51 protein-coding genes, 5 tRNA genes and 1 pseudogene (1 of these 57 only partly in view) are annotated in these 56,238 nt (G+C 70.8%); 19 read left to right on the forward strand and 38 right to left on the reverse strand.

Features of this window, described 5'->3' with window-relative positions:
- The 10 genes from ACIPXC_RS10580 to ACIPXC_RS10625 all read right to left on the reverse strand — a co-directional run.
- Positions 1 to 3,823 (reverse strand): DNA-directed RNA polymerase subunit beta' (locus ACIPXC_RS10580; protein ID WP_401615583.1); only part of this gene is annotated, 3,823 nt, incomplete at its 3' end.
- Between the two features lie 101 nt (positions 3,824 to 3,924).
- Positions 3,925 to 7,407 (reverse strand): DNA-directed RNA polymerase subunit beta, encoded by a 3,483-nt coding sequence (gene rpoB / locus ACIPXC_RS10585; protein WP_401615585.1) that lies wholly within the window; start codon positions 7,405 to 7,407, stop codon positions 3,925 to 3,927.
- Between the two features lie 568 nt (positions 7,408 to 7,975).
- Positions 7,976 to 8,359: a 50S ribosomal protein L7/L12 gene (rplL, locus tag ACIPXC_RS10590; protein ID WP_384451560.1), complete on the reverse strand. Its 384-nt coding sequence runs from the start codon at positions 8,357 to 8,359 to the stop codon at positions 7,976 to 7,978.
- A 111-nt stretch (positions 8,360 to 8,470) separates the two neighbouring features.
- Positions 8,471 to 9,001, reverse strand: coding sequence for a 50S ribosomal protein L10 (gene rplJ, locus ACIPXC_RS10595; protein WP_030026650.1), 531 nt, complete (start codon positions 8,999 to 9,001; stop codon positions 8,471 to 8,473).
- Between the two features lie 245 nt (positions 9,002 to 9,246).
- Positions 9,247 to 10,143, reverse strand: coding sequence for a hypothetical protein (locus tag ACIPXC_RS10600; RefSeq protein ID WP_401615588.1), 897 nt, complete (start codon positions 10,141 to 10,143; stop codon positions 9,247 to 9,249).
- A gap of 242 nt (positions 10,144 to 10,385) precedes the next feature.
- On the reverse strand, positions 10,386 to 11,114 hold the full coding sequence (rplA, locus tag ACIPXC_RS10605) for a 50S ribosomal protein L1 (RefSeq protein WP_030959001.1): 729 nt from the start codon (positions 11,112 to 11,114) through the stop codon (positions 10,386 to 10,388).
- Between the two features lie 88 nt (positions 11,115 to 11,202).
- Complete coding sequence (gene rplK, locus ACIPXC_RS10610; protein WP_030773771.1) at positions 11,203 to 11,637, reverse strand: 50S ribosomal protein L11; 435 nt, start codon at positions 11,635 to 11,637, stop codon at positions 11,203 to 11,205.
- A gap of 184 nt (positions 11,638 to 11,821) precedes the next feature.
- Positions 11,822 to 12,700, reverse strand: coding sequence for a transcription termination/antitermination protein NusG (gene nusG, locus ACIPXC_RS10615; RefSeq protein WP_401615591.1), 879 nt, complete (start codon positions 12,698 to 12,700; stop codon positions 11,822 to 11,824).
- A gap of 82 nt (positions 12,701 to 12,782) precedes the next feature.
- On the reverse strand, positions 12,783 to 13,064 hold the full coding sequence (secE, locus tag ACIPXC_RS10620) for a preprotein translocase subunit SecE (RefSeq protein ID WP_030773766.1): 282 nt from the start codon (positions 13,062 to 13,064) through the stop codon (positions 12,783 to 12,785).
- Between the two features lie 105 nt (positions 13,065 to 13,169).
- Positions 13,170 to 13,242, reverse strand: a tRNA-Trp gene (locus ACIPXC_RS10625).
- A 204-nt stretch (positions 13,243 to 13,446) separates the two neighbouring features.
- On the opposite strand from ACIPXC_RS10625, the gene ACIPXC_RS10630 reads away from it, so the two are divergent.
- Both ACIPXC_RS10630 and ACIPXC_RS10635 read left to right on the forward strand, forming a co-directional pair.
- The gene (locus ACIPXC_RS10630; protein WP_401615593.1) at positions 13,447 to 14,673 is read left to right on the forward strand and encodes a pyridoxal phosphate-dependent aminotransferase; all 1,227 of its coding nucleotides are present in this window, start codon (positions 13,447 to 13,449) and stop codon (positions 14,671 to 14,673) included.
- Between the two features lie 283 nt (positions 14,674 to 14,956).
- Positions 14,957 to 15,976 (forward strand): adenosine deaminase, encoded by a 1,020-nt coding sequence (locus ACIPXC_RS10635; RefSeq protein ID WP_401615595.1) that lies wholly within the window; start codon positions 14,957 to 14,959, stop codon positions 15,974 to 15,976.
- On the opposite strand, the gene ACIPXC_RS10640 is transcribed toward ACIPXC_RS10635, so the two are convergent.
- From ACIPXC_RS10640 to ACIPXC_RS10685, 10 genes are all read right to left on the reverse strand, one after another.
- Entirely contained in the window at positions 15,966 to 16,337 is a 372-nt protein-coding gene (locus tag ACIPXC_RS10640; RefSeq protein ID WP_234308926.1) for a hypothetical protein, read from the reverse strand. The genes ACIPXC_RS10635 and ACIPXC_RS10640 overlap by 11 nt on opposite strands.
- A gap of 61 nt (positions 16,338 to 16,398) precedes the next feature.
- On the reverse strand, positions 16,399 to 17,538 hold the full coding sequence (locus ACIPXC_RS10645; RefSeq protein WP_401615878.1) for a UDP-N-acetylmuramate dehydrogenase: 1,140 nt from the start codon (positions 17,536 to 17,538) through the stop codon (positions 16,399 to 16,401).
- Entirely contained in the window at positions 17,535 to 17,933 is a 399-nt protein-coding gene (locus ACIPXC_RS10650) for a DUF3291 domain-containing protein (RefSeq protein ID WP_401615597.1), read from the reverse strand. The genes ACIPXC_RS10645 and ACIPXC_RS10650 overlap by 4 nt, the downstream gene beginning before the upstream one ends.
- An 80-nt stretch (positions 17,934 to 18,013) precedes the next feature.
- Entirely contained in the window at positions 18,014 to 19,468 is a 1,455-nt protein-coding gene (locus tag ACIPXC_RS10655; protein WP_401615599.1) for a DHA2 family efflux MFS transporter permease subunit, read from the reverse strand.
- Between the two features lie 78 nt (positions 19,469 to 19,546).
- Positions 19,547 to 20,116, reverse strand: a complete 570-nt coding sequence (locus ACIPXC_RS10660) for a TetR/AcrR family transcriptional regulator (protein WP_401615601.1) — start codon at positions 20,114 to 20,116, stop codon at positions 19,547 to 19,549.
- 169 nt (positions 20,117 to 20,285) lie between these two features.
- Positions 20,286 to 20,714: a MaoC family dehydratase gene (locus ACIPXC_RS10665; RefSeq protein WP_401615603.1), complete on the reverse strand. Its 429-nt coding sequence runs from the start codon at positions 20,712 to 20,714 to the stop codon at positions 20,286 to 20,288.
- A gap of 1 nt (position 20,715) precedes the next feature.
- Positions 20,716 to 21,168: a MaoC family dehydratase N-terminal domain-containing protein gene (locus tag ACIPXC_RS10670; RefSeq protein ID WP_401615605.1), complete on the reverse strand. Its 453-nt coding sequence runs from the start codon at positions 21,166 to 21,168 to the stop codon at positions 20,716 to 20,718.
- A gap of 136 nt (positions 21,169 to 21,304) precedes the next feature.
- A complete protein-coding gene (gene rpmG, locus ACIPXC_RS10675) occupies positions 21,305 to 21,469 on the reverse strand; it encodes a 50S ribosomal protein L33 (protein ID WP_007265873.1) in 165 nt (54 codons plus the stop codon).
- A gap of 88 nt (positions 21,470 to 21,557) precedes the next feature.
- Positions 21,558 to 21,630 (reverse strand) — tRNA-Met (locus tag ACIPXC_RS10680).
- 48 nt (positions 21,631 to 21,678) lie between these two features.
- Positions 21,679 to 21,751: transfer RNA gene (locus tag ACIPXC_RS10685), tRNA-Thr, on the reverse strand.
- Positions 21,752 to 22,309: 558 nt separating this feature from the next.
- Here ACIPXC_RS10685 and ACIPXC_RS10690 point away from each other — a divergent pair.
- Positions 22,310 to 23,590 (forward strand): amidohydrolase family protein, encoded by a 1,281-nt coding sequence (locus ACIPXC_RS10690; protein WP_401615608.1) that lies wholly within the window; start codon positions 22,310 to 22,312, stop codon positions 23,588 to 23,590.
- 49 nt (positions 23,591 to 23,639) lie between these two features.
- Positions 23,640 to 24,296, forward strand: a complete 657-nt coding sequence (locus ACIPXC_RS10695) for an SDR family oxidoreductase (RefSeq protein WP_183066962.1) — start codon at positions 23,640 to 23,642, stop codon at positions 24,294 to 24,296.
- A gap of 49 nt (positions 24,297 to 24,345) precedes the next feature.
- On the opposite strand, the gene ACIPXC_RS10700 is transcribed toward ACIPXC_RS10695, so the two are convergent.
- Complete coding sequence (locus tag ACIPXC_RS10700; protein WP_401615610.1) at positions 24,346 to 24,705, reverse strand: DUF3574 domain-containing protein; 360 nt, start codon at positions 24,703 to 24,705, stop codon at positions 24,346 to 24,348.
- Between the two features lie 200 nt (positions 24,706 to 24,905).
- Positions 24,906 to 24,987: transfer RNA gene (locus tag ACIPXC_RS10705), tRNA-Tyr, on the reverse strand.
- Between the two features lie 201 nt (positions 24,988 to 25,188).
- Here ACIPXC_RS10705 and ACIPXC_RS10710 point away from each other — a divergent pair.
- Positions 25,189 to 25,677, forward strand: a complete 489-nt coding sequence (locus ACIPXC_RS10710; protein ID WP_030030284.1) for a YajQ family cyclic di-GMP-binding protein — start codon at positions 25,189 to 25,191, stop codon at positions 25,675 to 25,677.
- A 28-nt stretch (positions 25,678 to 25,705) separates the two neighbouring features.
- Here ACIPXC_RS10710 and ACIPXC_RS10715 read toward each other — a convergent pair whose 3' ends face one another.
- From ACIPXC_RS10715 to ACIPXC_RS10725, 3 genes are all read right to left on the reverse strand, one after another.
- Positions 25,706 to 25,906, reverse strand: coding sequence for an integrase (locus tag ACIPXC_RS10715; RefSeq protein ID WP_401615880.1), 201 nt, complete (start codon positions 25,904 to 25,906; stop codon positions 25,706 to 25,708).
- A gap of 96 nt (positions 25,907 to 26,002) precedes the next feature.
- On the reverse strand, positions 26,003 to 26,557 hold the full coding sequence (locus ACIPXC_RS10720; protein ID WP_401615612.1) for a GNAT family N-acetyltransferase: 555 nt from the start codon (positions 26,555 to 26,557) through the stop codon (positions 26,003 to 26,005).
- A 12-nt stretch (positions 26,558 to 26,569) separates the two neighbouring features.
- Positions 26,570 to 27,832 (reverse strand): hypothetical protein, encoded by a 1,263-nt coding sequence (locus tag ACIPXC_RS10725; protein ID WP_401615614.1) that lies wholly within the window; start codon positions 27,830 to 27,832, stop codon positions 26,570 to 26,572.
- A gap of 177 nt (positions 27,833 to 28,009) precedes the next feature.
- Here ACIPXC_RS10725 and ACIPXC_RS10730 point away from each other — a divergent pair, with 177 nt between their 5' ends.
- The 4 genes from ACIPXC_RS10730 (at position 28,010) to ACIPXC_RS10745 (ending at position 29,578) form a co-directional block, all read left to right on the forward strand.
- Positions 28,010 to 28,171: a hypothetical protein gene (locus tag ACIPXC_RS10730; RefSeq protein WP_401615616.1), complete on the forward strand. Its 162-nt coding sequence runs from the start codon at positions 28,010 to 28,012 to the stop codon at positions 28,169 to 28,171.
- Complete coding sequence (locus ACIPXC_RS10735) at positions 28,171 to 28,881, forward strand: phytanoyl-CoA dioxygenase family protein (RefSeq protein WP_401615618.1); 711 nt, start codon at positions 28,171 to 28,173, stop codon at positions 28,879 to 28,881. The genes ACIPXC_RS10730 and ACIPXC_RS10735 overlap by 1 nt, the downstream gene beginning before the upstream one ends.
- Positions 28,882 to 28,928: 47 nt before the next feature.
- A complete protein-coding gene (locus tag ACIPXC_RS10740; RefSeq protein WP_401615620.1) occupies positions 28,929 to 29,381 on the forward strand; it encodes a hypothetical protein in 453 nt (150 codons plus the stop codon).
- A gap of 122 nt (positions 29,382 to 29,503) precedes the next feature.
- Positions 29,504 to 29,578 (forward strand) — tRNA-Asp (locus tag ACIPXC_RS10745).
- A gap of 22 nt (positions 29,579 to 29,600) precedes the next feature.
- On the opposite strand, the gene ACIPXC_RS10750 is transcribed toward ACIPXC_RS10745, so the two are convergent.
- A complete protein-coding gene (locus ACIPXC_RS10750) occupies positions 29,601 to 30,842 on the reverse strand; it encodes an MFS transporter (protein WP_401615622.1) in 1,242 nt (413 codons plus the stop codon).
- A 478-nt stretch (positions 30,843 to 31,320) separates the two neighbouring features.
- Between ACIPXC_RS10750 and ACIPXC_RS10755 the strand changes: the two genes are divergently transcribed.
- Together ACIPXC_RS10755 and ACIPXC_RS10760 are read left to right on the forward strand one after the other, a co-directional pair.
- Positions 31,321 to 32,748 carry a SulP family inorganic anion transporter gene (locus ACIPXC_RS10755; protein ID WP_401615624.1) on the forward strand — a complete coding sequence of 476 codons (1,428 nt, stop codon included), beginning with the start codon at positions 31,321 to 31,323 and terminating at the stop codon, positions 32,746 to 32,748.
- 18 nt (positions 32,749 to 32,766) lie between these two features.
- Positions 32,767 to 34,002, forward strand: a complete 1,236-nt coding sequence (locus tag ACIPXC_RS10760) for an APC family permease (RefSeq protein WP_401615626.1) — start codon at positions 32,767 to 32,769, stop codon at positions 34,000 to 34,002.
- Positions 34,003 to 34,632: 630 nt separating this feature from the next.
- On the opposite strand, the gene ACIPXC_RS10765 is transcribed toward ACIPXC_RS10760, so the two are convergent.
- From ACIPXC_RS10765 to ACIPXC_RS10820, 12 genes are all read right to left on the reverse strand, one after another.
- On the reverse strand, positions 34,633 to 35,025 hold the full coding sequence (locus tag ACIPXC_RS10765) for a YccF domain-containing protein (protein ID WP_030842592.1): 393 nt from the start codon (positions 35,023 to 35,025) through the stop codon (positions 34,633 to 34,635).
- Positions 35,022 to 35,885, reverse strand: coding sequence for a zinc metalloprotease HtpX (gene htpX / locus ACIPXC_RS10770; RefSeq protein WP_386455353.1), 864 nt, complete (start codon positions 35,883 to 35,885; stop codon positions 35,022 to 35,024). Before htpX ends, ACIPXC_RS10765 begins: the two co-directional genes overlap by 4 nt.
- Positions 35,886 to 36,091: 206 nt before the next feature.
- Positions 36,092 to 37,624: an NADH-quinone oxidoreductase subunit N gene (locus tag ACIPXC_RS10775; protein ID WP_401615629.1), complete on the reverse strand. Its 1,533-nt coding sequence runs from the start codon at positions 37,622 to 37,624 to the stop codon at positions 36,092 to 36,094.
- Positions 37,621 to 39,174: a NuoM family protein gene (locus ACIPXC_RS10780; RefSeq protein WP_401615882.1), complete on the reverse strand. Its 1,554-nt coding sequence runs from the start codon at positions 39,172 to 39,174 to the stop codon at positions 37,621 to 37,623. The genes ACIPXC_RS10775 and ACIPXC_RS10780 overlap by 4 nt, the downstream gene beginning before the upstream one ends.
- Positions 39,175 to 39,212: 38 nt before the next feature.
- Complete coding sequence (locus tag ACIPXC_RS10785) at positions 39,213 to 41,261, reverse strand: NADH-quinone oxidoreductase subunit L (protein WP_401615631.1); 2,049 nt, start codon at positions 41,259 to 41,261, stop codon at positions 39,213 to 39,215.
- Positions 41,258 to 41,641, reverse strand: coding sequence for an NADH-quinone oxidoreductase subunit NuoK (gene nuoK, locus ACIPXC_RS10790; RefSeq protein ID WP_401615633.1), 384 nt, complete (start codon positions 41,639 to 41,641; stop codon positions 41,258 to 41,260). Before nuoK ends, ACIPXC_RS10785 begins: the two co-directional genes overlap by 4 nt.
- Positions 41,641 to 42,228, reverse strand: coding sequence for an NADH-quinone oxidoreductase subunit J (locus tag ACIPXC_RS10795; protein WP_401615635.1), 588 nt, complete (start codon positions 42,226 to 42,228; stop codon positions 41,641 to 41,643). The genes nuoK and ACIPXC_RS10795 overlap by 1 nt, the downstream gene beginning before the upstream one ends.
- Positions 42,225 to 42,839 carry a NuoI/complex I 23 kDa subunit family protein gene (locus ACIPXC_RS10800; RefSeq protein WP_401615637.1) on the reverse strand — a complete coding sequence of 205 codons (615 nt, stop codon included), beginning with the start codon at positions 42,837 to 42,839 and terminating at the stop codon, positions 42,225 to 42,227. Before ACIPXC_RS10800 ends, ACIPXC_RS10795 begins: the two co-directional genes overlap by 4 nt.
- The gene (locus ACIPXC_RS10805; protein ID WP_401615639.1) at positions 42,839 to 43,807 is read right to left on the reverse strand and encodes an NADH-quinone oxidoreductase subunit H; all 969 of its coding nucleotides are present in this window, start codon (positions 43,805 to 43,807) and stop codon (positions 42,839 to 42,841) included. The genes ACIPXC_RS10800 and ACIPXC_RS10805 overlap by 1 nt, the downstream gene beginning before the upstream one ends.
- On the reverse strand, positions 43,804 to 45,120 hold the full coding sequence (locus ACIPXC_RS10810; RefSeq protein ID WP_401615641.1) for an NADH-quinone oxidoreductase subunit C: 1,317 nt from the start codon (positions 45,118 to 45,120) through the stop codon (positions 43,804 to 43,806). Before ACIPXC_RS10810 ends, ACIPXC_RS10805 begins: the two co-directional genes overlap by 4 nt.
- Positions 45,117 to 45,710 carry an NADH-quinone oxidoreductase subunit B gene (locus ACIPXC_RS10815; protein ID WP_401615643.1) on the reverse strand — a complete coding sequence of 198 codons (594 nt, stop codon included), beginning with the start codon at positions 45,708 to 45,710 and terminating at the stop codon, positions 45,117 to 45,119. The genes ACIPXC_RS10810 and ACIPXC_RS10815 overlap by 4 nt, the downstream gene beginning before the upstream one ends.
- Positions 45,701 to 46,108, reverse strand: coding sequence for an NADH-quinone oxidoreductase subunit A (locus tag ACIPXC_RS10820; RefSeq protein ID WP_030012240.1), 408 nt, complete (start codon positions 46,106 to 46,108; stop codon positions 45,701 to 45,703). The genes ACIPXC_RS10815 and ACIPXC_RS10820 overlap by 10 nt, the downstream gene beginning before the upstream one ends.
- A 147-nt stretch (positions 46,109 to 46,255) precedes the next feature.
- Here ACIPXC_RS10820 and ACIPXC_RS10825 point away from each other — a divergent pair, with 147 nt between their 5' ends.
- The 8 genes and pseudogenes from ACIPXC_RS10825 to ACIPXC_RS10860 form a co-directional block, all read left to right on the forward strand.
- Complete coding sequence (locus tag ACIPXC_RS10825) at positions 46,256 to 47,458, forward strand: sensor histidine kinase (RefSeq protein WP_401615645.1); 1,203 nt, start codon at positions 46,256 to 46,258, stop codon at positions 47,456 to 47,458.
- Positions 47,459 to 47,997: 539 nt separating this feature from the next.
- Positions 47,998 to 49,350 (forward strand): sensor histidine kinase, encoded by a 1,353-nt coding sequence (locus tag ACIPXC_RS10830; protein ID WP_401615884.1) that lies wholly within the window; start codon positions 47,998 to 48,000, stop codon positions 49,348 to 49,350.
- A 441-nt stretch (positions 49,351 to 49,791) separates the two neighbouring features.
- The gene (locus ACIPXC_RS10835) at positions 49,792 to 50,451 is read left to right on the forward strand and encodes a response regulator transcription factor (RefSeq protein WP_030026962.1); all 660 of its coding nucleotides are present in this window, start codon (positions 49,792 to 49,794) and stop codon (positions 50,449 to 50,451) included.
- Positions 50,452 to 50,602: 151 nt separating this feature from the next.
- Positions 50,603 to 52,546 (forward strand): 2-oxoacid:acceptor oxidoreductase subunit alpha, encoded by a 1,944-nt coding sequence (locus ACIPXC_RS10840; RefSeq protein ID WP_401615647.1) that lies wholly within the window; start codon positions 50,603 to 50,605, stop codon positions 52,544 to 52,546.
- Positions 52,539 to 53,618, forward strand: coding sequence for a 2-oxoacid:ferredoxin oxidoreductase subunit beta (locus ACIPXC_RS10845; RefSeq protein WP_401615649.1), 1,080 nt, complete (start codon positions 52,539 to 52,541; stop codon positions 53,616 to 53,618). The genes ACIPXC_RS10840 and ACIPXC_RS10845 overlap by 8 nt, the downstream gene beginning before the upstream one ends.
- Before the next feature lie 63 nt (positions 53,619 to 53,681).
- Positions 53,682 to 53,795: pseudogene (locus ACIPXC_RS10850) on the forward strand (KR domain-containing protein); the annotation flags it as partial.
- Between the two features lie 204 nt (positions 53,796 to 53,999).
- Complete coding sequence (gene rarD, locus ACIPXC_RS10855; protein WP_401615651.1) at positions 54,000 to 54,944, forward strand: EamA family transporter RarD; 945 nt, start codon at positions 54,000 to 54,002, stop codon at positions 54,942 to 54,944.
- A 227-nt stretch (positions 54,945 to 55,171) separates the two neighbouring features.
- Positions 55,172 to 56,238: the 5' portion of a M28 family metallopeptidase gene (locus ACIPXC_RS10860; RefSeq protein ID WP_401615653.1), read on the forward strand. 250 nt of this gene lie beyond the right edge of the window; the window shows 1,067 of its 1,317 coding nt (coding positions 1–1,067); its start codon is at positions 55,172 to 55,174; its stop codon lies beyond the right edge, outside the window.

A 56,238-nucleotide genomic window follows, 5' to 3' on the forward strand; every position in this document is an offset into this window, starting at 1 on the left:
CGATGTCGTCGTAGCCGACGGCCGAGTACATCGCGGCCTTCGCCTCCTCGGTGGGCTCCACCCGGATGTTGCGGTAGCGGGCGAGGCCCGTACCGGCCGGGATGAGCTTACCGATGATGACGTTCTCCTTGAGGCCGATCAGGGAGTCGGACTTGGCGTTGATCGCCGCGTCCGTCAGGACCCTGGTGGTCTCCTGGAAGGACGCCGCCGACAGCCACGACTCGGTCGCGAGCGAGGCCTTGGTGATACCCATCAGCTGCGGACGGCCGGAGGCGGGGTGACCGCCCTCGGTGACCACGCGACGGTTCTCGGTCTCGAACTTCGACCGCTCGACCAGCTCGCCCGGCAGGAGCTCCGCGTCGCCGGACTCGATGATCGTCACGCGGCGCAGCATCTGCCGGATGATGATCTCGATGTGCTTGTCGTGGATCGACACGCCCTGCGAGTTGTAGACCTTCTGGACCTCGCCGACCAGGTGGACCTGGACGGCACGCTGGCCGAGGATGCGCAGCACGTCGTGCGGGTTGGTGGCACCCATGGTGAGCTTCTGGCCCACCTCGACGTGGTCGCCCTCGTGCACGATGACCTTGGCGCGCTTGGAGATCGGGAACGCCGTCTCGTCGCTGCCGTCGTCGGGCGTGATGACGATCTTCTTCGTCTTCTCGGTCTCCTCGATCCGCACGCGGCCGGCGGCCTCGGAGATCGGGGCGACACCCTTCGGGGTACGGGCCTCGAAGAGCTCGACGACACGCGGCAGACCCTGCGTGATGTCGTCACCGGCCACACCACCGGTGTGGAAGGTACGCATCGTCAGCTGGGTACCGGGCTCACCGATGGACTGGGCGGCGATGATGCCGACCGCCTCACCGATGTCGACCAGCTTGCCGGTGGCGAGCGAGCGTCCGTAGCAGAAGGCACAGGTGCCGACCGCGGACTCACAGGTCAGGACCGAGCGGGTCTTGACCTCCTCGACGCCGTTGGCGACCAGGGCGTCGATGAGGACGTCACCGAGGTCGACGTTGGCCGGCGCGATGACCTTGCCGTCGATGACGACGTCCTCGGCCAGCATGCGGGCGTAGACCGAGGTCTCGACGTCGTCGGCCTTGCGCAGCACGCCGTCCTCGCCGCGGACGGCGATCTTCAGCTTCAGGCCGCGCTCGGTGCCGCAGTCCTCCTCGCGGATGATCACGTCCTGCGAGACGTCCACCAGACGACGGGTCAGGTAACCCGAGTCGGCGGTACGCAGGGCGGTGTCCGCCAGACCCTTACGGGCACCGTGCGTGGAGATGAAGTACTCCAGAACGGTGAGGCCCTCACGGAAGGACGCCTTGATCGGACGCGGGATGGTCTCGTTCTTCGCGTTCGACACCAGACCACGCATACCGGCGATCTGTCGCATCTGCATCATGTTTCCTCGGGCACCCGAGTCAACCATCATGAAGATGGGGTTCGTCTTGGGGAAGTTCGCGTTCATCGCCTCGGCAACCTCGTTGGTCGCCTTGGTCCAGATCGCGATGAGTTCCTGCGTGCGCTCGTCCTTGGTGATCAGACCGCGCTCGTACTGCTTCTGGACCTTCTCGTCCTGCGCCTCGTAGCCCGCGACGATGGCCTTCTTGGCCTCGGGCACGACGACGTCGGAGATGGCCACGGTGACACCGGAACGGGTCGCCCAGTGGAAACCGGCCGCCTTCAGGTTGTCGAGCGTCGCCGCCACGATGACCTTGGGGTAGCGCTCCGCCAGGTCGTTGACGATCTCGGAGAGCTGCTTCTTGCCCACCGAGTAGTCGACGAACGGGTAGTCCTCGGGCAGCAGCTCGTTGAAGAGCGCGCGGCCCAGGGTCGTCTTCAGACGGAAGCTGTCTCCCGGCTGGAACTCCTGCTCACCCTCCTCGGCGACCGGCGGCACCCAGCCGCGCGGCGGGATGGTGCCCACCGGGAAGCGGATGTCGACGGACGACTGCAGCGCGAGCTCGCCGGCGTCGAACGCCATGGTCGCCTCGGCCGTGGAGCCGAACGCGCGGCCCTCGCCCTTGGTGTCACGGAGCTCACCGTCGGTGGTCAGGAAGAACAGACCGAGGACCATGTCCTGGGTCGGCATCGTGACCGGACGGCCGTCGGCCGGCTTGAGGATGTTGTTCGAGGACAGCATCAGGATGCGGGCCTCGGCCTGCGCCTCCGCGGAGAGCGGCAGGTGCACGGCCATCTGGTCACCGTCGAAGTCCGCGTTGAACGCGGTGCAGACGAGCGGGTGGATCTGGATGGCCTTGCCCTCGACCAGCTGGGGCTCGAAGGCCTGGATGCCGAGGCGGTGCAGCGTGGGCGCACGGTTCAGCAGGACCGGGTGCTCGGCGATGACCTCTTCGAGCACGTCGTACACGACCGTGCGGCCGCGCTCGACCATGCGCTTCGCCGACTTGATGTTCTGCGCGTGGTTCAGGTCGACCAGGCGCTTCATCACGAACGGCTTGAAGAGCTCCAGCGCCATGGCCTTGGGCAGACCGCACTGGTGCAGCTTCAGCTGCGGACCGACGACGATCACGGAACGCGCGGAGTAGTCCACGCGCTTGCCGAGGAGGTTCTGACGGAAGCGACCCTGCTTGCCCTTCAGCATGTCGCTGAGGGACTTCAGGGGGCGGTTGCCGGGACCGGTGACCGGACGACCACGACGACCGTTGTCGAAGAGGGCGTCCACGGCCTCCTGGAGCATGCGCTTCTCGTTGTTCACGATGATCTCGGGGGCACCGAGGTCCAGAAGGCGCTTCAGGCGGTTGTTGCGGTTGATCACACGGCGGTACAGGTCGTTCAGGTCGGAGGTCGCGAAGCGGCCACCGTCGAGCTGCACCATCGGACGCAGGTCCGGCGGGATGACCGGGACGCAGTCCAGGACCATGCCCTTGGGCTTGTTGCTGGTCTGCAGGAACGCGGAGACGACCTTGAGGCGCTTGAGCGCACGGGTCTTCTTCTGGCCCTTGCCGGTACGGATGATCTCGCGGAGGCGCTCGGCCTCCTCCTCCAGGTCGAAGGACTCCAGGCGCTTCTGCAGCGCGGCGGCGCCCATGCAGCCGTCGAAGTACGTGCCGAAGCGGTCACGCAGCTCGCGGTAGAGGAGCTCGTCGCCCTCCAGGTCCTGGACCTTGAGGTTCTTGAAGCGGGCCCACACCTCGTCGAGGCGGTCGATCTCGCGCTGGGCGCGGTCACGGAGCTGCTTCATCTCGCGCTCGGCGCCCTCGCGCACCTTGCGGCGCACGTCGGCCTTCGCGCCCTCGGCCTCCAGCTCGGCCAGGTCGCTTTCCAGCTTCTTGGCACGGCCTTCGAGGTCGGCGTCGCGGCGGTTCTCGATCTGCTGGCGCTCGACGGAGACGTGGGCCTCCAGCGACGGCAGGTCGCGCTGACGGCGCTCGTCGTCGACGAACGTGATCATGTACGCGGCGAAGTAGATGACCTTCTCGAGGTCCTTCGGCGCGAGGTCCAGCAGGTAGCCCAGGCGCGACGGGACGCCCTTGAAGTACCAGATGTGGGTGACGGGAGCGGCAAGCTCGATGTGGCCCATGCGCTCACGGCGCACCTTGGCGCGCGTGACCTCGACGCCACAGCGCTCACAGATGATGCCCTTGAAGCGGACACGCTTGTACTTGCCGCAGTAGCACTCCCAGTCCCGGGTCGGACCGAAGATCTTCTCGCAGAAGAGTCCGTCCTTCTCGGGCTTCAGGGTGCGGTAGTTGATGGTCTCCGGCTTCTTGACCTCGCCGTGCGACCAGGTTCGGATGTCGTCCGCGGTGGCAAGGCCGATCCGCAGCTCGTCGAAGAAGTTGACGTCGAGCACTGTGCGTCAATCCCTCTTTCGGGGTCGTGTCTCTTGATCAGTGGTCTGAACGGTCCCGGGGATGACGGGGGGCTCTGTTCGTGAGCCCCCCGTCAGGCCCGTCAGACCTCTTCGACGCTGCTCGGCTCGCGCCGGGACAGGTCGATACCGAGCTCCTCCGCCGCGCGGAAGACGTCCTCGTCGGTGTCGCGCATCTCGATGGACATGCCGTCCGAGGACAGCACCTCCACGTTGAGGCAGAGCGACTGCATTTCCTTGATGAGCACCTTGAAGGACTCGGGAATGCCCGGCTCGGGGATGTTCTCGCCCTTGACGATGGCCTCGTAGACCTTCACGCGGCCGGTGACGTCGTCGGACTTGATGGTCAGCAGCTCCTGGAGGGCGTAGGCGGCGCCGTAAGCCTCCAGCGCCCACACCTCCATCTCACCGAATCGCTGGCCACCGAACTGTGCCTTACCACCCAGCGGCTGCTGCGTGATCATCGAGTACGGACCGGTCGAACGGGCGTGGAGCTTGTCGTCGACCAGGTGGTGGAGCTTGAGGATGTACATGTACCCGACCGAGATCGGGTCCGGGAACGGCTCGCCGGAGCGGCCGTCGAACAGGCGCGCCTTGCCGGACGGGAGGACCAGGCGGTCACCGTCGCGGTTCGGGATGGTGTGCTCGAACAGGCCGGCGAGCTCGTCCTCGCGGGCGCCGTCGAACACGGGGGTGGCGACGTTGGTGCCGGGCTCGACGCGGTCGGCGCCGATGGCCTTCAGTCGCTCGGCCCACTCCTCACCCAGACCGGAGACGTCCCAGCCGCGGCTGGCGAGCCAGCCGAGGTGGATCTCCAGGACCTGCCCCGGGTTCATTCGGGACGGGACACCCAGCGGGTTCAGGATGATGTCGACCGGGGTGCCGTCCTCCAGGAACGGCATGTCCTCGATCGGGAGGATCTTGGAGATGACACCCTTGTTGCCGTGACGGCCGGCGAGCTTGTCACCGTCGGTGATCTTGCGCTTCTGGGCGACGTAGACGCGGACCAGCTGGTTCACGCCCGGGGGAAGCTCGTCGCCCTCCTCGCGGTCGAAGACGCGGACACCGATGACCTTGCCGATCTCACCGTGGGGGACCTTCAGCGAGGTGTCACGCACCTCGCGGGCCTTCTCACCGAAGATCGCGCGGAGCAGCCGCTCCTCCGGGGTCAGCTCGGTCTCACCCTTGGGCGTGACCTTGCCGACCAGGATGTCGCCGGCGACGACGTCCGCACCGATGCGGATGATGCCGCGCTCGTCGAGGTCCGCGAGGACCTCCTCGGAGACGTTCGGGATGTCCCGGGTGATCTCCTCGGGTCCGAGCTTGGTGTCACGGGCGTCGACCTCGTGCTCCTCGATGTGGATCGAGGAGAGGACGTCGTCCTGCACGAGGCGCTGCGACAGGATGATCGCGTCCTCGTAGTTGTGGCCTTCCCACGGCATGAACGCGACGAGCAGGTTCTTGCCGAGGGCCATCTCGCCCTCTTCGGTCGCCGGTCCGTCGGCGAGGACCTGGGACTCGACGATCCGGTCACCCTCGTTGACGATGACCTTCTGGTTGACCGAGGTGCCCTGGTTCGACCGGGAGAACTTGGCGACGCGGTACGTGGTGTAGGTGCCGTCGTCGTTGGTGACGGTGATGTAGTCGGCCGAGACCTCCTGGACCACACCGTTCTTCTCCGCGCGGATCGAGTCACCGGCGTCGACCGCACAGCGGTACTCCATGCCGGTGCCGACGAGCGGGGCCTCCGCCTTGATGAGCGGAACGGCCTGGCGCATCATGTTCGCGCCCATGAGGGCACGGTTGGCGTCGTCGTGCTCCAGGAAGGGGATCATCGCGGTCGCGACGGACACCATCTGGCGCGGGGAGACGTCCATGTAGTCGACGTCGCCGCCGGCGATGTAGTCGATCTCGCCGCCACGACGGCGGACCAGGACGCGGTTCTCGGTGAAGCGCATGTCCTCGGACAGGGCCGCGTTGGCCTGCGCGATGACGAAGCGGTCTTCCTCGTCGGCCGTCAGGTAGTCGACTTCGTCGGTGACGACACCGTCGATGACCTTGCGGTACGGGGTCTCGACGAAACCGAACGCGTTGACGCGGCCGTAGGACGCGAGCGAGCCGATCAGACCGATGTTCGGGCCTTCGGGGGTCTCGATCGGGCACATGCGGCCGTAGTGCGACGGGTGGACGTCACGGACCTCGAAGCCGGCCCGCTCACGGGACAGACCGCCGGGGCCCAGCGCCGACAGGCGGCGCTTGTGGGTCAGGCCCGAGAGCGGGTTGTTCTGGTCCATGAACTGCGACAGCTGGCTGGTGCCGAAGAACTCCTTGATGGAGGCGACGACCGGCCGGATGTTGATCAGGGTCTGCGGCGTGATCGCCTCGACGTCCTGGGTGGTCATGCGCTCGCGCACGACGCGCTCCATACGAGCCAGACCCGTGCGGACCTGGTTCTGGATGAGCTCGCCGACGTTGCGCAGACGACGGTTGCCGAAGTGGTCGATGTCGTCGGTCTCGACGACGATCGAACGGCCGGACTCGCCGATCGTCTCGGTCTCGCCGGCGTGCAGCTTGACCAGGTACTTGATCGTGGCGATGACGTCGTCGGTGGTGAGCACACCGGCGTCGAGCGGCTCGTCGGCGCCGAGCTTCTTGTTCACCTTGTAGCGGCCGACCTTGGCGAGGTCGTAGCGCTTGGGGTTGAAGTAGAGGTTCTCGAGCAGCGTCTGAGCGGCCTCACGGGTCGGCGGCTCGCCCGGGCGCAGCTTGCGGTAGATGTCGAGCAGCGCGTCGTCCTGACCCTGGGTGTGGTCCTTCTCCAGGGTGGCGCGCATGGACTCGTACTCGCCGAACTCCTCGAGGATCTGCTCGGTGGTCCAGCCGAGAGCCTTCAGGAGGACGGTGACGGACTGCTTGCGCTTGCGGTCGATGCGGACGCCGACCATGTCGCGCTTGTCGATCTCCATCTCCAGCCAGGCACCCCGGGACGGGATGATCTTGGCGGAGAAGATGTCCTTGTCGGACGTCTTGTCGATGGAGGAGTCGAAGTAGACACCGGGGGAACGGACGAGCTGCGACACCACGACACGCTCGGTGCCGTTGATGACGAAGGTGCCCTTGTTGGTCATGAGCGGGAAGTCGCCCATGAAGACCGTCTGAGACTTGATCTCTCCGGTCTCGTTGTTCGTGAACTCGGCCGTGACGAACAGCGGAGCCGCGTACGTGAAGTCGCGCTCCTTGCACTCGTCGACGGAGTTCTTCGCCGGCTCGAAACGGTGGTCGCGGAAGGTCAGCGACATCGACCCGGAGAAGTCCTCGATCGGCGAGATCTCCTCGAAGATCTCTTCCAGACCGGACTTGGTGGGGACGTCCTGTCCACTCTCAAGCGCCGACTCGACGCGAGACTTCCAGGCGGCATTGCCGAGCAGCCAGTCAAAGCTCTCGGTCTGCAGCGCCAGGAGGTTCGGAACCTCGAGGGGCTCCTTGATCTTTGCAAAGGAGATGCGCAGCGGGGCGGTGCTGGCACCGTTGTTCGTATTGGTCGAGGCGTTGCGCGAGGCGGCCAAGAGGGGGTCCTTCCGAGGGCTCGGACTCACTACGCGCGTACCGGTCCCAGCAGACACAGAAGACGAGGCCCCCCGATTCCGGCCAAAACACCAGGTCAGGGTGGATCAATCAAGTGTGCTCAAGCGTGGGCATGTCCCTGGCGACGGGCAGGGGACAGCTAACAGGCAGCGCAAAGGGTCAGTGTAGCCACTTGGCTCACTGATGTCCAGACCGCGTTTCCGGAAACCGGCAACAGGCCTTCCCCATGTCGTTCAACCCTGCGTCCAACGCTGCGGCTCTCGTGTACAGAGCGCGTAACAGTACTGCCCTCTTCGTAGTCGATCCATGCCTCGGATCCCGGATCGAGGCGGGCCGACCTCCCGACGGGTCTGAGAATTGCGCGCCGCGACCCGTTCGTCAAGGCCCCCTGCTCCGAGCGGATCATCTCCGGACCCTGCGTCGGGGCAACGATGATCACCCTACTCCCCAACGAGACCAGGGCAAGTCAGGCACTGCGAATACGCCAAAGGGCGACCACCCTTACGGGTGATCGCCCCTTGGAGAGGCCGTCAGGCGGCCTCAGAGGTGTTACTTGACCTCGACGGAGGCACCGGCACCCTTGAGGGCCTCGGCGGCCTTGTCAGCGGCCTCCTTGTTGACCTTCTCGAGGACGGGCTTCGGCGCACCGTCGACGAGGTCCTTGGCCTCCTTCAGGCCCAGGGAGGTCAGCTCACGCACGACCTTGATGACCTGGATCTTCTTGTCGCCGGCGCCCGCGAGGATGACGTCGAACTCGTCCTTCTCCTCGGCGACCTCGGCGGCCGGGCCACCCTGGGCCGGACCGGCAACGGCGACGGCCGCGGCGGCGGTGACGTCGAACTTCTCCTCGAAGGCCTTCACGAACTCGGAGAGCTCGATGAGGGTCATCTCCTCGAACTGGGCGAGGAGGTCGTCCTGAGAGAGCTTCGCCATGATGGGCGATCCTTCCACTAATTCGGCAGGTGCCGATGTGTCTATAGAGGCGGGCGTAACGGCCCGCTACGACCCGCGCACTAGGCGGCGCGGATCAATGCGCGAGCCGAATTACTCGGCACCGCCCTGCTCGGCGAGCTTGACGCGAAGCGCTTCCGCGGTGCGGACGAACTTCGACGGCAGCGCCTGGAAGAGCGAGGCAGCCTGGGACTGCTTGCCCTTGAACGCGCCGGCCAGCTTGCTGAGCAGAACCTCGCGGGACTCGAGGTCCGCAAGCTTCTTGATGTCGTCGGCGGAGAGAGCCTTACCGTCAAGGACACCGGCCTTGATGATGAGGTTCGGGTTCTCCTTGGCGAAGTCACGCAGAGCCTTCGCCGACTCCACCGGGTCACCGGTGATGAAGGCGACCGCGGTCGGACCAGCGAAGTGCTCGTCCAGCGCGGTGATCCCGGCCTGGTTGGCCGCGATCTTGGTCAGCGTGTTCTTCACCACGGCGTACTGGGCGTTCTCACCGAGGGAGCGACGCAGCGTCTTGAGCTGCGCGACGGTGAGACCCCGGTACTCGGTCAGCACGGCGGCGTTCGAGCTCTGGAACGCGTCCGTGAGCTCGGCCACCGATGCAGCCTTGTTGGGCGTCGGCATGGTGCGTTCGCCTCCTTCCGGGTGATGAGGACCGCTCAGAAGGGGCTGACATACAAAACGCCCCGGCGCAGGCGCCAGGGCGTAGCTCGACCGGAACGAATCCGGGAACATTCCACAGTCACCTGCGCGGGTCGTCCGCAGTAAGCGGATCCTTCGGCCACCGCACCCTGTCGGGCACAGCAACGACCAGCGGTCTTTGGCTTCCGGGGAAGACTACGTGAAGGGTTCCGGTCGAGGCAAATCGGTCAGCTGCGCAGCCCCGGGAACCCTGCGTCGCGGAGCGTCTTGTCGGCCTTCTCCAGGTCCTTGTCGGCCTGTTCCATGTCCTTGTCGGCCTGGGCGAGGTCGGCGTCGACGCCCTTCATGACGTCGTCGAAGGCGACGACCTGGTCGGCCGGCGGGGGCTCGACGGGGGCCGGCTTGCCGAAGCCGGAGAACTTCCCCGAGGTCTTCGTCGTGCCCTTGTCGTCCGTGCTTGAGCTGTCGACACGGACCGGGTAACCGTCGGCGCCGATCCACAGGTCCACCTCGAAGGCGGTGATGTGCTTCACGGCCTCGTGGAGGTACTGGCGGTTCTTCTCCTCCATGACCTTGGTGGACTCGTCCGCCCGGAGCAGGTCCGCGCCCGTGAGGCTGCCCTTGTAGTGCTGGGCGTCGACGCCGTCGGTCTTCTCGGCCCCGACGTACGTGAGCTTCTCCTGGCCGAGCAGCATCGCCAGGAACTCCGCGGGGTCCTGGTTCAGCCGGACCCCCGGCTTGCCGTCCTTGGACAGGTCCATCTGCATCCAGATCTTGCCCTTGAGGGGCTGGTCCAGCCGGCTGTAGACGGTGTCGCCCATCATGATCGAGCGGGTGTCGGGCTTGCCCTCGCCCCGGTCCCCCAGGACCACGTCCTGGGCGGACGGGTACCAGGCCTTCGTGCCGGTCTCCCGCACGGTCTTGCCGTCGCTCCCGGTGGTGACCGTCTCCGTCGTGGCGGACTTGGCGGCCACCGTCTTCAGGTAGGACGCCTTCACCGCCGCCACGGGGTCGTGCGCCGTCTCCTCGGCCCCGCCCCCGCAGGCCGCGAGTCCCCCCACGAGAAGCCCGCCCCCGGCGATCGCGACCGCGCCCCGGATCCGGATCCGGACAGCCTTGTTCATCTGTTCTCCCCCTGCATGGTTCTGTGTGCCGACCTGTGCGTCGGCGAAAGGCGCGGGGAGGTCGGAAAGCCCCCGCGCCGTCTGTTCAGCGCCCCCGGCGCCGTCCCCGTGGTTCCGCGCGCCCGCACGGCGGCGGGCGGCCGGGGGATGTGCCGGACGGCACGGAAAACGGGCCCCTCGCCGCCCGGGAAGGGGGCGAGGGGCCCGTTCAGTCACTCGGCGAGCCCTGGGGCTCGGCCGGGTCAGACCGCGGCCGGGTCTTCCTCGACGAGGAGGTTCCGGGTGCGGTTCGGGTCCAGCTGGATGCCGGGGCCCATGGTGGTGCTGAGGGCGGCCTTCTTCAGGTAACGGCCCTTGGCGGCGGACGGCTTCAGACGAAGGATCTCGTCCAGGGCCGCGCCGTAGTTCTCGACGAGCTGCTCATCGGAGAAGGAGACCTTGCCGATGATGAAGTGCAGGTTCGAGTGCTTGTCGACGCGGAACTCGATCTTGCCACCCTTGATCTCGGTGACAGCCTTCGCGACGTCCATCGTCACGGTGCCGGTCTTCGGGTTCGGCATGAGACCACGGGGACCGAGCACGCGGCCGAGGCGGCCGACCTTGCCCATGAGGTCCGGGGTGGACACAACGGCGTCGAACTCGTTCAGGCGGTTGCCCTTGGCGATCTCGTTGATCAGCTCGTCGTCGCCGACGATGTCGGCGCCGGCGGCTTCCGCGGCCGCAGCACGGTCACCGGTCGCGAAGACCAGGACCCGGGCGGTCTTGCCGGTGCCGTGCGGGAGGTTCACGGTGCCGCGGACCATCTGGTCGGCCTTGCGCGGGTCGACACCCAGGCGGAAGGCGACCTCGACGGTGCTGTCGAACTTGGTCGAGGAGATCTCCTTGGCGAGACGGACGGCCTCGAGCGGGGCGTACTGCTTCTCCCGGTCGACCTTGGCGTCCGCAGCGCGGAGAGTCTTGCTGCGCTTCACTTCAGCTCCTGTATTTCGGATTCAGGCATGGAGTCGTGGTGCGGACCAGCGCTTGGCCCTACCACTGGTGGTGCTGGGGGTGGCTGGATCAGCCCTCGACCGTGACGCCCATCGAGCGCGCGGTGCCGGAAATGATCTTCACGGCGGCGTCGATGTCGTTGGCGTTCAGGTCGGGCATCTTCAGCTCGGCGATCTCGCGGACCTGGGCGGCCGTGAGCTTGGCGACCTTGGTCTTGTGGGGCTCGCCGGAGCCCTTCTCGATGCCCGCGTGCTTCAGGATGAGGCGCGCAGCCGGCGGCGTCTTGGTGATGAAGGTGAAGGTGCGGTCCTCGTAGACCGTGATCTCCACCGGCACGACCATGCCACGCTGCGACTCGGTCGCGGCGTTGTAGGCCTTGCAGAACTCCATGATGTTGACGCCGTGCTGACCGAGCGCGGGGCCGACCGGCGGAGCCGGGTTGGCCGCGCCGGCCTTGATCTGGAGCTTGATAAGCCCCGTGACCTTCTTCTTCTTGGGAGGCATTGCTCTCTCCGGGTCCTAGTGAGAGTTTTCAGCCGCCGATCCGGTCATCCGGATGGAGGCATACCGCACCACGATAACGGGTATCGGTGCGGGGCTAAAAACCGAGCAGGTCAGACCGCCCTCTGGGGGCGGTCTGACCTGTCCGGAAGCTGTGGCTCAGAAGCCGTGGTCCACGCGGGGTGGATCAGTTCTTCTGGATCTGGTCGAAGCTGAGCTCGACCGGGGTCTCGCGGCCGAAGATCTCGACGAGGCCCTTGACCTTCTTCGAGTCGGGGTTGATCTCGTTGATGGTCGCCTGCAGCGTGGCGAACGGACCGTCGGTGACGGTGACCGAGTCGCCGACCTCGAAGTCCAGGACCTCGATGGTGCGCTTGACGGCGGGCGCGGGCAGGCCGGCCTCTTCCGCGGCGGCCTTGGCGGCCTTCTCCTGCGCCTCCGGGGCGAGCATCTTGACGATCTCGTCCAGGGTCAGCGGGTACGGGTCGTAGGCGTTGCCGACGAAGCCGGTGACACCAGGCGTGTTGCGGACGACGCCCCAGGACTCGTTCGTCAGATCCATGCGGACGAGGACGTAGCCGGGCAGCTTGTTCTGCCGGACGTTCTTGCGCTCGCCGTTCTTGATCTGGACGATCTCTTCCTCGGGCACCTCGGCCTGGTAGATGAACTCCTCGACGTTCAGCGAGACGGCGCGCTGCTCCAGGTTGGCCTTCACACGCTTCTCGTAGCCGGCGTAGGTGTGGATCACGTACCACTCACCGGGCAGGACGCGCAGCTCGTCGCGCAGGGCCTGGATCGGGTCGACCGGCTCGGCGGGCTCGGCCTCGACGGCCTCCTCCGCGGTCTCGGCGTCACCGGCGGCCTCTTCGGCCTCGGTGGCGGCCTCGGCCTCGTCCGCCTCGTCGCCGGAGACGTGCAGCGCGGCCTCCTCGGCGGCGTCACCCGCCTCGACGTCGGCGAGCTCGGCCTCGTCGGGGTCCACAGCGTCTGCCGCCTCGACGATGTCGAGCTCGTCCTCGACGGACTCGACGGAGTCGTGGCTCGCGTTCAGGTTCGGGTCAGACACGGTGGCTGCTTCTTCCTGGAAAAAAGGTGGTGGAACATGCGAAAAGGGGCGGCACCCATCAAGGCGCCGCCCTCCGCGGGGATCAGCCGAAGACGAACTTGATGGCTTCCTGGAACCCATAGTCAATCACGGTCACCAGAGCGATCATGATGACCACGAAGACAATCACCACGGTGGTGTACGTCGTGAGCTGATTGCGAGTGGGCCAGACAACCTTGCGGAGTTCCGCGACGATCTGGCGGTAGAACAGCGCGAGACGGCCCAGAGGACCCTTCTTACCGCGCTTGCCGCCCTTGCGGGCCTTCTTCTCGCGCGTCTCGTCCTCGGCGTCAGGCTTGTCGATGGAGCCCAGGGCGTCCGTCACTTCTCTCACCTGAATCCGGGTCGTGGCCGTACCGCGCCCGGTTGCGCCGCACGGCGTTGCATCTAAGTACGTACCTGCGCACACACGTCCGAGAGGAGTGTGGAGCAGGGCCGGAGGGACTCGAACCCCCAACCGCTGGTTTTGGAGACCAGTGCTCTACCAATTGAGCTACGACCCTTTGCGTCCCCCAACCTACCGCATCCGGGCGAGTGCACGGAGTGCTCACGCTTTGCAGCGGCTGGCGAGGTCCAACGACAGGTGAGTGTACGTGAACCGGGCCGTGACGTCGAACAGCACCCGGCCTGACATGCTCCGGCCCGCCTCCCGTCCGTTCACTGAAACGGTGTGCGGCGCTTCTGCGCGGTCTGGGACGATTGCCGGTATGACCTCTGCAACGCCTTCCTCCGAGCGCCGGGTGTCCGCCCGTATCGGCGCCATTTCCGAGTCCGCCACCCTCGCCGTGGACGCCAAGGCCAAGGCCCTCAAGGCCGCCGGACGCCCGGTGATCGGCTTCGGCGCGGGCGAGCCCGACTTCCCGACCCCGGACTACATCGTCGAGGCCGCGGTCGAGGCCTGCCGCAACCCCAAGTACCACCGCTACACGCCGGCCGGCGGTCTGCCCGAGCTGAAGGCCGCCATCGCCGCCAAGACGCTGCGCGACTCCGGCTACGAGGTCGAGGCGTCGCAGGTCCTGGTGACCAACGGCGGCAAGCAGGCGATCTACGAGGCCTTCGCGGCCGTCCTGGACCCGGGTGACGAGGTCATCGTCCCGGCCCCCTACTGGACCACCTACCCGGAGTCGATCCGTCTCGCCGGCGGTGTCCCGGTCGAGGTCGTCGCCGACGAGACCACCGGTTACCGGGTCTCCGTCGAGCAGCTGGAGGCCGCGCGCACCGAGCGCACCAAGGTCGTCCTGTTCGTCTCCCCCTCCAACCCGACCGGCGCGGTCTACAGCGAGGCCGACGCGAAGGCGATCGGCGAGTGGGCCGCCGAGCACGGCCTGTGGGTCCTCACGGACGAGATCTACGAGCACCTGGTCTACGGCGACGCGAAGTTCACCTCGCTGCCGGTCCTGGTCCCGGCCCTGCGCGACAAGTGCATCGTGGTCAACGGTGTCGCCAAGACCTACGCGATGACCGGCTGGCGCGTGGGCTGGGTCATCGCCCCGCAGGACGTCATCAAGGCGGCGACGAACCTGCAGTCGCACGCCACCTCCAACGTCTCCAACGTGGCCCAGGTCGCCGCGCTGGCCGCCGTCTCGGGGAACCTGGACGCGGTCGCCGAGATGCGCAAGGCCTTCGACCGCCGCCGCCAGACGATGGTGAAGATGCTGAACGAGATCGACGGCGTCCTCTGCCCGACCCCCGAGGGCGCGTTCTACGCGTACCCGTCGGTCAAGGAGCTCCTCGGCAAGGAGATCCGCGGCAAGCGCCCGCAGACCTCTGTCGAGCTGGCCGCCCTGATCCTGGACGAGGCCGAGGTCGCGGTCGTCCCCGGCGAGGCCTTCGGCACCCCCGGCTACCTGCGCCTCTCCTACGCCCTGGGCGACGAGGACCTGGTCGAGGGCGTGTCCCGCATCCAGAAGCTCCTGGCCGAGGCCAAGGCCTAGGCCTCAGGCGGCCCGCGGCACGAACCGGGCGGCGGCACCCTGCGGGGTGCCGCCGCCCAGGCGTTTCCGGGACCCGCCGGCTCACCCAGCCCCGCCGGGGTTCGAGGCGCGGGGTCCGGGGCGGAGCCCCGATCCTCCAGCCCCGCCGGCGTTTGAGGCGCGGGTCAGGGCAGGGCGCGGGAGGCCCCGCGCAGCGGCCTCCGCCACCGCTCCTCCGTTCGAGCAAGCCCCCGATCGGTAAAACCCCCTCCCGCCGGGCGCAGCGGTACGGCAGGATCACCAGATGGAGCACGTACGCGATCTCACGCTTCTGCCGAAGGCCCACCTCCACCTGCACTTCACGGGGTCGATGCGACCATCGACCCTGCTGGAGCTCGCCGACAAGTACGGCGTGCGGCTCCCCGACGCGCTGACCGCCGGCGAGCCGCCCAAGCTGCGCGCCACCGACGAACGCGGCTGGTTCCGCTTCCAGCGGCTCTACGACGCCGCCCGCTCCTGCCTGCGTGAGCCCGAGGACATCCGGCGGCTCGTCCGCGAGGCCGCGGAGGAGGACGTGCGGGACGGCAGCGGCTGGCTGGAGATCCAGGTGGATCCCACCTCCTACGCCCCGCTGCTGGGCGGGATGATCCCGGCCGTCGAGATCATCCTCGACGCCGTCGACGCGGCCTCCCGCGAGACCGGCCTCGGCATGCGGGTCCTGATCGCCGCCAACCGCATGAAGCACCCCCTCGACGCCCGCACCCTGGCCCGGCTCGCCGTGCGCTACGCCGACCGGGGCGTGGTCGGTTTCGGCCTGTCCAACGACGAGCGCCGGGGCATGGCCCGCGACTTCGACCGGGCCTTCGCCATCGCCCGTGACGGCGGCCTCCTGGCGGCCCCGCACGGCGGCGAGCTCACCGGCCCGGCCTCGGTCCGCGACTGCCTCGACGACCTGCACGCGGCCCGCATCGGGCACGGCGTGCGGGCCGCCGAGGACCCCCGGCTGCTGAAGCGGCTGGCCGACCGGCAGATCACCTGCGAGGTCTGTCCGGCGTCGAACGTCGCGCTGGGCGTGTACGAGCGCCCGGAGGACGTCCCGCTGCGCACGCTGTTCGAGGCCGGGGTGCCGATGGCGCTGGGCGCGGACGACCCGCTGCTGTTCGGGTCCCGGCTGGCGGCGCAGTACGAGATCGCCCGCCGCCACCACGGCTTCACGGACGCGGAGCTCGCCGAGCTGGCCCGTCAGTCGGTGCGCGGCAGCGCCGCGCCGGACGACGTGCAGGCCAAGCTGCTGGCCGGGATCGACCACTGGCTCACCGGGTGAGCCGCAGGTCCCCCTCGTAGCAGTCGGCGCGCACCCGGCGGCCGTCGGGGAAGCCGATCTCCAGGTGGGTGCGGCCCTGTTCGGGCAGGGCGAACTCGGCGACGGAGGAGACGGTCTCGCCGAGGTGCCGCAGGAAGGGGTGGTCGCCGAGGTCCTCGCCGACCTCGATGCGGCCCCACTCCCCCATGTCGTAGGGCGCGTGGGGCGGGGCGGACTCCACGATGAGGCACTGGTCGGAGCCCGTGGTGATCCGGATGGAGTCGCCGACGCTGTCGATCAGCCAGACGTCGAGGGGGGACTCGGAGCGTTCGCCGTCACTGACGTGCCAGGACGCGACGACCCTGCTGAGCGTGCGACCCACGAGCCGAGTGGGGTCCGTACCGGCCCCGTGTCGGGGACAGAGCATGGGCGGCGGGGGCTCCTCAGATGCTGACGCCGACCGTCACCGGCTCGTTGACGAGGGTGACGCCGAAGGCCGCGTGGACGCCCGCGACGACCTCGCGGGCCAGGGTGAGGAGGTCCTCGGTGGTGGCCTCGCCGCGGTTGGTGAGGGCGAGGGTGTGCTTGGTGGAGATGCGTGCGGGGCCGGTGCCGTAGCCCTTGGTGAAGCCGGCCCTGTCGATGAGCCAGGCCGCGCTGGTCTTCGTACGGCCCTCGCCGGCGGGGTACGCGGGCGGGGCGGTGTCGGGGCCGAGACGGTCCTGGACGCGGCCGAGGAAGGCGGCGTAGGCCTCGTCGGTCAGGATCGGGTTGTGGAAGAAGGAGCCGGCCGACCAGGTGTCGTGGTCGGCGGGGTCGAGGACCATGCCCTTGCCGGCCCGCAGCCGCAGCACGGTCTCGCGGGCGGTGGCGGCGGGGACGCGGTCGCCGGCCCCGACGCCGAGGGCGCGGGCGGTCTCGGGGTACTTGATCGGCGCCGAGAGCCCGCCGGCGTCCTCCAGGGCGAAGCGCACGCGCAGGACGACGTAGCGGTCGGGCTGGTCCTTGAACGTGCTGTTGCGGTACCGGAAGGCGCACTCGGCGGCGGTCAGGGTGACCGTTTCGCCGGTGGTGCGGTCGTAGGCGACGACCTCGGTGATGGTGTCGCAGACCTCCTGGCCGTACGCGCCGACGTTCTGGATCGGGGTGGCGCCGGCGGAGCCGGGGATGCCGGCGAGGCATTCGATGCCGGCGAGGCCGGCCTCGACGGTGCGGGCGACGGCGTCGCTCCAGTTCTCGCCCGCGGCGAGTTCCAGCCGGGTGCCGTCCAGGTCGAAGCCGGTGGTGGCGATGCGCAGGGCGGTGCCGTCGAAGCCCCGGTCGCCGATGACCAGGTTGCTGCCGCCGCCGATGATCAGGAGCGGGGTGCCGCTCTCGTCCGCGTCGCGGACGGCGGCGATCACCTCGGCGTCGGTGGTCGCGGTGACCAGGCGGGCGGCGGGACCACCGAGACGGAAGGTGGTCAGCGGGGCGAGGGGGGCGTCGTGGAGTTCCTGCACGTGGACAAGAGTACGGTCCGTGCCCCTCGCATCCCTGCGGGGCCACGGACCGTACTCGCTCGTCCCCCGGACCGGCCGTGTCAGCGGTCCGCCTGCTGTTCGGCGAGGCGGCGCTCGGCCTCGTCCCAGCCGAGGGGCAGCGCGGTGGCCGGCACGGTCCACTCGGTGAAGACGGATTCCTTCATGTACGCGGCGGCGGCGCGGGCACTGGAGCGGTGGGGCTCGCTGCGGGCGAAGCGGTACAGCGCGTCCCGGTCCTCCCATGCGGAGAGGGTGAGGAAGGTGCGGCGCAGGACGCGGGCCCGGAGGGCGACGCCGTGGGCGCCGGGGGCCTTGCGCATCTGGCGGATGATGCCGGGCGACTTGAGGAAGAACCGGACGGCGGCGGTGAGGGTGGCGGTCTCGAAGCGGGAGGCCATGACGTGGACCTCGGAGCCGGGTGCGGCCGGGGTGGGTGTGGACCAGGGGATGTCGGGCATGACGTGCTCTCCTTCCGTGGCGCGGCTGTGGGCGCCGCATGGCGAAACCTGATCGGGCGTGCGGGCCCGCGTTCACGTGGTCAGCCGACGGCCGGGACCTTGTCCGCGACTCCGGCGGCTGCCGCGACGGGTACGGGGGTGGGCGCGTCCTTGGCCCGGCGGGGCACCAGGAGGGCCAGCGCGGCGGCGAGGGCGACCGCTGCGGCGCCGATCCACAGGGCGGGGACGGTGCCGTCGGTGAAGGCCTGCGGGGATTCGTAGCCGCCCCGGGCGGAGAAGACCGAGGCCAGGACGGCGACGCCGAGGGCTCCGCCGACCTCGCGCAGGGCGTTGTTCGTGCCGGAGGCCTTGCCCTGGTCGGCGGGGCGCACGGTGGACATCAGGACGTTGGCCGCCGGGGCGAAGTAGAGGGCCATGCCGATCCCGCTGAGGATCAGCGGCGGCAGCTGCGCGGCGTAGGAGACGTCCGCGCTCAGGATCGCGGCGAACCAGCCGAGGCCGAGTGCCTGGAACGCCAGGCCGGCGGCGACCACGGGGCGGCCGCCGACGCGGTCGGAGAGGATCCCGGCCAGCGGGGCCACGAGCATCGGCATGCCGGTCCAGGGGAGCATGCGCAGGCCGGCTTCGGTGGGCGAGTAGCCGGCGACGCCCTGGAGGAACTGGCTGAGCAGGAAGATCGAGCCGAACATGCCGAGGAACATCAGCAGGCCGGCCAGGTTGATCCCCAGGAAGCCGCGGTCGCGGAAGAGCCGCATGGGGAGCACGGGGTCGGCGTGGGTGAAGCCGTGGCGGACGAAGGCGGCGACGAGGGCGGTGCCGACGATCAGGCCGGTGAGGACGGCGGCGCTGGTCCAGCCCTCGGAGTTGGCGTTGACGAGGGCGTAGACGATGCCGAAGAGACCGCCGCTGATGAGCAGGGTGCCGGGGACGTCGAGGCGGGCGCCGGGGGCGGTGGACTCGGCGAGGCGCAGCCGGGCGAGCGGGATCAGGACCAGGCCGATGGGCACGTTAAGCCAGAAGATCCACTGCCAGGAGATGTGCTCGGTGAGGCTGCCGCCGATGAGGGGGCCGCTGGCGACGGCGAGGCCGGTGACGGCGCCGTAGATGCCGAGGGCCATGCCGCGGCGGGCGGCGGGGACGGCGGCGGTGAGCAGGGTGAGGGTGAGCGGCATCATGACGGCGGCTCCCACGCCCTGCACGGCGCGGGCGGCGATGAGTGCGTCGATCCCGGGCGAGAGGGCGGCCGCGGCGGAGGCCCCGGTGAAGACGGCGAGGCCGGCGATGAACAGCCGGCGGCGGCCGAAGCGGTCACCGAGGGCGGCGCCGAACATGAGGAGGACGGCGAAGGTGAGCGTGTAGGCGTTCACCGTCCATTCCAGGTCCTCCAGCCCGCCGCCGAGGTCCGCGCGGATGGCGGGGAGGGCGGTGGTCACGACCAGGTTGTCGAGGGCGGCCATGAAGCTGGCCACGCCGGTGAGGACGAGCGCCCAGACGGCGGGCCCGCGGAGCTTGGTGTCGGCGTCCTGTGTGTGCACGGTTCCCCCTGCGAGTGGTTAGTTATTGCTGACTAACTTTGCTGCCCATGCGGATGCGCGCACGGTCGCGCGCATCCGTCACTCCTCCGGGTGGCCGGTGGTGCGGATCGACGGGTAGAACCCCTCCCACACCCGGTGCCCGGGCGGGAACCCCATCGCGGCCAGCGTGTTGATCAGCATTCCGTAGGCCATGAAGGTCGTCGTCTCCCGCGGGTCCGCACCCAGCGGCAGGTGGACGGTGTCCCAGAGCTGCATCCAGCCCTGGCGGACCAGCTCGCCCAGCTCATGATCACCGGCCGCCTCCGCGGCGGCGACGGTGACGTACATCTGGAGCTGCATCTGGAGCTTGTCGGGATCCTCCGTGATCAGCCGGGTGTAGGCGTGGGCCATGGCGCGCTCGGCCTCTTCGCCGCTCAGTCCCTCGACGGCGGCGGCGAACACCTCGCGCGTGTCCCGCAGGCAGCGCTCCGACGCCGCCAGGAAGATCGCCTGCTTGTTGGGGAAGAGCCGGAAGAGGTACGGCTGCGAGACGCCCACCCGCTTGGCGATCGCCTCGGTGGAGGTCCCGTAGTACCCGCCCCGGGCGAACTCGTGCATCGCCGCCCGGATGACGCTCTCGCGCCGCTCCTCTGCGCTCATCCTTGCCATGCCACGAAGTTAGTACTCAATCACTAACTTCGTCAAGGGGTGGCGCAGGCCACTCCCGGGCGTCGAGGGGCGGGCGTCGAGGGGGCGGGGGCCGGCGTCGAGGGGGCAGGGGGCCGGTGTCGAGGGGGCGGGCGGCCCGCCCCCTCGTCCCCGCAGCTGTCGGCCGTACTCAGGCCAGCGCGACCACCGCGCGGGACATGCCGAGGACCTTCTGGCCCGCGCTCATGGCCGTCAGGTCGACCCGTACGCGGTTGTCGTCCAGCTTCGCCGCGACCTTGGCGGTGACCTCGATCAGCCCGCCCCGGCCGTCGTCGGGGACGACGACGGGCTTGGTGAAGCGCACGCCGTACTCGACCACGGCGCCCGGGTCGCCGACCCAGTCGGTGACCACGCGGATCGCCTCGGCCATGGTGAACATGCCGTGCGCGATCACGTCCGGCAGCCCGACCTCCTTGGCGAACTTCTCGTTCCAGTGGATCGGGTTGAAGTCGCCCGAGGCACCGGCGTACTGGACGAGCGTGGCGCGCGTCACCGGGAAGGACGCCGCGGGCAGCTCCGTGCCGACCGCGACGTCGGCGTACTTGATCTGCGCTGCCATGTCAGGCCTCCTCGGGGGCGCGGGAGACGAGCTTCGTCCAGGCCGTCACCACGTGCTCGCCGGTCTCGTCGTGGACCTCGCCGCGGATGTCGATGATGTCGTTGCCCGCGAGCGACTTCACGGCCTCGATGGTGGAGGTCACCGACAGGCGGTCACCGGCACGCACGGGGCGGGAGTACGCGAACTTCTGGTCGCCGTGCACGACGCGGCTGTAGTCCAGCCCCAGCTGCGGGTCCGCGACGACCTGGCCGGCCGCCTTGAAAGTGATCGCGAACACGAAAGTCGGCGGAGCGATCACATCGGAGTGGCCATGGGCCTTGGCCGCCTCGGGGTCGATGTAGACGGGATTGGCGTCACCCACCGCGACCGCGAATTCGCGGATCTTCTCCCGGCCGACCTCGTACGGATCGGTGGGCGGGTAGCTCCGCCCCACGAAGGACTGGTCGAGAGCCATGACTCACTACCTCCTGTTGAAGGGACACGAAACACACAGGGACAAAGACGGGAACGGGCACGGAAACGACACAAGGCCGCCCCCCAATGAAGGGGACGACCTCATGACGGTGCCTGTATTCGAGACTTCGCTGGAGTCAGCGGGTCTCGCGGTGCGCGGTGTGCGAGTTGCAGCGCGGGCAGTGCTTCTTCATCTCCATGCGGTCCGGGTTGTTACGCCGGTTCTTCTTGGTGATGTAGTTCCGCTCCTTGCACTCCACGCAGGCCAGCGTGATCTTCGGGCGGACGTCGGTGGCAGCCACGTGAGTGCTCCTTGACGGACTATGGGACGGATGAACGCATAAAAGAGTAGCCGATCGGGAGACCGACCCCGCAATCGGCTACTGTGGGTAGCGGCGACCGGACTTGAACCGGTGACACAGCGATTATGAGCCGCTTGCTCTACCGACTGAGCTACGCCGCTTTGATGTGATCAGCTCCCCACCCGAGGGTGGGGAACCTCTCTCACCAGAGCCCCAATGCGGAATCGAACCGCAGACCTTCTCCTTACCATGGAGACGCTCTACCGACTGAGCTATTGGGGCGAGCGATGAAGACATTACACGGTTGCCCGCCGATCGCCCAAATCCTTTGCGGGAACAGGGCTCGGAGGGGGTTCGGCAGCCTCTCTCGATCAACTCGCAGGCCACTCCCGCCCCACTTCTCCTGCCGTTTGTGCGCGGGCTCACACCCGACGGGCCGCCCTCCGCCCCCGGTGCGGGGCGCACGGGTGCGCGGCGGCACGGGGGCCCGGGAGCGCCGAGGCGCGGGAGTGCCGAAGCGCGGGAGTGCCGAAGCGCGGGAGTGCCGAAGCGCGGGAGTGCCGAAGCCCGGGAGTGCCGAAGCCCGGGAGCACGGCGGCACGGGGCCACGGCGGCACGGGGCCACGGCTGCACGGCGGCACGGCGGCGCCGAGGGCTCGGGGGGGCTCGGGGGCAGGGGAGCGCGGGGGCGCGGGGGCACCACACCGGTACGACTATTGCCCTCTTCCGTGAAGCGGAGTGCGCCGCACCCTAGGCTCTGAGCACGCTGCGTGATCTTGGGCGCGGGCCGCAGGCCGCGGCCACGGCCCCGGGGACCGCCCGAGCCACCGCAGGAGCGCGATGTCCGACAGCCAGCCGCAGCAGCCGCCCCACTCCCCCCGCAGCGGCAACGGCGGCGGCCACGGCAACGCGGCCGCCGCCGACGCGACCAGCCTGCTCCTCGCCGGGGCCCGCCTCACGGACGGCCGCACCGTCGACGTCCGCCTCGGTGCGGGCCGGATCCAGGCCGTCGGCACCACGGGGAGCCTCTCCTCCCCCGTGCTGTCCCGGGTGGACCTCAGCGGCTACCTGCTGCTCCCCGCCCCCGCCGAGCCGCACGCCCACGGGGACACCGCGCTGACCGCCGACGGCGACGGGCCCGTCTCGTACGCGCCCGACGAGGTGCAGCGCCGCGCCACCGAGGCGGCCCTGCTCCAGCTCGGCCACGGCGCGACCGCCCTGCGCTCCCACGTGCGCATCGGCGACGTGCACGGTCTCGGCCCCATGGAGGCCGTGCTCCAGGCCCGGCGCTCGCTGCGCGGGCTCGCCGACCTGACCGCGGTGGCCGTCCCCCGGCTGCTGACCGGGGTGGCGGGGGCCGACGGGCTCGCCATGCTGCGGGACGCGGTCAAGATGGGCGCCTCGGTGATCGGCGGCTGCCCGGACCTGGACCCCGACCCGACCGGCTTCCTCGAAGCCGTCCTGGGGCTCGCCGACGAACACGGCTGCGCCGTGGACCTGCACACCGACGGTGACGACCCGGCCCGCCTCGCCCGGCTCGCGGCGATGGCGGGCGGGCTGCGCCCCGGGGTGACCATCGGCCCGTGCGGCGGCCTGTCCCGGCTCCCGCTGGACGCGGCCGCCCGCGCCGCCGACCAGCTGGCCGCGGCCGGCGTACGGGTGACCTGCCTGCCGCAGGGCGACTGCGCGGCTCTGGAACGCCGCGGCCTGCGCACCGCCCCCGTACGGCTGCTGCGGGCCGCGGGCGTACGGGTCGCAGCCGGCAGCGGGGCGCTGCGGGACGCCGGGAACCCGGTCGGCCGCGGCGACCCGCTGGAGGCCGCGTACCTGCTGGCCTCCCAGGGCGGGCTGCGTGCCGGCGAGGCCTACGAGTCCGTCAGCGCCTGTGCCCGCGAGGCCATGGGCCTGCCGGAGGTGCGGGTGGAGGCCGGGTTCCCCGCGGAGCTGCTCGCCGTGCGCGGCGAGCGGATCGCGGGCGTGCTGTCCCTCGCGTACAGCCGGATCGTGATCCACCGCGGCCGGGTGGTGGCCCGTACGAGTGCCGTACGGGAGTACTGCGACTCCGCCGTCGCGGTGGCCCTGGACCTGCCCCGGCAGGGCCGCACGGAGCCGGGCCCCTGAGCGGGTGTCTTCCCGGGCGGGGGCGCCCGGCTCGTCGTACCGTCAGGGCATGCGCATCGTCATCGCGGGTGGACACGGTCGGATCGCGCTGCGGCTGGAGCGCCTGCTCGCCGCGCGCGGGTACGAGGTCGCGGGCATCATCCGCGACCTCGAACAGGGCGACGACCTCAGGGAGGCGGGCGCCGAACCGGTGCTCTGCGACCTGGAGTCGGCCACGGTGGAGCACGTGGCGGGGATTCTGCAGGGCGCGGACGTGGCGGTGTTCGCGGCGGGCGCCGGCCCCGGCAGCGGTGCCGGGCGCAAGGACACGGTGGACCGGGGCGCGGCGGTGCTGTTCGCCGACGCGGCCGAACGGGCGCGTGTGCGCCGCTTCCTGATGGTCTCTTCGATGGGCGCGGACGCCCACCACGAGGGCGACGAGGTCTTCGACGTCTACCTGCGGGCGAAGGGCGAGGCCGACGACCACGTGCGGACCCGGCTGGGTCTGGAGTGGACGGTCCTGCGTCCCGGCTCGCTGCTCGACGACGCAGGGAAGGGGCAGGTCCGCCTGGAGGCGCGGACGGGCCGGGGGGCCGTGCCGCGCGACGACGTGGCGGCGGTGCTGGCCGAGCTGGTGGAGACGCCCGCGACGGCGGGTCTGACCCTGGAGCTGATCTCCGGCTCGACGCCGGTCGAGGTGGCCGTGAAGGACGTGGCGGGCAACTGACGGCCCGCGGGGAGCCGGCCCCGGGCCGGGCCGGCTCCCCGGCGGCGGCTCAGAACGCCGCGTCCACCTTGTCGTCGGAGCGCCCGACGGAGTCCTGCTGGTAACGGCTCTCGTACGCGTCGCGGATCCGCTCGATGCGTACGCTGCGGTCGTCGGCGTCCTTCTCCGGGTACAGCAGGACCACTTCGTAGGACGTCTCGCGGACGATCCTGCCGTTCTGGCCGCGCCACTGGCCGTACCCGTGGTGGAGGGTCAGTCCCTCGGGGAAGGCGGGGGTGATCTCCTGGTCCAGGAACCGCATGAACTCCCGCTCCGCGACCGGGCCCCCGCCGTCGGTCCGTTCGGTGCCGAAGTACAGCCGGGTCTCCCGGTAGGGCTCGCCCACGTCCGTGTGCAGGGCGGCTCCCATGAGAGCCGGAATCCCCGCCCCGAGCAGGGCCATGAGCACCCCGCCGCCGACCTTCCCCCGCGTGTCAGATGTCCATTTCACCCCCGGTGAACGACAGGAGGCCCCCGACGATGCGGCCGCCACCCGGCACACCCCGTGCAGGTGAACGAAAGAACCCCCGTCCACTGCGTTTCCGCAGATGAACGAGGGTTCCACTCGCGTGGCGGCGCCAGGATTCGAACCTGGGTAGGCTAAGCCGACGGATTTACAGTCCGCTCCCATTGGCCACTCGGGCACACCGCCATGGGATGTCGCCTTCGAGTACCGCTTGTCCGCGGTTCTCCCTGGCAACGACGTAAACGATACCTGATGACCGGGGGTGCTTCGCCACCGGATTGATCAGCGCCGCGGGTGGGTGTGGTGGCTAGGCTTTGCCGAGCGGTCCGGGCTCGTCCGGCCGCGCCCTCCGGGGTGATCGCAATCGACTTCAAGGAGCCACAGCACATGGCCGACTCCAGTTTCGACATCGTCTCGAAGGTCGAGCGGCAGGAGGTCGACAACGCCCTCAACCAGGCCGCCAAGGAGCTCTCGCAGCGCTACGACTTCAAGGGCACCGGCGCCACCATCGCCTGGTCCGGCGAGAAGATCCTGATGGAGGCGAACTCCGAGGAGCGCGTCAAGGCCGTCCTGGACGTCTTCGAGACCAAGCTGGTCAAGCGCGGGATCTCGCTCAAGGCACTGGACGCCGGTGAGCCGCAGCTGTCCGGCAAGGAATACAAGATCTTCGCCACGATCGAGGAGGGCATCTCCCAGGAGAACGCCAAGAAGGTCGCGAAGATCATCCGTGACGAGGGTCCGAAGGGCGTCAAGGCCCAGGTCCAGGGCGACGAGCTGCGCGTCAGCTCCAAGAGCCGCGACGACCTCCAGGCCGTCCAGGCCCTCCTCAAGGGCAAGGACCTGGACTTCGCGATCCAGTTCGTGAACTACCGCTGATCAGGGTCTCTGACCTGCGAAAACGCTTCTAGGCGAGCTTGGCAGGGCACAACGGGGGCACATCGCCGAGGACTGCCTCGACGGCTGCCCGCGTTGTGTCCTCGTCGTCCGGCCACAGGTGCGTGTACGTGTCGAGCGTGATCGACGGCTTGGCATGGCCGAGCCGCTTCTGCACCGTCTTGACGTTCTCGCGGTGCTTGATCAGCAGCGAGGCGTAGAAGTGACGCAGGCGTGAAGGTCGTCCCCCGCGCCCTCGCGTCTCCTTGGATCGCGGGACATGTCCGCACCGCGACCGGTCGCTGCGGCTTGCGCGCGCGGGAGCAGCTCAGCGAAGGTCGAGCAGCATCACGTCGTGTATGTCCGCGCCCGCCCAGGGGCGGGAGTCGCCGATCTTGCGGTACCCCCATGCCCGGTACGCGGCCACGGCCGCCTTGCTGTCTGGGTGGACGTTGAGCAGGACCCTCTCGGCCTCGGTGCCTTCGAGGAGGGCATCGTGCAGGCGGCGGGCGATGCCCTGCCTGCGCCATGCGGCACGCACGGCGAGTTCCATCAGGCCGAACGTCCGCCGACCGTCCTCGCGCCGCATCTCGTCGGGCACGGGCACAGTCAGTTGGTCCCACCAGCCCGTCTGCGGCCCGAGGGGGTAGCCGTACGCCATGCCGACGGCCTCGCCGTCCGAGGTGCTCGCCAGGGCGCCGCGGAAGGTGGCCTTGCGGGTCTGGGAACGGAAGCGGCGGAACGCTGCTGCGACGTCGGTCTCGGTCTCGTCGTAGGGCGGCTCGGCGAACGCCTCGGCGTAGACCAGGCGGAACGCTTCCTCGGCCCTGGCGGCGGCCGGCCCGTCGAGCTGCTCGACGCCGGCCTGTGCTGGCTGACTCATCCGGCGGCCCTCTCACACTGTTTCGTAGATACGTGCCACGCATTCGCGAGCGGTTGGGCTGTCGACTACCCCGGCCGCCCGCTGGAAATCGTGCACCTTGCCCAGCAGCCGGGGCGAGGCGATGCCTCCCCAGGTATCCAGCACGCCGCCCACCTCGGCGCACGCCTCGTCGACCTCCCCCGCAGCGAGGAGAACACCGGCGAGCTTGACGCGGTACGAGGCGCTGTTCCGGGCGAGCCCACCGCCAATGCCGCGCACGGCCGCCCGGAGGAACGGCACGGCGCGCTTGGGCTGATCTGCTCGTACGTACATGTCCGCCGTGGCGTAGTCGACCTCGAACGGACCCACGAACTTGGCCCAGTTGGGCACGTCCGTGTCGGCGTCCGCGCGCCCCTGGTAGCTGACGGCACGGGACAGGGCGCGGCGTGCGCCCGACAGGTCCCCAGCGTGCGTGGCGACGTTCGCGTCGCGGAGCGCGATCACGAGGTGCACCGTCGCACCCGCCCCTGCTTGGGTTGCGAGGCGGTAGGCGTTCTCGACGGCACTCGCAGCCTCCCAGGACCGGCTGGCCTTGACCGCGAGGAGTACGAGTGTCTCCAGCACGGAGACCTGTAGCAGCGGGGTGTCGACGAGCTGCGCCGCGGCGAGGGCTTCCATGCAGGCGGCGCGGCCCTCCGCGATGCGTCCGCCGTCATAGCCGTACCAGGCCCGATGCCCGTGCAGCTCGGCGAGCATCGTCTGTAGCTCACGACCCACACCGGCGGTGTACGAGGCGCCGCTCAGGGCTCGCGTGATCTCCGCCTCGATGCGCTCGGCCTGCGTGCTCGCCGGCACGCTGCCCGCGGTGTGGTCTGTCTGGTAGAGCCCGTCGAGGCGCTCCCTCAGCCGCCCGAGATCAGCCGTGCCGATGCGTGGGCCCGGCGCGGCGGGCAGCAGAGCAGCGGCGGCGAGGGCGCCCGCGTCTGCGACGAACGTTCTCCTCGTCACCATTCCAGCGTCGCTGATCGGTGCCGCAACCGTCACGCGATGACCGGGGACGTCGAACCCCATCTCGGCGAGGGGCATGCCGAACATGGCTTCAAGTACGGCTTGCTGGCCCGGATGCGGCAGGGGCGGGGGCGTCTCGCTCTCCCACCGTCGCAGTTGGCGGACGCTCACCGCGGCGGCTACGCCGAGGCGGGCGGACTCCTGCCGGAACGCCTTGACGAACGTCTCCTGGGTGTGGCCGGCAGCGCGCCGTAACCGCGCCAGCCCGCCTGACTCCTGTTCCGTCATGCGCTTCCCCCTCGCAGCTACGAATCGTGTACCCACCGTAGTGATCTGGCCCCGGACTTGGGCGCGGAAACGTCCGCCCAAACGTCCGGTGCCCGCTCGCCCATGACGCCCTCTCAAGCGGTGCACTGGTGACACACCGAACCACAACGCCCCTGAGCAACGGGAGTGCGCATGCCCATGACCATTCGTGTGTACGACGTCAACGGCCAGACGGGAGAGGTCGTCCACGAGCGTGCCGAGGTGGTCGTCGGGCCCGGGGTCCGGGACAGCCCGCCCATGAACTCCCTCGCCTTCCCGCCCTGCCAGTGCACCCGCTGCCGACCGAAGGACGAAGCCTGATGAGCGCGCCCCTCACCATCAGCTACACGGGACCGAGCCCGCTCGGCGAGGACGGATACCGGACCGGGCTGGAGTGGAACACCAACAGCCGAGCCCGCGCCCGAGCGGCCGAGGTCATCGCCGAACACCGGGCCGAGCGGACCGAGATCGTGCTCGACGCCCATCTGCGCTCCGAGTGGGCCGCGCACGCGGTACGCGCCCCCGGACTGCTCTCTGCCGTGCAGGAGACGATCGGCGAGGCGGTCGCCGTCGAGAACACCTTTCTGATGATCAAGTGGCCCGGCCGTGAGTTCCGCGTGCCCTGGCACCAGGACGGCACCAACCGACGGATGCAGCTCGACCCCGCCCGCTCGGTCGCGGCCTGGCTCGCCATCACCGATGCGACCACCGCCAACGGCTGCTTGCAGGTCATCCCCGGCTCACACGCCAGCGGCTACCTCGGCAACGACCGCGAGGCGAGCAGCGCCCGCCGAGGCAGAGCACTCGAAGTGCGGGGCATGCCCAACGGACCGCACGACCACGGCCTATGGCTGCCGCTTGATGCCGGGCAGGCCTGCCTGATGGACGTCCGGCTCCTGCACCGCTCGGACAGCAACACGACCGCCGGCGCCCGGATCGGCCTGAACATCCGCTACGTCGCTCCCGGTGCCATCCGGTCAAGCGGCCCCCACAGCCCCAGCCTGTACCCGTTGACCGGGTCGAGCTGGTGATCACGCACCACCTGCAAGGCACCATCGGCAACGAGAGGAGAACCACCGTGACCATCCTCGAAACCAGCGCTCCGCCGATCACCCGTGTCCGGGTGCTCACCGGCGAGGACGTCGACCCCGCCCGGCGCGGCAGCAAGAGCGTCGTGGCGTTCAGCGACTGCCGGTACTACTGCCCCGACGCCGCGACCGTCGAGCGGTGCATCGAGCACCTGCGCGCCAGCGACGAGCGGCTGCGCTCCCGCCCCAACGAGCAAATGCTCTGGGACTGGGAGTGCACGTACTTCGAGGCCGACCCGGACAACGAGAACGGCGGCGGGACGGTCCTGCTGGGCGTCGCCTGGTACGACCGCGCGTTCTTCGACGACCGTCGGGGCGCCTGGTTCGGCGCCATGCACACCCGCATCTACCGGGAGATCGGCGTCCCGTTCGAGAACGTGACCGTCGAGCACTGGCTCGCGCTCGCCGCGGCCGAGTGGAAGCCGGAAGCGGTCGCGGCGTAACCGTCAACCCTCCGACCGCCTCGCCCCTCGCCGGACCTGCACCACCGGCGGGGGGGTAAGGCACGAAGCCCCCGGAAAATCGCTGGCCCCGTGATGGGGCGGGCTGCCTATAATCACCGCAAGCGGGGTCGTAGCACAGAGGTAGTGCGCCTACACATCATGGAGGAGGACGCCGGTTCGAATCCGGCCGCCCCGCCCTTCACTCTTGAGCACCACGGTTCACCGGCCAGCCGTCGAGAAGGCCGGTAGAGCCGCATCCTGCCGCCGCAATCGTGAGGCTGCCAGCAACGCGCCGAGCGCCGTTCCAGTGACCATGACTCCGCCGGCGACGAAGGCCCCTCGCGGTGAGGCGTCCACCAGCAACGGCAGCACGAGCATTCCGGCCGTGCCGCCGGTCCGGATGACCGTCTGATCGACGGACATCAGGCGCAACCGTTCCGCCGGGGTGAACGTGCCGAGGTGCGCGCGCAGGGTGACGCTCGTAGCCGGGGTGACGATGCCCGTCAGCAGGGCGAGCAGGAGCAGCGCGGGCAGGTCGAGCACCAGGCCCATGCAGGCGGTCGCCGCGCCCTGTAGGGCCCACGCACCGCAGTAGACGGTCAGCCAGCCGCCCGAGCGCCGGTTGCTCGCGAGAGGGTTACCGAGCAGTGCCCCGACGCCCACGGCCGCCGTGACGAGTCCGTACACCGCGGCACCCGCCCCGTACCGGGTGGCGAGCAGGGCAGGCATACCGATGGCAGTCACTGCCGAGCAGAACAGCGCTACCCCGTGCAGGCCGATCGCCAGTCCGACCCGCGGGTGCTCGCGCAGCACCGGGCCCGCCGGGACGGACGACCGTGCCCTGCTACGAGGGCGCTCGGCAGTCTCGCCGGCCGAGGTCGCATAGCGGCGAGCCAGCCAGCGCAGCGCCACGGCGGACACGGCGAACGTCGCGCCGTTCAGGGCGAAGAGCTGCACCTCGGAGACAAAGAGCAGCAGCAGGCCGATGCTGGCCGGGCCCGCGATACGGGCGACGCGGCCCGTGAGGTCGAGGAGGCCCGTGATCTGCTGCACCCGCTCGGGCTCGACGAGATCGGGCACCAGGGCGCCGAGGTTGGGGTCGAACAGCGCCCCGAGCGTGCCGAGGAGCAGCACACCGGCGAGCAGCAGGGCGATGCCCCGCGCATCGGGCGACCACAGGAACGGCAGCGCGACCGCGACCGTCGCCCGCGCCCCGTCGACCCATGCGAGTGCCCGGTACGAGGAGAAGCGGGAGACGAGCCGTCGGCCCATGGTGCCGAGGGCGATGTACGGCAGCGACTCGGCCACCGCTACCAGACCCATGAGCGAGGCCGATCCGGTCGCGGCGTAGACGACCCACATGACCGCGAGTGCGTACAGCCGATCCCCGAGGACGGACAAACTCTGCGCCAGCCACAGGGCCAGCACGGGCCGCTGCCGCAGCAGCCCCAGGTACCCCAATGTACCCTCCCGGGCGTGCCGCATCTGACCGGGAGCACTGTCCCTGCCGAACCGCCGCCCACCTTAGGCCCATCCGACGCTCCGAGCCCGGTGATCCCGCAGACCTCGCACGAACGCAGGACGCGCGTGTCCCGGGGCACAGGCAGGGCACAAGAAGCGTGAAAACGCTGGGAAACGGCGGCAACTACTGAATGTAGTTTTCGCAGGTCAACCACCCTGCTTCTACGAAGGTCCATGTCAGAGACTCCGACGGGCAGTTCGTGAACTACCGCTGACGCGGACTCCGCGACCCGTCACCACGCCGGCCCGGCGGTCCTCACCGACCGCCGGGCCGCGGTGGTTGCGGGGTGCTTGAGGTGCGTGTGCCGGGCGCGTGCGGCGCGCGCGCTGCCGCGGGCCTCCGTGGGCACTTGGGGGGCGGTGAGTGCGCCCGGCACGGTGGATGGCATCACATCACCGCGTGGCAGGGGGTTCTCACATGCCTGGGGCCGGCACGTTTCGCGAAGACTTCGCGGCGTCCGTCGTCGTCGCACTGGTCGCCATCCCGCTGTGCGTGGGGGTGGCCGTCGCCTCCGGAGTGCAGGCCGAGCTGGGCATCGTCACCGGGGTGGTCGGGGGACTGGTCACCGGCTGGTTCCGCGGGAGCTCGCTGCAGGTGAGCGGGCCGGCCGCCGGGCTCACCGTGCTGGTCTACGAGGCGCTGCAGACGCACGGCGCGGCCGCCCTCGGGGTGCTGGTGCTGGCCGCCGGCGCACTGCAGCTGGGCATGGGGGTGCTGCGGCTCGGACGGTGGTTCCGGGCGATCTCCGTGGCCGTCGTGCACGGGATGCTGGCGGGCATCGGGCTCGTACTGATCTCCGGGCAGCTCTACGCCCTGGGCGACGCGGACGCTCCCGGGCAGACCCTGGCGAAGCTGGGCGGGGTGCACGGGCTCGCGGCCCGGGCCGACTGGGCCGCGGTACTGCTCGGGGTCGGGACCATCGCCGTCATGGTCGCCTGGCGCCGCGTGCCCGCCCGTCTGCGGCTGCTGCCGGGCGCCCTGGTCGGGGTGGCCGCCGCCGCCATCGTGGCCGGCCTGCTGCGGCTGCCCGTTGAGAAGGTGCGGGTGACGGGAGTCCTGGAGGCCGTTTCGCCGCCCGCCTGGGGCGAGTTCGGGATGCTGGCCTCCTTCGGCGCGGCCGGGACGGTGATCGCACTGGCACTGATCGCCTCCGCCGAGACCCTCTTCAGCGCGGCTGCCGTGGACCGGATGCACGACGGGCCCCGGACGGAGTACGACCGGGAACTGATCGCCCAGGGCGTGGGCAACAGCGTGTGCGGACTGCTCGGGGCACTCCCGATGACCGCGGTGATCGTCCGCAGCGCCGCCAACGTGGAGGCCGGGGCGCGCACCCGTGCGGCCCGGGTGCTGCACGGTGCCTGGCTGCTGCTCTTCGCCGTGGCCTTCCCGCAGGTGCTGGAGGCCGTGCCGCTGGCCGCCCTGGCCGGGGTGCTCCTCTACGCGGGATGGAAGCTGCTGCCGGTCAGGGCGGTGGCCTCGCTGTGGCGCACGCACCGGGGCGAGGCGGTGGTGCTGGTCACCACGGCCTGCGCGATCGTCGTCACCAACCTGTTCGAGGGGGTGCTGATCGGGCTGGGGCTGGCCATCGCCAAGGCGGCCTGGGAGACCTCCCACGTGCACATCGAGGAGGTGTGGGAGGACGAGGAGCTGTGCGTGCGGGTCATGGGGAACGCCAGCTTCCTGCGGTTGCCCAAACTGCTCGACGCACTGGACGCGCTACCGCACGGCCGGCCGGTACGCCTCGATCTGAGCGGTCTGCGCCACCTCGACCACGCCTGCCTGACGGCCCTGGAGGGATGGGAGCGCACCCGGACGCCGCTGCCCGGCCGGGAGGGCGTCATATAGCCCGGTTACCCTCCGCCCGTGGAGAACCAGCTGAAACGAACTCTCGGGGTGTCCGACGCGGTCGTCGTCGGGCTCGGCGCGATGGTGGGCGCCGGGGTCTTCGCGGCCTTCGCCCCGGCCGCCCGGGCCGCGGGCGGGGCGCTGCTCGCCGCCCTCGCCGTGGCGGCCGTGGTGGCCTACTGCAACGCGCACTCCTCGGCGCGGCTGGCCGCCCGCCATCCGGCCTCCGGCGGCACCTACGTGTACGGGCGGGAGCGGCTCGGGCCCTTCTGGGGCTTCCTGGCCGGCTGGGGGTTCGTGATCGGCAAGACCGCGTCCTGCGCGGCGATGGCGCTGACGGTGGGCGCCTACGTATGGCCCGGGCGGGAGCACGCGGTGGCCGTGGCGGCGGTGGTGGCGATCACCGCCGCGAGCTACGGCGGTGTGCAGAAGTCCGCCCGGATCGCCCGGCTGATCGTGGCGGCGGTCCTCGCGGTCCTGGCCGCGGTGGTCGTGGTGTGCCTGTCCTCGGGGGCGGCGGCACCGGAGCCGGCGGGCGCGCCGGACTGGACCTTCTTCGGGTTGCTGCAGGGCGCGGGCCTGCTGTTCTTCGCCTTCGCGGGCTATGCGCGGATCACCACCCTGGGCGAGGAGGTGCGTGACCCGGAACGGACGATCCCGCGGGCGGTGCCGCTCGCGCTGGGGATCGCCCTGCTGGTGTACGCGGCGGTGGGCGTGGCGGTGCTGTCGGTGCTCGGTGTCGAGGCGCTGGCGGGGTCGTCGGCCCCGCTGGCCGACGCGGTCCGGGCGGCGGGAGCGCCGGAACTGGCGCCGGTGGTGCGGGTGGGTGCGGCCCTGGCCGCGCTGGGCTCGCTGCTGGCGCTCGTGCTCGGGGTGTCGCGGACCGTGCTGGCGATGGCCCGGGACGGCCATCTCCCGCGCGCGCTGGCCGCCGTACATCCCCGGCATCAGGTGCCGCACCACGCCGAGCTCGCGGTGGGCGTGGTCGTGGCGGTGCTCGCGGCCACGGCCGATCTGCGGGGTGCGATCGGTTTCTCCTCCTTCGGAGTGCTCGCCTACTACGCGATCGCGAACGCTTCCGCGTGGACTCTCGATTCAGCTGTCAAGGGGCGGGCCGTGGCGGCGGTCGGGCTGTCCGGCTGTGTGGTGCTGGCGTGTGCGCTGCCCCTCGCATCGGTGGTCGCGGGGGCTGCGGTGCTGGCGGTGGGCGGGGCGGCCTACGGGGGGCGGAGCCGGTTCGGATCCGGGATCTGAACTCCGCCCAGGGCGACAGTTCCAGGTCGTGGGTGTCCCCCGCATCCGATTCCTCGCAGAACCAGGGGGTTCCGTCGAGCTGGCCGCGCAGCCGGTCCGCCAGGCCGGCGGTGTCGACGGACCAGGCGAGGTCCGGCTCGCCCGGGTTCGGGTCGAAGAGCAGGACCTGGGCGGTCTTGGATCTGCAGTCGACGCAGGCGCATGTGGCGCAGCCGAGGTCGGCGACGGGCAGGACCCCCTCGGGCCGGCGCCATCCGGACTCGCGCTGGGCCCGGTAAGGCCCCGACGGCCCCGACGGCCCCGCTCAGGGGCAACAGACCTTGCTCCGGGCCGAATTCGCCGCCCCCCACGCGTGTGTGGAGCAGGGCGAGCAGGGGCGGCAGCGGGAAGCCGAGTATGCCCTCGGCGCGGTCGATCTCCCCGGCGCCCAGCGGGCCCGGAAGGGGCTTTCCGCGTCCGCGTGCGGAGTTGCGCGCGTGGTGTGCGACTTGCTGCAGCAACTGCTCGGTCTCGTTCATGCGTTCATGGTGACGCACACCACTGACAGCCCGCCAACCCTGTGGACAACTGCGCCGCGGGCGGGCCTGGCCAGTCCGCGGCGCGGTGTCGACGTAGGGGTGTCCGGTGCCGTCAGCGGGAGGCGAACGGGGCGTCCGTCGGGACGATTTCGCGGCCCAGCGGCAGCAGGGAGAGGGGGACCATCTTGAAGTTGGCGATACCGAAGGGGATGCCGATGATCGTGACGCAGAGGGCGATGCCCGTGACGATGTGGCCGAGGGCCAGCCACCAGCCGGCCAGCACCAGCCACAGGACGTTGCCGATGCAGGACGGGGCGCCCGCGTCGTGGCGCTCGACGGTGGTGTAGCCGAAGGGCCAGAGGGCGTAGACGGCGATCCGGAAGGCGGCGATGCCGAACGGGATACCGATGATGGTGATGCAGAGGAGTACGCCTGCGAGCAGGTATCCCAGGAACAGCCAGATGCCGCTGAGGATGAGCCAGATGACGTTCAGGATTGTCTTCATTGGCGGCGGCCTGCCATCTGTTCGAGCCGGGCGATGCGCTCGGCCATCGGAGGGTGGGTGGAGAACATCTTGGTGAGGCCCGCACCTGGCCGGAACGGGTTGGCGATCATCATATGGCTCGCCGTTTCCAGGCGTGGCTCCGGTGGCAGCGGGAGCTGCTTGGTCCCCGCGTCCAGCTTGCGCAGGGCGCTGGCCAGGGCGAGGGGGTCCCCGGTGAGCTGGGCTCCGGAGGCGTCGGCCTCGTACTCGCGGGAGCGGCTGATGGCCAGCTGGATCACCGAGGCGGCCAGCGGGCCCAGGATCATGATCAGCAGCATGCCGAGCAGGCCGGGGCCCTCGTCGTCGTTCGACCGGCCGACGGGGATGAGCCAGGCGAAGTTCACCAGGAACATGATCACCGAGGCGAGGGCGCCGGCCACCGACGAGATGAGGATGTCTCGGTTGTAGACGTGGCTGAGCTCGTGGCCGATGACCCCGCGCAGCTCCCGCTCGTCGAGGATGCGCAGGATGCCCTCGGTGCAGCAGACCGCGGCGTTGCGCGGGTTGCGGCCGGTGGCGAAGGCGTTCGGGGCCTCGGTGGGCGAGATGTAGAGGCGTGGCATGGGCTGGCGCGCGGACGTGGAGAGCTCGCGCACCATGCGGTAGAGCTGGGGAGCTTCGAATTCGCTGACGGGGCGGGCGCGCATCGCGCGTAGAGCCAGCTTGTCGCTGTTCCAGTACGCGTAGGCGTTCGTCCCGAGCGCGACGAACACGGCCACGATCAGGCCGGTCCGTCCGAAGAAGCTGCCGATGAGGATGATGAGTGCGGACAGCCCGCCGAGGAGTACGGCGGTCTTGAGCCCGTTGTGCCGGCGGTGCACGGTACGCCCTCCAAGTGGTGCGGCAGGGGAGCCCGTCATGGATCTGAGGGTCTACGGTCCAGTGGACCCTCCCTTCCTGGTCAACGCGAGGTGAGGGCGTCTGGTTCCCAGGGCGTGCCGGGACGGCGGCCCGTCGCCGCCCCCTCGGCGGGGACGGCGGGGCCGCCGCGGGCGTTGCTCCGTTCGGGCGACCGCCCGGGTACGGGCTACTGCGTGAAGAGGCTGCCCGACGCGACGCGCAGGACGAGCTGCGGGGCGCCGGAGAGGACGACCGCGGTGATCGCGGTCGCGACGATGGCCGCCGCGACCGGCCAGGGGGCCTTCGAACGGGCCTGGGCGTCGAGCGCACCCTCGGGCGCGCGGAAGAGCAGCGCCGTCCACCGCAGGTAGTAGTAGAGGGCGATGACGACGTTGATCGCCATGAGCACGGCCAGCCAGCCCAGGCCGGCGTCGACGGCGGACTGGAAGACGGTGACCTTGGCGAAGAGCCCGATGATGCCCGGGGGCAGACCGGCCAGGCAGAGCAGGAAGAAGGCCAGGGAGAGCGCGGCGAGCGGGCGCTCGGTGTACAGGCCGCGGTAGTCGCTGATGCGGTGGAGCGGCTTCGTACGGGCGACGAGGGCGGCCACGGCGAAGGCACCGAGGTTCACGGCGGCGTACATGAGGGCGTAGGCGAGGGTGGACCCGATCTGGTCGCGCTCGGTGTACGCGGCCGCGGCGATCGGGACCAGGAGGTAGCCGGCCTGGCCGACCGAGGACCAGGCGAGCAGCCGTACGGCGCTGTTCGGGCGGTCCGCGGACTGCCGCACGGCGGCGGCGTTGCCCAGGGTCATGGTGAGCGCGGCGAGTACGGCGACGGCCGGGCCCCAGACCTGCGAGTACGCCGGGAAGGCGATCACCGTCACGAGGATGAGGCCGGTGAAGCCCACGGCCTTGCCGATCACCGAGAGGTAGCCGGCGATGGGCAGGGGGGCTCCGACGTAGGTGTCAGGGACCCAGAAGTGGAAGGGGACGGCCGCCGTCTTGAAGGCGAAGCCGACGAGGGTGAGCGCGACACCGGCCATGGCGAGGGTGTCGAGCTGCCCGGGGACGTCCTCCAGCCGGTCCGCGACCTGCGTGAGGTGCAGCGATCCGGTGACGGCGTAGACGAAGCTGATGCCCATCAGGGACACGGCGGTCGCGGTGACGGACGACAGGAAGAACTTCAGGGCGGCCTCGGAGGAGAGCCGGTCGCCGCGGCGCATGCCCACCAGCGCGAAGGCGGGCAGGGAGGCGACTTCCAGCGCGACGATCAGGGTGGCGAGGTCGCGGGAGGCGGGCAGCAGGGCTGCGCCGGCCGCGGAGGAGAGCAGCAGGAACCAGTACTCGCCGGCGGGCATCCGGGCGTCGCGCACGGCGGTGACCGACAGCAGCGCGGTGAGCAGGGCGCCGGCCAGCACCAGGAACTGGACGACCACGGTGAAGTGGTCGGCGACGTAGCTGCAGGCCTCCGGGTCGGCGGTGAGGCAGAAGGTGGAGCGGTCTCCGGCGCGCAGCGGCAGCAGGGTGGCGGTCGCGGCGGCGAGGCCGGCGACGGAGATCCAGCCGAGGGCGGGCTTGTGGCGCTCGGCGACGAAGAGGTCGGCGACGAGGACGACGAGGCCGACGACGGCGGTGATCACCACGGGGGCGATGGCGAGCCAGTCGACGGACTGGACCAGGCTGGGGGTGTCGGCCGCGAGGACCGTCAGGGCCGTCATGAGTTGCCTCCTGCGAGGAGCTGCTGGACGGCCGGGTCGGTGAGGCCGAGGAGGAGCGCGGGCCACAGGCCGGCGAGGACGGTGAGGGCGACGAGCGGGGTCCAGGCGGCGAACTCGTAGTGCTGGACGTCCGCGACGGTGAGCTCGGGGCCGGTCTTCGGGTCGCCCATGCAGACGCGCCGTACGACGACCAGCAGGTAGGCGGCGGTGAGCAGGGTGCCGAACGCGCCGACGGCCGTGTACGTGAGGAACGCGGGGCGGGGCAGGCCCTGGGCCGGGTCGAACGCGCCGAAGAGGGCCAGCATCTCGCCCCAGAAGCCGGCCAGGCCGGGCAGGCCGAGGGAGGCGACGGCGGCGAAGGCGAGGAGGGCGCCGAACCGGGGGGCGCGTCCGTAGAGGGCGGCGCCGGTGGCTCCGGCGAGGGTGTCGAGGTCGGCGGTGCCGTAGCGGTCCTTGAGGGCGCCGACCAGGAAGAAGAGGAGGCCGGTGATGAGGCCGTGGGCGATGTTGGCGAAGAGGGCGCCGTTGACGCCGGTGGGCGTCATGGACGCGATGCCGAGGAGGACGAAGCCCATGTGGCCGACGGAGGAGTAGGCGATGAGGCGCTTGAGGTCGCCCTTGTTCCCCTTGCGGGCCAGCGCGAGGCAGGCGAGCGATCCGTAGACGATGCCGACGACGGCGAAGGCACCCAGGTAGGGGGCGAAGGCGGCCATGCCCTCGGGGGTGACGGGGAGCAGGATGCGGACGAACCCGTACGTGCCCATCTTGAGCAGGACGCCGGCCAGCAGGACGGATCCGACGGTGGGGGCGGCGGTGTGGGCGTCGGGCAGCCAGGTGTGCAGGGGCCACATCGGGGTCTTCACGGCGAGGCCGAGACCGATGGCCAGGACGGCCAGCAACTGCGTGGTGCGGGACAGTTCGCGGCCGTTGTCAGAGGCGAGTGCCACCATGTCGAATGTGTCCGCCGTCACACCGATGAGGAGGAGGCCGAGCAGCATGACGACGGAGCCGAGCAGCGTGTAGAGGATGAACTTCCAGGCGGCGGCCTGCCGCTGGGCACCGCCCCAGCGGGCGATGAGGAAGTACATCGGGATGAGGACCATCTCGAAGGCGAGGAAGAACAGCAGCAGGTCGAGGACGGCGAAGGTCGCGAGGGTGCCGGACTCGAGTACGAGGAGCAGTGCGACGAATGCCTTCGGGGAAGGGCCCGCGGGGATCTTGAAGTAGCTGTAGAGCGCGCAGAGGAAGAACAGCAGCGCGGTCATCAGGAGGAGGGGGAGCGAGATGCCGTCGACACCGAGGTGGATCCGGACGTCCAGCGCGGGGATCCAGCTGATGTCCGTCGTGGCCTGGAAGCGGGCGGGGGCGTCGTGGTCGAAGCCGAGGGCGAGCGCGATCGCGGCGGCGAGGATCACGCCGGTCACGGTCACGCCGTGGCGGAGTACGGCCTGTTCGGCGCTGCGGCCCTTGAGGCCGGGCGGGGCCGGCAGCAGGGCCGCGACGGCGCCCAGGAGCGGTGCGGCCACGAGGAACGCCAGAAGGAACTGCATCACGGACGGGCTGATATCAATCACGGCTGACTCACGGCTCACGATCCGGCGTTGACGTTGGCGAGGACGGCGGTGGCGATCGCCAGGACCACGGCCCCGGCGAGCAGGGCGCTCAGGTAGCTCTGCACGTTGCCGGTCTGGGCGCGGCGTACGAGGCCGCCGAGCAGCCGGGTGCCGCTGCCCGCGCCGCGGACGTAGGTGTCCACGACCTCGCGGTCGAGGAAGCCGACGAGGCGGGCGGCGGCGCGGACGGGCCGTACGAACAGCCGGTCGTAGACGGCGTCCAGGTGGAAGCCCTCGGCGGCGTGGCGGTGCAGGGGGCCCAGGAGGGCCCGGCCGGGGTCGGCGGCGGGCACCGCCGGGACGGCGGGGTGCTCGTGGGTGACCTCCGCGACCTCGGGCGTCTCGGCCGCGGACTCGGCCGCCGCGATGGCCGCGGACACCTCGGCGGCCACGGCGGCGGGCTGCTCGGCGGCGCCGGCACGGCGAGCGGGTGCGGCGGCGGTGGCCGTGGCGGCCCTGGCGGTGGCGCGCTGCCAGAGGGCGTAGGTGAGCATCGCGCCGAGGACGGCGGCGCCCGTGCCGAGGATCGATGTGGCCACGGTCGGGGTGAGGGCCCTGCCGTCGAACCAGTCGGCGAGGGAGTCCGCCGCGAGACCGAAGGCGACCGACGGGACGGCGAGCAGCCACAGCACGCCGGTCATGGCGAGGGGTTCCTTGCCGTGGTCGGGGGCGGCGGCGCCCCGGCCGCGGAAGGCCATCAGCCACAGCCGGGCGGCGTAGGCGGCGGTGAGCAGGGCGGTGAGCACGCCGGAGACGAGCACGAGCCATCCGGCGGCGCTGGGAGCGAGGTCCGAGTGGCCGGTGGCGGTCTGCTCGGCGGCTACGAGGACGGCTTCCTTGGAGAAGAAGCCGGCGAAGGGCGGGATGGCGGCGAGCGCGAGCAGCGCGATCGTCATCGTCCAGAAGGCGTCGGGAATGCGCTTGGCCAGGCCGTCCATCCGGGACATGGCGGCCAGGGAGTTCGTACCGGCGGCGTGGATGATCACGCCCGCGCCCAGGAAGAGGAGCGCCTTGAAGGCGCCGTGGGACAGGAGGTGGAAGACGGCGGCACCGCGGTCGCCGACGGCCAGGGCGCCGGTCATGTAGGCGAGCTGGCCGATCGTGGAGTAGGCGAGGACCCGCTTGATGTCGTCCTGGGCGAGGGCGGCGAGGGCGGAGCCGACCATCGTGACCGCCGCCATGACGGCCATGACGATCAGTGCGGCGGCGGAGGCCGCGAAGACGGGCAGGAGGCGGGCGATGAAGTAGACACCGGCGGCGACCATCGTCGCGGCGTGGATCAGCGCGGAGACGGGAGTGGGGCCGGCCATCGCGTCGGGGAGCCAAGTGTGCAGCGGGAACTGCGCGGACTTGCCCGCGACGCCGGCGAGCAGGAGCAGTGCGATCAGCGTCGGATGGTCGAGTCCGCCCGCGGCGACGGTCCCGAGGATCTTTGTGATCCGGAAGGAGCCGGCGTCGGTGGCGAGCGCGAACAGGCCGATGAGGAAGGGGACGTCACCGAGCTTGGTGACGAGGAAGGCCTTCAGGGAGGCGGAGCGGGCCGCTTCGGTCTCCCAGTAGTGGCCGACGAGGAAGTAGGAGCAGATGCCCATGACTTCCCAGCCGACCAGCAGCACCATCAGGTCGCCCGAGTAGACGACGAGCAGCATGGCGGAGGTGAACAGCGAGACGAGAGCGGCGTACGACGGGTAGCGCGGGTCCTCACGGAGGTACGCCGTGGAGTAGAGCTGCACGCAGGTGGCGACGACCCCGACCAGGACGGCGACCAGTGCGGCGAAGCCGTCGATGTAGAGCGAGAGGTCGATCGGCACCGAGCCGGTCGGGGTCAGCTCGGTCGCGGTGCTGATCGGCTGTCCGCCGCCCTGTCGGACGGCGACGGTCACGGCCAGTACGGCGGCGGCGAGCGTCGGCAGGATCGCGAGGGGGCGGACGAAGCCGGGGGCGGTGCGGCCGAGCAGCAGGCCCGCCACCGCACCCAGGAAGGGGAGCAGCGGGACGAGGACGGCGAGGGTCGTGGTGCTCACGCGGCGACCTCCGGCCGGGCGGTGCTGGTGGCGTCTGTGGTGCTGTCGCCGGTGGCGTTCGGGGCGGGCTCGTGGCCCTCGGCGGTGTCGCGCAGGCGGTCGACGTCCGAGGTGCCGCGGTTGCGGTAGACCATCAGCACGATCGCGAGGCCGATGCCGATCTCGGCGGCGGCGATGGCGATGGTGAAGAGGGTGAGGGCCTGGCCGGCGTGCAGGGTGTCGCGCAGCCAGACGTCGAAGGCCACCAGGTTGAGGTTGACGGCGTTGAGCATCAGCTCGACGGACATCAGGACCAGGATGGCGTTGCGGCGGGCGAGCACTCCGTACAGGCCCGTGCAGAAGAGGAGCGCCGCGAGCACGGCGGGGTAGGCGAGGTGCATCAGCGCTTCCCCTTGTCCTTGGCGTCGGCCGGGTCGTTGCGGCGGGACAGCACGATGGCGCCGATCAGGGCGGCGAGGAGGAGGACCGAGAGCGCCTCGAAGGGCAGCACCCAGTGCTGGAAGAGAATCTCGCCGGAGACCTTGGTGGAGCCCTGGACCGGCCCGTCGAGGTCGATCCAGGTGGTGCGGAAGGCGTCGACGACCACCCAGACCAGGGCGGCGGCAGCCACGACGGCGACGCCGAGCGCGATCGGGCGGTTGCCGGAGTCGGCGTCCGGGGAGCGGCCGATGGGGGCCTTGGTGAGCATCAGACCGAACAGGAGGAGAACGACCACGGAACCGAGGTAGATCAGGACCTGGACCCAGGCGATGAACTCGGCTGTCAGCAGCAGGTACTCGACGGCGATCCCGCCGAGGGCGACGACCAGCCAGAGGGCGGCGTGCACCAGCTGCCTGGTGGTGACCGTGACGAGGGCCGCGCCGAAGGTGGCGAGGCCCACGAGGAGGAAGGCGATCTCGACGCCGGTCGGGGACAGGAAACCGGGCCCGGTGGTGGCGGCTGCGGCCAGGGTGGCGGCGGGGGTCACGCGTCTGACTCCGGGGTCGGGGTGGTCGGCGGTTCGTTCTCGGCCGCCCTGGCGGCGGCTTCGGCGGCTTCGGCGGCTGCCGCCGCGGCGGCAGCCGCTTCGGCCTTCTCCACCGCCTTGCGCGCGGCGGCGATCTCCTTGGGCTCCTCGGCGGCGGGGTCCAGGGCGGGCGGGGCCGGGACGGTCCACATCCACTCGCGGAGTTTGTCGCGCTCGTGGGTCAGCTCGTGGATGTCGGTCTCCGCGTACTCGAATTCCGGCGACCAGAAGAGGGCGTCGAAGGGGCACACCTCGATGCAGATACCGCAGTACATGCAGAGGGAGAAGTCGATGGCGAAGCGGTCGAGCACGTTGCGGCTGCGCTCGCGGCCACCGGGGGTGGAGGCGGGGACCGTCTCCTTGTGGGAGTCGATGTAGATGCACCAGTCGGGGCACTCACGGGCGCACAGCATGCAGACCGTGCAGTTCTCCTCGAACAGGCCGATGACCCCGCGGGAGCGGGGCGGGAGTTCGGGCTGGACGTCGGGGTACTGGGCCGTGTGCGAGCGCTTCGTCATCGTGCGCAGCGTGACGGCCAGGCCCTTGGCGAGGCCGGATCCGGGGATGGGCATTACTGGATCGCCACCTTCACGATGCCGGTGAGCGCGATCTGGGCGAGCGCGAGCGGGATGAGTGTGGTCCAGGCGAGCTTCTGGAGCTGGTCCTCGCGCAGGCGCGGGTAGCTCACGCGGAGCCAGATGACCACGAAGGCGAGGACCGCGGTCTTGAGCAGGGTCCAGACCCAGCCGAGGTCCTCGGCGCCGAAGGGGCCGTGCCAGCCGCCGAGGAAGAGGACGGTGGTGAGGAAGCAGAGGACGACGATGCCGGCGTACTCGGCGAGCAGGAAGAGCGCGAAGCGCAGGCCGGTGTACTCGGTGTACGCGCCGAAGATGATCTCGGAGTCGGCGATGGGCATGTCGAAGGGGGGCCGCTGCAGTTCGGCGAGGCCGGCGGTGAAGAAGACGAGCGCGCCGACGATCTGCCAGGGCAGCCACCACCACTCGAAGGCCTCCACGATGCCGGGGAGGGAGACCGTCCCGGCGGCCATCGCCACGGAGGCGGCGGCCAGCAGCATGGGGAGTTCGTAGGCGAGCAACTGCGCGGCGGTGCGCAGGCCGCCGAGCAGGGAGAACTTGTTCGCGGAGGCCCAGCCGGCCATGAGCGAGCCGAGGACTCCGACGCCCATGACGGCGAGTACGAAGAACAGTCCGGCGTCGATGACCTGGCCGACCGCGCCCTCGCCCGGGCCGATGGGGATGGCGAGGAGGACGAGGAGGTACGGCAGCAGGGCGACGGCGGGGGCCAGCTGGAAGATCCGGCGGTCGGCGCCCGCCGGGACGACGTCTTCCTTCTGCGCGAACTTCACGCCGTCGGCGACGAGCTGGGCCCAGCCGTGGAAGCCGCCGGCGTACATGGGGCCGAGGCGGCCCTGCATGTGGGCCATCACCTTGTGCTCGGTCTGCCCGATGACGAGCGGGAGCACGAGGAAGACGGCGAAGACGACGATCAGCCGCAGGGCGACGTCGAGGACGTCGTTCACGCGTCGCCTCCGTTGTCGGTGGTGGGGTCGGTCTCGGGGGCTTCCCCGGGCCCGTCCTTCGGGTCCGCCTTGGGGGCCGGCTCGTCGAAGGCGGGCTTCGGGTCGTGCCAGGGGGCGTCGGAGCTGCGGGGTGCCGGGCGGCGCGGGGCGCGCGGCGCGGGCTCCGCGTCCGGAGCGTCGGGGGCGGGGACGGCGTCGGGGGCGGTGTCGGGGACGGCCGGCCCCGTGCCGGTGGCCTCCCGGCCCGGCGCGGCCTCCGCCGCCTGGCTCGCGGAGCCGTCCGCCGCCGAGCGGGTGCGGCGGGCCGGGCGAGCCGGGGCCTCCGTCGCCGGAACGGCGGTCTCCGCTGCCTGGCTCGCGGAGCCCTCCGCTGCCGAGCGGGTGCGGCGGGCCGGGCGAGCCGGGGCTTCGGGGGTGTCCGGGCCCGGAGCGGTCTCCGCTGCCTGGCTCGCGGAGCCGTCCGCCGCCGAGCGGGTGCGGCGGGCCGGGCGAGCCGCGGCTTCGGGGGCCTCCGTCGCCGGAACGGCGGCCTCCGCCGCCTGGCTCGCGGAGCCCTCCGCCGCCGAGCGGGTGCGGCGGGCCGGGCGAGCCGCGGCGTCGGCGGTCTGGGTCGCCGAGCCCTCGGCGACCGAGCGGGTGCGGCGGACGGGGGCGCCCTCGCGCGGGGCACGGGCGGCGGCACCGGCCGCTCCGGCGGCACGCGGGGTGCGGGCCGGACGGGCCGGGGCGGGTGGGAGCTGGCCCTTCAGCGGGCCCCAGTCGTTGGGGTCCGGCACGCCGGGCGGCAGCATCTGGCGGCGCTTCGGGGCGTCCGGGTCGTGTGCCTCGCCCGGCTCCTTCGCACCGGGCCAGGCCTTGGCGACGCGCGCGGCCAGCACGAAGTCCTTGCGCAGCGGGTGCCCCTCGAAGTTCTCCGGGAGGAGGAGGTGCACCAGGTTCGGGTGGTCGGTGAAGGTGATCCCGAACATCTCGAACGTCTCGCGCTCGTGCCACTCCGCCCCCGCGTAGACGGCGACGGCCGACGGCAGCGAGGGGGCGCTGTGCGGGACGGTCGTGCGCAGCAGCAGCCTGCGCACGCGGTGGTTCTCCAGCGAGGCGACGTGCGCGCAGATCCGGAAGCCGGTGCCGGGCTCGTCCACGGCGCTCAACCAGTCGAAGAACGTGCAGCCCAGCTTGTCCCGGGCGATCTCCAGCGAGGAGATCCAACTGCCGACGGGCACGTCCACGGTGAGGACGTCGTACGAGAGCTCCGCGGTGGCCTCGGCTCCGAAGACCGTCGGCGCGGCGTCGGGAAGGGAGTCGTAGAGGTTCATGCGCCGGCCTCCCGGGCGGGCACGGGCGGGGGCGTGACCAGGCCGCTGGTGAGCTGGGAGACGGACGGTCCCGTCGCGTACCGCTCGGCCAGCGACTCGCGGGCGATCTTCTCCTGGAGCTTGAGAATGCCCTGGAGGAGCGCCTCCGGCCGGGGCGGGCAGCCGGGCACGTAGACGTCGACGGGGATGATCTGGTCGACGCCCTTCGTCACCGAGTACGAGTCCCAGTACGGGCCGCCGCAGTTGGAGCAGGCGCCGAAGGAGATGACGTACTTCGGCTCCGGCATCTGCTCGTAGAGCCGCTTGACGGCGGGGGCCATCTTGTCCGTGACGGTGCCGGAGACGATCATCAGGTCCGCCTGGCGCGGGCCCGGCGCGAAGGGGATGACCCCGAGGCGGATGAAGTCGTGCCGGGCCATCGAAGCGGCGATGAACTCGATCGCGCAGCAGGCGAGGCCGAAGTTGAAGACCCACAGGCTGTACCGGCGGCCCCAGTTCAGGACCACCTTCATCGGTTCCGGGGCCAGACGGGAGAGGACTCCGAGGCGCTTGGGCTCCGGGAGCAGCTCCGGCTGAGGTGTCACGTCCATTCGAGGACGCCCTTCTTGTACGCATAGAGCAGGCCGACGGCCAGGAAGCCCAGGAAGATGAACATCTCGACCAGGGTCGTGGCGCCGTAGCCGGCGGCGGCGAACACCGTCGCCCACGGGAACAGGAAGATCGAGTCGACGGCGAAGATGACGTAGAGGAAGGCGTAGACGTAGTAGCGGACCTGGGTGTGCGCCCAGCCCTCGCCGACGGGGTCCACGCCGCACTCGTAGGTCAGCAGCTTCTCGGGGGTCGGGACGACGGGCCGCAGCAGGCGGCCCGCGCCGAAGGCGACGGCCACGAAGAGCACACCGAGGGCGGCCAGCAGACCGACGACCGAATAACTCCGGAAGTAGTCCGCCGCGAGCACGGTTACGGTCGATACCGTTGGTTCGGGCACGTCCGTTCCTCGCTCCTCGGTCACTGTCGACGATCTGGTACGGACGGGAGTCTAGGGCCTGCCTCACACGGGGTGGGGTTATCCCCCGTTCACAGCACCCCGGCCACCCCATGGCATCAGCGAGCCGCCCTTGACAGGCTGTGGCGCATGACCACGAGCCCGGCCGTCGCCGACAACGACGCGCCTCCCCGCGTTCGGCCCGTATTCAGCGCCGTCACGTGGAAGGAAATCGCCCATCTGGTGACCAATCTGCCGGAGGCGATCCTCGGTTTCGTTTACGCGATCGTCATGGTTTCCACCGCGGGCGGTCTTTCCGTGACCGCGATCGGACTCCCTTTGCTTGCGGTCGGTCTCTTTTTGTCTCGGCACATGGGACGGCTGGAGCGGGCCCGCGCACGGTTGCTGCTGGGCGTCCGGGTGGAGGAGCCGACCCCGATCCCCGGGCCGCGGCGGTCCGGCGGATTCTTCCCCTGGCTGTGGACGAGCATCAAGGATCCGGTCGGCTGGCGGACCGTGCTGTACCAGCTGATCCGGCTGCCCTGGGGGGTGCTCACCTTCACGGTAGTCCTGACCGGGCTGTTCGTGCTGTGGCCGGTGCTGCCGTATCTGGTGCGGCTGCTGGCGAACGTGGACCGCGCGATGGTACGGGGCCTGCTGTCGCCCTCCGACGACCTGGAGCGGCGGATAGCGGAGCTGGAGTCCGGCCGGGGCGTGGTGGTCGACACCGCGGCGGCGGACCTGCGGCGCATCGAGCGGGACCTGCACGACGGGGCCCAGGCGCGGCTGGTGGCGCTGGCGATGGGGCTGGGCCTGGCGAAGGAGAAGCTGCTGGAGGACCCGGAGGGCGCGGCGGCGATGGTCGACGAGGCCCACGGGGAGGTGAAGCTGGCGCTCCAGGAGCTGCGGGACCTGGCGCGGGGGATCCATCCGGCCGTGCTGACCGACCGGGGACTGGACGCGGCGCTGTCGTCGCTGGCGGCGCGGTGCGTGGTGCCGGTGAAGGTGGTCGTGGACCTGCCGGCGGGGCAGGAGGCCCGGCCGGCGGAGGCGATCGAGGGGATCGCGTACTTCGTGGTGTCCGAGCTGCTGCAGAACGTGAGCAAGCACGCGGGGGCGCAGGCGCGGGGCGCGACCGTGGAGGTGTGGCGGGCGGACGCCCGGCTGATGCTGCGGGTGTCCGACGACGGGCGGGGTGGGGCGGTCGCGTCCGGCGGAGGCGGGCTAGCGGGGCTGGCGGAGCGGCTGGACGCGGTGGACGGGGTGCTGGTGGTGGACTCCCCCGAGGGGGAGGGGACGGTGGTGACGGCGGAGCTGCCGTGGCGTGACCGGGGCCTCGCCGGCCGTGGCTGAGGCCGGGCCGCGGCCGGGGCCGGGGCTGCGCCGCCGTGACCGGGGCCGGGGCCGTTCGGTGACGCGGGACTCCCGTCCGGGGTGGGCGGGGGCCCTGCTCGTCTGCCTGGCGCGGCGCCGCCTCCCGGGGCGCTGCCCCGGACCCCGCGCCTCAAACGCCGACGAGGCTGAATCTGCCAGCCCCGGCCGCGGACCCAGGCCGAACGGGGGTCGCGCCCGTCTGCCCGGCGCGGCGCCGCCTCCCGGGGCGCCGCCCCGGACCCCGTGCCTCAAACGCCGGCGAGGCTGAATCTGCCAGCCCCGGCCGCGGACCCAGGCCGAACGGGGGTCGCGCCCGTCTGCCCGGCGCGGCGCCGCCTCCCGGGGCGCTGCCCCGGACCCCGTGCCTCAAACGCCGGCGGGGCTGGATCTGGCGGCGCTCGGACGCCGGCGGGGTGGGGTTAACCCCCGGGTGGAGAGGCCGACCTGCCGCATGGTCCCGGGGTGGGGGCGGGACGGAGGGTGGAGGTGTGGTCGAGGAGCGGAAGGGCGGGTCGGAGATGGACGACGGCAAGGGCGGGCGGGGCGGCGGTGTGGGCGCGGTGCTGTGGGCCCCGGTGGCGGGGCGGACCTGGCGGGAGTTCGCGCACCTGTTGGTCGGGCTGCCGCTGAGCACGGTGTACTTCTCGCTCGTCATCACCGGCCTGAGCCTCGGCGCGGGGCTGCTGGTGACCTTCCTCGGCGTCCCGGTCCTGGCGGGCGTCCTGGCCACGTGCCGCGGGATCGGGCGGCTGGAGCGGGCCCGGGTACGCGTACTGCTCGGAACGGACGTCGCCGAGCCCGCGCCGATCCGGGCGAAGAAGAGCGGGCCCCTCGCCGCCATGGGCGCGGTGCTCCGCAGCGGGAGCGCCTGGCGGCACGTGCTGTACTCCGTGATCCACTTCCCGTGGGCGGTGTTCGGTTTCTGCCTGGCACTGACGTTCTGGGCGGTGGGTTGGGCGTACCTGCTGTACCCGGTGTGGTTCTGGGTCTTCCCGGCCTTCACCGACCAGCCGGGTCTCCAGCTCTTCCAGAACGACGACTACAGCTTCTACCTCGACTCCCCCGCGGAGATCGCCCTCACCTGCCTCGTCGGGCTGGCCTTCACGCTCGTCACCCCGTGGGTGATCCGGGCCCTGACCACCGTCGACCGGGTCATGGTCGGCGGCCTGCTCGGGGCGTCCCGGCTGGACCACCGGGTCACCGAGCTGGAATCCGACCGCGGGGTCGTCGTGGACACCGCCGCCGCCGACCTGCGGCGCATCGAACGGGATCTGCACGACGGCGCGCAGGCCCGGCTCGTGGCGCTCGCGATGGACCTGGGGATGGCGAAGGAGAAGCTCGGCGAGGACCCGCGGGCCGCGGCCCGCATGGTGGACGAGGCGCACGGCGAGGTGAAGATCGCCCTGCAGGAGCTGCGGGACCTGGCCCGGGGGATCCATCCGGCCGTGCTCACGGACCGCGGGCTGGACGCGGCGCTGTCCTCGGTGGCGTCGCGGTGCGCCGTGCCGGTACGAGTGGCCGTGGACCTGCCGGCCCGGCCGGCCGCGGCCATCGAGGGGATCGCGTACTTCACGGTCTCGGAACTGCTGCAGAACATCAGCAAGCACTCGGCGGCCCGGTCGGCCTCGGTGGACGTGTGGAAGTCCGGGGGGCGGCTGCTGCTGCGGGTCGCCGACGACGGGCGGGGCGGCGCGGACGCGGGCGGCGGGGGCGGGCTGGCGGGGCTCACCGAGCGGCTGGACGCCGTGGACGGGGTGCTGGTCGTCGACTCCCCCGAGGGGGGCGGAACGACGGTCACCGCCGAGCTGCCGTGGCGGGCGCAGGCCCGCGGTAGCGGGATGCCGACGCGGCGCGACGCCGGTCCGGCATGACGCCGGTGCACGGCGGTGGGGCTCCCGTCCGGGTGGGCGGGGGCCCTCTCGGATGCCCGGCTCGGCGCCGCTTCCCGGGACGTCGCCCCGGGCTCCCCGAACTCCCCCGAACTCCCCCGGCCACCGCCGGGAGGTGTCCCCGTGCGGGGCCGGGCAAGGCACCGCCCCGAACCCCCGGCGCGGCTGAAGGCGACGCCGCCTCTCGGAAGCCGGTACCGACCCCCGCGGCACCGCCTCCCATGGTGCCGGCTCCCGAGGAGCGGCGGCCCGGACTGCGGGTTCCGGGAGCGGCATGGTGCGCTCCGCATGCGAAGACTCCCCCCGTACGCCCACGTGTTGTTCCGGCTCTGCCTTCACCGGGACCCAAGGCTGGGATGCTTGGCTGGGTCGGGCAGTACGGGAACGAGTGGACGCGGGAGCTGCTGAGTCGTGGAAGACAGGGTGCGGGTGGTCATCGCCGAGGATTCAGTGCTGCTGCGCGAGGGCCTGACCCGGTTGCTGACCGACCGGGGGCATGACGTCGTGGCGGGCGTCGGGGACGCGGAAGCCCTGATCAAGACGGTGGCGGAGCTGGCGGCCGAGGACGCGTTGCCCGATGTGGTGGTGGCGGACGTGCGGATGCCGCCGACGCACACCGACGAGGGGGTGCGGGCCGCCGTACGGCTGCGGCGCGATCACCCCGGCATAGGCGTGCTGGTGCTGTCGCAGTACGTGGAGGAGCAGTACGCCACCGAGCTGCTGGCCGGTTCCAGTACCGGAGTGGGGTATCTGCTCAAGGACCGGGTGGCCGAGGTCCGGGAGTTCCTGGACGCGGTGGTCCGGGTGGCCCGGGGCGGCACCGCCCTGGACCCCGAGGTCGTCGCCCAGCTGCTCGGGCGCAGCCGGAAGCAGGACGTGCTGGCGGGCCTGACACCGCGCGAGCGCGAGGTGCTCGGGCTGATGGCCGAAGGGCGCACCAATTCCGCCGTGGCGAAGCAGCTGGTCGTGAGCGACGGAGCGGTGGAGAAGCACGTCAGCAACATCTTCATGAAGTTGGGCCTGTCGCCGAGTGACGGGGATCACCGGCGCGTACTGGCCGTTCTCACCTACCTGAAATCTTGATCGACTGACACTCTGTCAGATACGGCATACCGGTCGGGCCGTCTCGAAGGGCGGTCCTACGGTCCAGAATGTGGTCGCTCCTGGGGGCCTGATCCCTACCGTCGTAGGGTGGGTTACGGGGGTGCTCACGCCTCGAAGGAGGTCCAGTTCAGTGACCAGCCAGGTCAGCAGCCCAGCCGAACAGTCCGACGGGGCCGGGGGTGCGGTTGTCGGTGGACAGCGCACTCCGGGGACTCCGGACGGCAAGGAAGTACGACGTCTCGATCGGGTGATCATCCGGTTCGCGGGTGACTCCGGTGACGGCATGCAGCTCACCGGGGACCGCTTCACCTCGGAGACCGCGTCGTTCGGGAACGACCTGTCGACGCTGCCGAACTTCCCGGCCGAGATCCGCGCCCCCGCCGGCACCCTGCCGGGCGTCTCCTCCTTCCAGCTCCACTTCGCCGACCACGACATCCTCACGCCGGGCGACGCCCCGAACGTGCTGGTGGCCATGAACCCCGCGGCGCTGAAGGCGAACATCGCCGACGTGCCGCGCGGCGCGGAGATCATCGTCAACACGGACGAGTTCACCAAGCGCCCCATGGCCAAGGTCGGGTACGAGACCTCGCCGCTGGAGGACGGCTCGCTGGCCGCCTACAACCTGCACCCGGTGCCGCTGACCACCCTCACGGTGGAGGCGCTGAAGGACTTCGGGCTCTCCCGCAAGGAGGCCGAGCGCAGCAAGAACATGTTCGCGCTGGGCCTGCTGTCGTGGATGTACCACCGGCCCACCGAGGCCACGGAGAGCTTCCTGCGGCAGAAGTTCGCGAAGAAGCCGGAGATCGCCGAGGCGAACATCGTGGCCTTCCGGGCCGGTTGGAACTTCGGGGAGACGACGGAGGACTTCGCGGTCTCCTACGAGGTCGCGCCCGCGACCCAGGCCTTCCCCACCGGCACCTACCGCAACATCTCCGGGAACCTGGCCCTCTCCTACGGCCTGATCGCCGCGAGCCAGCAGGCCGATCTGCCCCTCTACCTGGGCTCCTACCCGATCACCCCGGCCTCGGACATCCTGCACGAGCTGTCGAAGCACAAGAACTTCGGCGTGCGGACCTTCCAGGCCGAGGACGAGATCGCCGGCATCGGGGCGGCGCTCGGCGCGGCCTTCGGCGGGGCGCTCGGCGTCACCACCACCTCCGGGCCGGGTGTGGCGCTCAAGTCCGAGACCATCGGGCTGGCGGTGTCACTGGAACTCCCGCTGCTGATCGTGGACATCCAGCGTGGCGGCCCCTCCACCGGCCTGCCGACCAAGACGGAGCAGGCGGACCTGCTGCAGGCCATGTACGGCCGCAACGGCGAGGCGCCCGTCCCGATCGTGGCGCCGAGGACCCCGGCGGACTGCTTCGACGCCGCCCTCGACGCCGCCCGCATCGCGCTGACCTACCGGACGCCGGTCTTCCTGCTCTCCGACGGCTATCTCGCCAACGGCTCGGAACCGTGGCGGATCCCGGACGTCGCGGACCTGCCCGACCTGAAGGTCAAGTTCGCCACGGACGCCAACCACACGCTCGCCGACGGCACCGAGGTGTTCTGGCCGTACAAGCGGGATCCGGAGACCCTGGCCCGGCCCTGGGCGGTCCCCGGCACCCCCGGCCTGGAACACCGCATCGGGGGCATCGAGAAGCAGGACGGCACGGGCAACATCTCCTACGACCCGGCCAACCACGACCTCATGGTCCGCACCCGCCAGGCCAAGATCGACGGCATCGAGGTGCCCGACCTCGCCGTCGACGACCCGGACGGCGCCTCCACCCTGGTCCTCGGCTGGGGCTCGACGTACGGCCCCATCACCGCGGCGGTCCGCCGGCTCCGGGCCGCCGGAACCCCTGTCGCGCAGGCCCATCTGCGCCACATCAACCCGTTCCCGAGGAATCTCGGCGAGGCCCTGCGGCGTTACGAGAAGGTAGTGGTGCCGGAGATGAACCTCGGGCAGCTCGCCACCCTGATCCGGGCGAAATACCTGGTGGACGCCCGGTCGTACAACCAGGTCAACGGAATGCCGTTCAAGGCCGAGCAGCTCGCCAAGGTTCTCAAGGAGGCCATCGATGACTGAGGTGACGGAGGCGACCGACGGGGCGCGGACCCTGCTCTCGCTGGTCCCCAAGGCCGAGAGCAAGCAGTCGATGAAGGACTTCAAGTCGGACCAGGAGGTCCGCTGGTGCCCGGGCTGCGGCGACTACGCCGTGCTCGCCGCCGTACAGGGCTTCATGCCGGAGCTCGGACTGGCGAAGGAGAACATCGTCTTCGTCTCCGGCATCGGATGCTCCTCCCGTTTCCCGTACTACATGAACACGTACGGGATGCACTCGATCCACGGGCGGGCCCCCGCCATCGCGACCGGCCTGGCCACCTCCCGCCGCGACCTGTCGGTGTGGGTCGTCACGGGTGACGGTGACGCCCTGTCCATCGGCGGCAACCACCTCATCCACGCCCTGCGCCGCAACGTCAACCTGAAGATCCTGCTCTTCAACAACCGGATCTACGGGCTGACCAAGGGCCAGTACTCCCCCACCTCCGAGGTCGGCAAGATCACCAAGTCGACGCCGATGGGGTCGCTCGACGCGCCCTTCAACCCGGTGTCGCTGGCGATCGGCGCGGAGGCCTCCTTCGTCGCCCGCACGGTCGACTCCGACCGCAAGCACCTCACCGAGGTGCTGCGCCAGGCGGCCGATCACCAGGGCACGGCGCTCGTCGAGATCTACCAGAACTGCAACATCTTCAACGACGGCGCCTTCGAGGTCCTCAAGGACAGGGACCAGGCCCGCGAGGCGGTGATCAGGCTGGAGCACGGCCGGCCGATCCGGTTCGGTGCGGACGACGAGAAGGGCGTCGTACGCAACGAGGCCACCGGGGAGCTGGAGGTCGTCGACGTGACCCCCGCCAACGAGGGCCGGGTCCTGGTCCACGACGCCCGCACCGCCAACCCCACCACGGCGTTCGCACTCTCCCGCCTCGCCGACCCGGACACCCTCCACCGGACCCCGATCGGCGTCTTCCGCAGCGTCGAGCGGCCCGTCTACGACACGCTCATGGCCGACCAGCTCGACGCGGCCATCGACCGCAGCGGCAAAGGCGACCTCGGCGCGCTGCTGAACGGCAACGACACCTGGACCGTCGTCGGCTGACCGCACCTGCGCCACGGTCGCCGGAAGCCCGGACCCCGAACGGGGTCCGGGCTTCGGCATGCACTCGACGCGGCGAAGGCGGCGGGCGTGGCGCTGCTCGCCTACACGGGCACCCTCGGCGGCCCCGAGGCGGACTTCGCACTGACCGCCGAGCACACCGCCACCGAGCGGGCCGTCGGCGCCGCGCCGGCCTGACGGCGCGGGTTCCGGCCGTCCGCGCGGAGGCGCGGACACGCGGTCACGCGGAGGCGCGGAGGCGCGGATGCGCCCGGACGCACGGCTCACGGAAGGTGTCATGAGTATCTCGTAATTACGGGCATGACATCCGGGCCGCGCGGCGATACCGTCGTGAAGTTGGCTGGAAGTCGCACAGGAGGCCCCGTGAAGGCACAGAACGAGCAGCGCGCGGGTTTGCTCTACGGATTCGGCGCCTACGGGATGTGGGGGCTGGTACCCCTCTTCTGGCCACTTCTGATGCCCGCCGGAGCCGTCGAGATCCTCGCCCACCGCATGACGTGGTCCCTGGCCGTGGTCGGGCTGGCCCTGCTCGCCGTCCGTCGCTGGGGCTGGATACGGGAGTTGCTGCGCCAACCGCGCAAGCTGGGCCTGACCGCACTGGCCGCGTCGGTGATCAGCGTGAACTGGGGTCTGTACATCTGGTCGGTCAACAACGGCCACGTGGTCGAGTCGAGCCTCGGGTACTTCATCAACCCGCTGGTCAGCATCGCGATGGGCGTGCTGGTGCTGGGTGAGCGGCTGCGCCGCGCCCAGTGGGTGGCCGTCGGCCTCAGCTTCCTCGCCGTCCTCGTGCTCGCCGTCGGCTACGGGCGGCCGCCGTGGATCTCGCTGGTCCTGGCCTGCTCCTTCGCGACGTACGGGCTGATCAAGAAGAAGCTCAACATGGGCGGGCTGGAGTCGCTGGCCGCCGAGACGGCCATGCTGTTCCTGCCTGCCCTCGGCTACCTGCTGTGGCTGGGCGCGCAGGGCCGGTCCACCTTCGCCTCGCAGGGCGTCGGCCACGCGCTGCTGCTGGCCGCGACCGGCCTGGTCACGGCGATACCGCTGGTCTTCTTCGGGGCAGCCGCCATCCGGGTCCCGCTGTCCACCCTCGGGCTGCTGCAGTACATGGCCCCGGTGTTCCAGTTCGGGCTCGGCGTCCTGTACTTCCACGAGGCCATGCCGCCCGAGCGCTGGGCCGGCTTCTCCCTGGTCTGGGCCGCGCTGGCGATCCTGACCTGGGACGCCCTGCGGACGGCGCGGCGCTCCCGCGCCCGGCTGGAGGCGGCCCCGGTGGTCGCCCCGGCGCCGGCCCGCGAACCCGCGTAACGACCGCCCCGCGGAGCGCGCACCAGCAAACGCCCCGGGCCCCACGATCCCCGGTACGGACCCTCCGTACCGGGGATCGTCCGTTTTCCGAACTGCCCTGACCGAATTATGGTCTTGACGGACAGTCACATCCTCGCTGACCATCAGGCTCGCACTGACGCACTAAAGCTCACCAGCTCTATCTCGCTCGTTCCGTCATATCCCCAGCGGAATCCCGGAGCCCCCACATGAGCCTGTCCGTCTCCCGGCGCCTCGCTGCCGTGACCGCGTTCGCGGTCGCCGGCCTGTTCGCCTCCGCCGCCCCCGCCGCACTCGCCGCCCCCACGGCGGTCGCCGCGGCACCGACACCCCCCGACATCCCGCTCGCCAACGTCAAGGCCCACCTGTCGCAGTTCTCGACGATCGCCGCCAACAACGGCGGCAACCGCGCCCACGGCCGGACCGGCTACAAGGCCTCGATCGACTACGTGAAGGCCAAGCTCGACGCGGCGGGCTTCACCACGACCCTGCAGACCTTCACCTCCAGCGGCGCCACCGGCTACAACCTGATCGCCGACTGGCCGGGCGGCGACCCGAACTCGGTCCTCATGGCCGGCGCGCACCTCGACTCCGTCTCCTCGGGCGCGGGCATCAACGACAACGGCTCCGGCAGCGCCGCCGTCCTGGAGACCGCCCTCGCCGTCTCCCGGGCCGGGCTGCAGCCCACCAAACACCTGCGCTTCGGCTGGTGGGGCGCGGAGGAGCTGGGCCTGGTCGGGTCGAGGTACTACGTCAACAACCTGCCGACCGCCGAGCGCGCGAAGTTCTCCGGTTACCTGAACTTCGACATGATCGGCTCGCCGAACCCGGGCTACTTCGTCTACGACGACGACCCGGTGATCGAGCAGACCTTCAAGAACTACTTCTCGGGCATCGGTGTCCCGACCGAGATCGAGACGGAGGGCGACGGCCGCTCCGACCACGCCTCCTTCAAGAACGTGGGCATACCGGTCGGCGGCCTGTTCACCGGGGCGAGCAACCGCAAGACCTCGGCGCAGGCGCAGAAGTGGGGCGGCACCGCCGGCCAGGCGTTCGACCGCTGCTACCACTCTTCCTGCGACAACACCGCGAACATCAGCGACACCGCCCTGGACCGCAACACGGACGCCGCCGCGTACGCGATCTGGACCCTGGGCGCGTCCACCCCGGTCCCGCCCGGCCCGTCCTTCGAGAACACCACGGACGTGAACATCCCGGACTCCCCCGGCGCCGCGGTCAGCTCGCCGATCACGGTCTCGGGCGTCGCGGGCAACGC

Origin of the sequence: Streptomyces sp. NPDC090021 (assembly GCF_044748225.1) — a bacterium.
In the GTDB taxonomy this organism is placed as follows: Bacteria; Actinomycetota; Actinomycetes; order Streptomycetales; family Streptomycetaceae; genus Streptomyces.

Excerpts from the sequence above, each read along its gene's own strand:
- ACIPXC_RS10690 (WP_401615608.1), top strand. The coding sequence starts at position 22,310 with ATGTCCGACAGCCAGCCGCAGCAGCCGCCCCACTCCCCCCGCAGCGGC.
- ACIPXC_RS10765 (WP_030842592.1), bottom strand. The coding sequence starts at position 35,025 with ATGAAGACAATCCTGAACGTCATCTGGCTCATCCTCAGCGGCATCTGG.
- rplK (WP_030773771.1), bottom strand. The coding sequence starts at position 11,637 with ATGCCTCCCAAGAAGAAGAAGGTCACGGGGCTTATCAAGCTCCAGATC.
- nuoK (WP_401615633.1), bottom strand. The coding sequence starts at position 41,641 with ATGCACCTCGCCTACCCCGCCGTGCTCGCGGCGCTCCTCTTCTGCACG.
- rplJ (WP_030026650.1), bottom strand. The coding sequence starts at position 9,001 with ATGCCGACGCCCAACAAGGCTGCATCGGTGGCCGAGCTCACGGACGCG.
- ACIPXC_RS10800 (WP_401615637.1), bottom strand. The coding sequence starts at position 42,839 with ATGCCCATCCCCGGATCCGGCCTCGCCAAGGGCCTGGCCGTCACGCTG.
- ACIPXC_RS10815 (WP_401615643.1), bottom strand. The coding sequence starts at position 45,710 with ATGGACGTGACACCTCAGCCGGAGCTGCTCCCGGAGCCCAAGCGCCTC.
- ACIPXC_RS10825 (WP_401615645.1), top strand. The coding sequence starts at position 46,256 with ATGACCACGAGCCCGGCCGTCGCCGACAACGACGCGCCTCCCCGCGTT.
- ACIPXC_RS10635 (WP_401615595.1), top strand. The coding sequence starts at position 14,957 with ATGGAGCACGTACGCGATCTCACGCTTCTGCCGAAGGCCCACCTCCAC.
- ACIPXC_RS10830 (WP_401615884.1), top strand. The coding sequence starts at position 47,998 with ATGGACGACGGCAAGGGCGGGCGGGGCGGCGGTGTGGGCGCGGTGCTG.
- ACIPXC_RS10730 (WP_401615616.1), top strand. The coding sequence starts at position 28,010 with ATGACCATTCGTGTGTACGACGTCAACGGCCAGACGGGAGAGGTCGTC.
- ACIPXC_RS10660 (WP_401615601.1), bottom strand. The coding sequence starts at position 20,116 with ATGGCAAGGATGAGCGCAGAGGAGCGGCGCGAGAGCGTCATCCGGGCG.
- ACIPXC_RS10630 (WP_401615593.1), top strand. The coding sequence starts at position 13,447 with ATGACCTCTGCAACGCCTTCCTCCGAGCGCCGGGTGTCCGCCCGTATC.
- ACIPXC_RS10780 (WP_401615882.1), bottom strand. The coding sequence starts at position 39,174 with ATGCAGTTCCTTCTGGCGTTCCTCGTGGCCGCACCGCTCCTGGGCGCC.
- rplL (WP_384451560.1), bottom strand. The coding sequence starts at position 8,359 with ATGGCGAAGCTCTCTCAGGACGACCTCCTCGCCCAGTTCGAGGAGATG.
- ACIPXC_RS10600 (WP_401615588.1), bottom strand. The coding sequence starts at position 10,143 with ATGAACAAGGCTGTCCGGATCCGGATCCGGGGCGCGGTCGCGATCGCC.
- ACIPXC_RS10725 (WP_401615614.1), bottom strand. The coding sequence starts at position 27,832 with ATGACGGAACAGGAGTCAGGCGGGCTGGCGCGGTTACGGCGCGCTGCC.
- ACIPXC_RS10700 (WP_401615610.1), bottom strand. The coding sequence starts at position 24,705 with ATGGGAGCCGCCCTGCACACGGACGTGGGCGAGCCCTACCGGGAGACC.
- ACIPXC_RS10695 (WP_183066962.1), top strand. The coding sequence starts at position 23,640 with ATGCGCATCGTCATCGCGGGTGGACACGGTCGGATCGCGCTGCGGCTG.
- ACIPXC_RS10810 (WP_401615641.1), bottom strand. The coding sequence starts at position 45,120 with ATGAACCTCTACGACTCCCTTCCCGACGCCGCGCCGACGGTCTTCGGA.
- ACIPXC_RS10650 (WP_401615597.1), bottom strand. The coding sequence starts at position 17,933 with ATGCCCGACATCCCCTGGTCCACACCCACCCCGGCCGCACCCGGCTCC.
- ACIPXC_RS10735 (WP_401615618.1), top strand. The coding sequence starts at position 28,171 with ATGAGCGCGCCCCTCACCATCAGCTACACGGGACCGAGCCCGCTCGGC.
- ACIPXC_RS10845 (WP_401615649.1), top strand. The coding sequence starts at position 52,539 with ATGACTGAGGTGACGGAGGCGACCGACGGGGCGCGGACCCTGCTCTCG.
- ACIPXC_RS10720 (WP_401615612.1), bottom strand. The coding sequence starts at position 26,557 with ATGAGTCAGCCAGCACAGGCCGGCGTCGAGCAGCTCGACGGGCCGGCC.
- ACIPXC_RS10670 (WP_401615605.1), bottom strand. The coding sequence starts at position 21,168 with ATGGCTCTCGACCAGTCCTTCGTGGGGCGGAGCTACCCGCCCACCGAT.
- ACIPXC_RS10775 (WP_401615629.1), bottom strand. The coding sequence starts at position 37,624 with ATGACGGCCCTGACGGTCCTCGCGGCCGACACCCCCAGCCTGGTCCAG.
- ACIPXC_RS10755 (WP_401615624.1), top strand. The coding sequence starts at position 31,321 with ATGCCTGGGGCCGGCACGTTTCGCGAAGACTTCGCGGCGTCCGTCGTC.
- ACIPXC_RS10710 (WP_030030284.1), top strand. The coding sequence starts at position 25,189 with ATGGCCGACTCCAGTTTCGACATCGTCTCGAAGGTCGAGCGGCAGGAG.
- ACIPXC_RS10665 (WP_401615603.1), bottom strand. The coding sequence starts at position 20,714 with ATGGCAGCGCAGATCAAGTACGCCGACGTCGCGGTCGGCACGGAGCTG.